This window comes from Bifidobacterium sp. UTCIF-1 (assembly GCF_006408915.1).
Lineage (GTDB): Bacteria > Actinomycetota > Actinomycetes > Actinomycetales > Bifidobacteriaceae > Bifidobacterium > Bifidobacterium reuteri.
Genome location: NZ_JFAG01000020.1, coordinates 1 through 52,251, shown reverse-complemented (window position 1 = coordinate 52,251; position 52,251 = coordinate 1). Strand labels below are relative to the sequence as shown.

At 61.9% G+C, this 52,251-nt stretch carries 32 protein-coding genes, 1 other RNA gene and 1 pseudogene; 10 read left to right on the top strand and 24 right to left on the bottom strand.

Features of this window, described 5'->3' with window-relative positions; translation table 11 throughout:
• Nucleotides 1-429: 429 nt before the first annotated feature.
• A complete protein-coding gene (gene gltX, locus BW09_RS09050; RefSeq protein WP_044089798.1) occupies nucleotides 430-1,950 on the bottom strand; it encodes a glutamate--tRNA ligase in 1,521 nt (506 codons plus the stop codon).
• 1,278 nt (nucleotides 1,951-3,228) lie between these two features.
• Between gltX and BW09_RS09045 the strand changes: the two genes are divergently transcribed.
• Nucleotides 3,229-5,094: a DUF805 domain-containing protein gene (locus BW09_RS09045; protein WP_140463769.1), complete on the top strand. Its 1,866-nt coding sequence runs from the start codon at nucleotides 3,229-3,231 to the stop codon at nucleotides 5,092-5,094.
• A 1,183-nt stretch (nucleotides 5,095-6,277) separates the two neighbouring features.
• On the opposite strand, the gene BW09_RS09040 is transcribed toward BW09_RS09045, so the two are convergent.
• From BW09_RS09040 to BW09_RS09020, 4 genes are all read right to left on the bottom strand, one after another.
• Nucleotides 6,278-7,387 carry an acyltransferase domain-containing protein gene (locus BW09_RS09040; RefSeq protein ID WP_140463767.1) on the bottom strand — a complete coding sequence of 370 codons (1,110 nt, stop codon included), beginning with the start codon at nucleotides 7,385-7,387 and terminating at the stop codon, nucleotides 6,278-6,280.
• Between the two features lie 355 nt (nucleotides 7,388-7,742).
• Complete coding sequence (locus BW09_RS11210) at nucleotides 7,743-8,741, bottom strand: D-hexose-6-phosphate mutarotase (RefSeq protein ID WP_258185044.1); 999 nt, start codon at nucleotides 8,739-8,741, stop codon at nucleotides 7,743-7,745.
• Nucleotides 8,742-8,799: 58 nt separating this feature from the next.
• Nucleotides 8,800-10,518 carry a UDP-glucose--hexose-1-phosphate uridylyltransferase gene (locus BW09_RS09025; protein WP_140463765.1) on the bottom strand — a complete coding sequence of 573 codons (1,719 nt, stop codon included), beginning with the start codon at nucleotides 10,516-10,518 and terminating at the stop codon, nucleotides 8,800-8,802.
• Entirely contained in the window at nucleotides 10,518-11,600 is a 1,083-nt protein-coding gene (locus tag BW09_RS09020) for a phosphotransferase enzyme family protein (protein ID WP_140463763.1), read from the bottom strand. The genes BW09_RS09025 and BW09_RS09020 overlap by 1 nt, the downstream gene beginning before the upstream one ends.
• Nucleotides 11,601-11,931: 331 nt before the next feature.
• Between BW09_RS09020 and BW09_RS09015 the strand changes: the two genes are divergently transcribed.
• A complete protein-coding gene (locus BW09_RS09015; RefSeq protein WP_140463761.1) occupies nucleotides 11,932-12,951 on the top strand; it encodes an AraC family transcriptional regulator in 1,020 nt (339 codons plus the stop codon).
• On the opposite strand, the gene BW09_RS09010 is transcribed toward BW09_RS09015, so the two are convergent.
• The 3 genes from BW09_RS09010 to BW09_RS09000 all read right to left on the bottom strand — a co-directional run bounded on the left by BW09_RS09010 (nucleotide 12,842) and on the right by BW09_RS09000 (nucleotide 16,325).
• A complete protein-coding gene (locus tag BW09_RS09010) occupies nucleotides 12,842-14,230 on the bottom strand; it encodes an ATP-binding protein (protein WP_140463759.1) in 1,389 nt (462 codons plus the stop codon). The genes BW09_RS09015 and BW09_RS09010 overlap by 110 nt on opposite strands.
• A gap of 252 nt (nucleotides 14,231-14,482) precedes the next feature.
• Nucleotides 14,483-15,547: a hypothetical protein gene (locus tag BW09_RS09005; RefSeq protein WP_140463756.1), complete on the bottom strand. Its 1,065-nt coding sequence runs from the start codon at nucleotides 15,545-15,547 to the stop codon at nucleotides 14,483-14,485.
• A gap of 118 nt (nucleotides 15,548-15,665) precedes the next feature.
• Nucleotides 15,666-16,325, bottom strand: a complete 660-nt coding sequence (locus BW09_RS09000) for a histidine phosphatase family protein (protein ID WP_140463754.1) — start codon at nucleotides 16,323-16,325, stop codon at nucleotides 15,666-15,668.
• A gap of 386 nt (nucleotides 16,326-16,711) precedes the next feature.
• Here BW09_RS09000 and BW09_RS08995 point away from each other — a divergent pair, with 386 nt between their 5' ends.
• Entirely contained in the window at nucleotides 16,712-18,145 is a 1,434-nt protein-coding gene (locus BW09_RS08995) for an MFS transporter (RefSeq protein ID WP_140463752.1), read from the top strand.
• A gap of 315 nt (nucleotides 18,146-18,460) precedes the next feature.
• On the opposite strand, the gene BW09_RS08990 is transcribed toward BW09_RS08995, so the two are convergent.
• Nucleotides 18,461-18,997: a GtrA family protein gene (locus BW09_RS08990; protein WP_044089788.1), complete on the bottom strand. Its 537-nt coding sequence runs from the start codon at nucleotides 18,995-18,997 to the stop codon at nucleotides 18,461-18,463.
• 145 nt (nucleotides 18,998-19,142) lie between these two features.
• Here BW09_RS08990 and BW09_RS08985 point away from each other — a divergent pair, with 145 nt between their 5' ends.
• Complete coding sequence (locus BW09_RS08985) at nucleotides 19,143-19,490, top strand: phenylpyruvate tautomerase MIF-related protein (protein WP_044089787.1); 348 nt, start codon at nucleotides 19,143-19,145, stop codon at nucleotides 19,488-19,490.
• Between the two features lie 108 nt (nucleotides 19,491-19,598).
• On the opposite strand, the gene BW09_RS08980 is transcribed toward BW09_RS08985, so the two are convergent.
• The 9 genes from BW09_RS08980 to ffs all read right to left on the bottom strand — a co-directional run bounded on the left by BW09_RS08980 (nucleotide 19,599) and on the right by ffs (nucleotide 33,468).
• Nucleotides 19,599-21,116 (bottom strand): formate--tetrahydrofolate ligase, encoded by a 1,518-nt coding sequence (locus BW09_RS08980; RefSeq protein WP_140463750.1) that lies wholly within the window; start codon nucleotides 21,114-21,116, stop codon nucleotides 19,599-19,601.
• 98 nt (nucleotides 21,117-21,214) lie between these two features.
• Nucleotides 21,215-22,816, bottom strand: a complete 1,602-nt coding sequence (locus tag BW09_RS08975) for a C69 family dipeptidase (protein WP_140463748.1) — start codon at nucleotides 22,814-22,816, stop codon at nucleotides 21,215-21,217.
• A 252-nt stretch (nucleotides 22,817-23,068) separates the two neighbouring features.
• A complete protein-coding gene (locus BW09_RS08970; protein ID WP_140463746.1) occupies nucleotides 23,069-23,623 on the bottom strand; it encodes a YbhB/YbcL family Raf kinase inhibitor-like protein in 555 nt (184 codons plus the stop codon).
• A 412-nt stretch (nucleotides 23,624-24,035) separates the two neighbouring features.
• Nucleotides 24,036-26,186 (bottom strand): FIVAR domain-containing protein, encoded by a 2,151-nt coding sequence (locus BW09_RS10960; RefSeq protein WP_181161811.1) that lies wholly within the window; start codon nucleotides 26,184-26,186, stop codon nucleotides 24,036-24,038.
• Nucleotides 26,187-26,447: 261 nt separating this feature from the next.
• Nucleotides 26,448-27,599 carry a DNA polymerase III subunit delta' gene (locus BW09_RS08960; RefSeq protein ID WP_140463744.1) on the bottom strand — a complete coding sequence of 384 codons (1,152 nt, stop codon included), beginning with the start codon at nucleotides 27,597-27,599 and terminating at the stop codon, nucleotides 26,448-26,450.
• Nucleotides 27,596-28,285 carry a dTMP kinase gene (gene tmk, locus BW09_RS08955; RefSeq protein ID WP_140463742.1) on the bottom strand — a complete coding sequence of 230 codons (690 nt, stop codon included), beginning with the start codon at nucleotides 28,283-28,285 and terminating at the stop codon, nucleotides 27,596-27,598. The genes BW09_RS08960 and tmk overlap by 4 nt, the downstream gene beginning before the upstream one ends.
• 534 nt (nucleotides 28,286-28,819) lie before the next feature.
• Complete coding sequence (topA, locus tag BW09_RS08950) at nucleotides 28,820-31,936, bottom strand: type I DNA topoisomerase (protein ID WP_140463740.1); 3,117 nt, start codon at nucleotides 31,934-31,936, stop codon at nucleotides 28,820-28,822.
• Between the two features lie 156 nt (nucleotides 31,937-32,092).
• On the bottom strand, nucleotides 32,093-33,259 hold the full coding sequence (locus BW09_RS08945) for a phosphatase PAP2 family protein (RefSeq protein ID WP_140463738.1): 1,167 nt from the start codon (nucleotides 33,257-33,259) through the stop codon (nucleotides 32,093-32,095).
• Between the two features lie 112 nt (nucleotides 33,260-33,371).
• Nucleotides 33,372-33,468, bottom strand: an RNA gene (gene ffs / locus BW09_RS08940) — signal recognition particle sRNA small type.
• A gap of 177 nt (nucleotides 33,469-33,645) precedes the next feature.
• Here ffs and BW09_RS08935 point away from each other — a divergent pair.
• Complete coding sequence (locus tag BW09_RS08935; protein ID WP_258185043.1) at nucleotides 33,646-36,201, top strand: transglycosylase domain-containing protein; 2,556 nt, start codon at nucleotides 33,646-33,648, stop codon at nucleotides 36,199-36,201.
• Between the two features lie 675 nt (nucleotides 36,202-36,876).
• Here the strand turns inward: BW09_RS08935 and leuA are convergent.
• From leuA to BW09_RS08920, 3 genes are all read right to left on the bottom strand, one after another.
• Nucleotides 36,877-38,793 carry a 2-isopropylmalate synthase gene (gene leuA / locus BW09_RS08930; protein WP_140463735.1) on the bottom strand — a complete coding sequence of 639 codons (1,917 nt, stop codon included), beginning with the start codon at nucleotides 38,791-38,793 and terminating at the stop codon, nucleotides 36,877-36,879.
• Nucleotides 38,794-39,121: 328 nt separating this feature from the next.
• Nucleotides 39,122-40,507, bottom strand: coding sequence for a metallophosphoesterase family protein (locus tag BW09_RS08925; protein ID WP_181161812.1), 1,386 nt, complete (start codon nucleotides 40,505-40,507; stop codon nucleotides 39,122-39,124).
• Between the two features lie 471 nt (nucleotides 40,508-40,978).
• Nucleotides 40,979-41,599, bottom strand: a complete 621-nt coding sequence (locus BW09_RS08920; protein WP_044089775.1) for a DUF5701 family protein — start codon at nucleotides 41,597-41,599, stop codon at nucleotides 40,979-40,981.
• A gap of 267 nt (nucleotides 41,600-41,866) precedes the next feature.
• Here BW09_RS08920 and asd point away from each other — a divergent pair, with 267 nt between their 5' ends.
• The gene (gene asd, locus BW09_RS08915; protein ID WP_044089772.1) at nucleotides 41,867-42,961 is read left to right on the top strand and encodes an aspartate-semialdehyde dehydrogenase; all 1,095 of its coding nucleotides are present in this window, start codon (nucleotides 41,867-41,869) and stop codon (nucleotides 42,959-42,961) included.
• Nucleotides 42,962-43,142: 181 nt separating this feature from the next.
• Here asd and BW09_RS08910 read toward each other — a convergent pair whose 3' ends face one another.
• The 3 genes from BW09_RS08910 to BW09_RS08900 all read right to left on the bottom strand — a co-directional run bounded on the left by BW09_RS08910 (nucleotide 43,143) and on the right by BW09_RS08900 (nucleotide 46,447).
• On the bottom strand, nucleotides 43,143-43,649 hold the full coding sequence (locus BW09_RS08910; protein ID WP_044089771.1) for a hypothetical protein: 507 nt from the start codon (nucleotides 43,647-43,649) through the stop codon (nucleotides 43,143-43,145).
• Between the two features lie 1,383 nt (nucleotides 43,650-45,032).
• Entirely contained in the window at nucleotides 45,033-45,599 is a 567-nt protein-coding gene (locus BW09_RS08905) for an ACT domain-containing protein (protein ID WP_044089770.1), read from the bottom strand.
• Between the two features lie 83 nt (nucleotides 45,600-45,682).
• Nucleotides 45,683-46,447: an aspartate kinase gene (locus tag BW09_RS08900; protein WP_052382129.1), complete on the bottom strand. Its 765-nt coding sequence runs from the start codon at nucleotides 46,445-46,447 to the stop codon at nucleotides 45,683-45,685.
• A gap of 718 nt (nucleotides 46,448-47,165) precedes the next feature.
• Between BW09_RS08900 and BW09_RS08895 the strand changes: the two genes are divergently transcribed.
• The 4 genes and pseudogenes from BW09_RS08895 (at nucleotide 47,166) to BW09_RS08885 (ending at nucleotide 52,058) form a co-directional block, all read left to right on the top strand.
• Complete coding sequence (locus BW09_RS08895) at nucleotides 47,166-48,194, top strand: hypothetical protein (RefSeq protein WP_140463733.1); 1,029 nt, start codon at nucleotides 47,166-47,168, stop codon at nucleotides 48,192-48,194.
• Between the two features lie 583 nt (nucleotides 48,195-48,777).
• Nucleotides 48,778-49,185 (top strand): annotated as a pseudogene (locus BW09_RS11205) (AAA family ATPase); the annotation flags it as partial.
• Between the two features lie 80 nt (nucleotides 49,186-49,265).
• Nucleotides 49,266-50,066, top strand: a complete 801-nt coding sequence (locus BW09_RS11200; RefSeq protein WP_258185042.1) for an ATP-binding protein — start codon at nucleotides 49,266-49,268, stop codon at nucleotides 50,064-50,066.
• An 825-nt stretch (nucleotides 50,067-50,891) separates the two neighbouring features.
• Nucleotides 50,892-52,058 (top strand): ATP-binding protein, encoded by a 1,167-nt coding sequence (locus BW09_RS08885; protein WP_181162099.1) that lies wholly within the window; start codon nucleotides 50,892-50,894, stop codon nucleotides 52,056-52,058.
• Nucleotides 52,059-52,251: the final 193 nt, after the last annotated feature.

Genomic DNA, 52,251 nt, shown 5'->3' with positions numbered 1-52,251 from the left:
CCCATTATGTCCGATTTCCACGCATGGCTAAGGGAGGAGATAGGACGCAGCGTCGATAAGGCGGCTGCAATCCAGCCCCGAGGCCATCCACTGCGTTCATTAGGTTGTTTGTCATTCATTTGACAGGTGATGCTCAAGCCGTGATGCTCAAGCCGTGATGGTCAAGCCGACACCACGGAAACCCGCCATTTCAATGATCGGCGCGGCAAGGCATCTACTGGCAAGGCACCTACCTAATGAATGACACATCAACCTCATGAATGAATGTAGCCGATACGTTGAGCGGCGATAACGGCATGGGCGACACTGGTACCGCTCTGAGTACGCGAAAGGCGGGCATCAGTGTGAACAGATGCCCGCCTTTGACTACCCCTCAGTCAGCTTCACTGCCAGCTCCCCTGACAAGGGGAGCTATTCAAAATGCCGGACTCACAGGTGCGCGCGCAGGCCCTTCAGGCGGGCCACGGAAATCGCCTTGCCGACGATCTCCATCGACTCGAACAGCGGCGGGGAGACGCGACGGCCAGACATGGCCACACGAACCGGGCCGAAGGCGAGACGCGGCTTGTAGCCACCGTCCTCCACCAAGGCCTTGTTCAGCGTCTCGTGCAGGTGGTCGGTCTTCCAGTCGGCCTCGTCCACGCCTTCGAGCGCGGCGATGGCGGCGTCAAGCACTTCGCCGGCGGAGTCCTTGAGCTGCTTGCGTGCATCGTCGGCGGGCTCCAGATATTCCTCGGTGGAGAGGAGCGACCCAACCATGCCGGCCACCTCGCCCAGCAGTCGCACACGCGGCTGGACCAGTGGTGCGGCGGCGGTCAGAATCTCCTGTTCACGGGAGGTCAGAGCATCCCAATCGTCGGCGGAGACCACGTCGTCACGCTTGAGGTACGGCACGGAACGGCGCAGGAAGTCAGCCGGGTCAAGCATACGGATGTGCTCGGCGTTGATGGAGATGGCCTTGTCGAGGTCGAAGCGGGCCGGGTTGGCCTTGACGTCGCGCACATCGAACTTGGCGATCATCTCATCCATCGTGAACACGTCGCGGTCCGGAGCGATGGACCAGCCGAGCAGAGCGAGGTAGTTGAGCAGGCCCTCGCGGATGAAGCCGGCGTCGCGGTGGTTGAACAGGTTGGACTCCGGGTCTCGCTTGGAGAGCTTCTTGTTGCCCTGGCCCATCACGTACGGCATGTGGCCGAACAGCGGGGTGGTCTTGGCGATGCCGAGCGCCTCGAGGTAACGGTAGAGCACGATCTGGCGCGGGGTGGAGCTGAGCAGGTCCTCGCCGCGCAGCACCACGTTGATGTCCATCATCGCGTCGTCCACCGGGTTGGTGAGCGTGTACAGGGCGTCACCGTTCGGGCGCACGATCACGTAGTCCGGCACGGAACCGGCCTTGAATTCGATGCGGCCACGGATGAGGTCGTCGAAGGCGATGTCCTCGTCGGGCATGCGGATACGCAGCGCGGGCTTGCGGCCCTCGGCGCGGAAGGCGGCCTTCTGCTCCTCGGTGAGGTCGCGGTCGTAGCCGTCGTAGCCGAACTCGGCCGGGCGGCCGGCGGCGATGTTGCGCTCCTTGATTTCCTCCGGGGTGGAGAAGGACTCGTAGGCATAGCCGGCCTCGAGCAGCTTGGCGGCGACGTCCTTGTAGATGTCGGTGCGCTCGGACTGGCGGTACGGGCCGTGGGGGCCGCCCACGTCGATGCCCTCATCCCAGTCGATGCCCAGCCAGCGCAGGGCTTCGAGGATCTGGTTGTAGCTTTCCTCGGAGTCGCGTGCGGCGTCGGTGTCCTCGATACGGAAAATCAGCTTGCCGCCTGTGGCGCGGGCCTCGGCCCAGTTGAACAGGGCGGTGCGCACCATGCCGACGTGCGGGGTGCCGGTGGGCGACGGGCAGAAGCGAACACGGACGTTCGCGGGGAGTTCAGGTTTGGTGTTTTCAGCATCAGTCATAGTCCACTACTTTAGGACTGCCCTTGGGCAGAATCTCGCTGAGCCGGCTGTCAGCGAGGCAAAACCACTGGCCAGCCGCCGAACCGCCCCACTGACAGCTCCCCAGCGAGGCAAAACCACAACCAAGCCGACGGAATACCCCGGTCACCGCCATTCAACGGAGCAAAACCTCAGCCAGACCGAGGAAACACCCCGCTGAGAGCTCCCCAACGGGGCAGAATCTCGACCCAGCCGAAGGAACACCCCGGCCACCGCCACTCAACGAAGCAAAACCTCGACCAAGCCAACAAAATACCCCGGTCACAGCCACTCAACGGGGCAGAATCTCGATCAAGCCAACAAACCGCCCCACTGACAGCTCCCCAGCGAGGCAAAACCTCGAACAGACCGACGGAATACCCCGCTCACCGCCCGTCAGCGAGGCAAAACCACTGGTCAGCCGCCGAACCGCCCCACTGACAGTTCCCCAACGAAGCAAAACCTCGGCCAGACCGAGGAAACACCCCTGCCACCGCCATTCAACGGAGCAAAACATCGGCCCAGCCAACAAACCGCCCCGCTGAGATATGTCGCTCAGCAGGCGAGGCCGTTGAACAGCGCAGCCCAATCCTGGGATTCATCTTCGCGCGTTTCGTGGAAATCAGCGACGGCACCGTTCGCATTCTTGTAGTCGTTGTTCATCATGTTCCCCTTACTGCCATGCGTCAGAAGCGTCAATTGCTTCCCGGCTCCGTCACCGCAGCCGCGCGCATATTGAATAACTGCAATCACCGTAACACAAATGAACAAAATCGCTCAACAAGCATACATATCAATTTGATAACAATGCACCCCGCGTGCGCCTCCCTCAGCGGGGCCGTGGGAATGCAAGCAATACGAACCACAACGAAAATCTCGGAATACATCTCCACGTACGCCCCGCCTCAACGCAATCGCGAAAACGAAGCCCAAACAGGCCGATAGCCCACCCAGCGACCGCTCCAGCGTCGCCACCCCAACAGGTGGCGCGCCCAGCCCATATGTAGCGGGCTCGATAAGTGCGCATCTGTTCTCTGCCGTCGGCCGTGGGCCTGAGGAAAAGGGCTTGCGACGAACCTCCCGCCCGAAGCAACGGAAACCAGGACCACAGCATCTACAGCATCCAGCACTCATGAAAGAACGCATCAGAACAGTATTCAGACCAATATTCAGACAACATTCCCCTACATTGCTTGGTTTTCCATGAAAAGCTGGAAGAATAGAGATGGACGAATACAGTCCTTGATGAAAGGGGAATCAATGACCGATCCCAGCAATGTGCCGCTGCCGCAAGCGCCAACGCCCGGCAACGCAAGCACAGATTCGCAAGCACACCGCACACCCAACGACAATGCCGCAATGCCGCAGTATGGGCATAACGATTATGCCACTCCGCTCGCTCCCGCCGGTCAGGCCGAGCAACCCGCCCAGCCACAGAACGCGGCTACTCCGTTCGAGCCGCAACAGCCCCAACAACCCCAACAGCCGGCTTATGGCCAGACCGCTCAGCCGCAATATGAGGCGCCGCAGTACGGCCAGTACACACAGCCGCAGAACGCCGCCAACCAGTACGAGCAGTCCACGCAACCGCAATACGGAACCCCGCAATACGGAACCCCGCAATACGGTTACGGTCAGGCGACCCCGCAGACCAGCCAGCCGCAGTACGGAGCACCGCAGTACGGGCAGACCGAGCAGCCCCAGCAGCCGGCATACGGCCAAGCCGCGCCACAGAACGCCGCGAACCCGTTCGACCCCCAGCAGCAGCCGGCCTTCAGCACCCAGTCGCAGTACGGGCAGACCGATTCATCACAGTATGCCGCTCCGCAATACGGCCAGTATGGGCAGTACGGTCAAACGGAGCCCCAGCCGGCCGCCAACCAAGCCGCCGCATACGGGCAAGCCGACCAGCCTCAGTCACAGCCCCAGTACGGCACCCCGCAATACGGCCAGCCCCAGCAGCCCCAGCCCCAGTATGACCAGCAGTCCGGCAACCCATACGGCGCGAACCCGTATGACACCGGCACCGCCAACTCCACCAACGCTGCCGACCCGTACAACGCGAATCCGTACGCCAACCAGTATGGCAACAACCAGTACAACGGCAACCCGTATACCGCCCCGCAGCAACCCTCGGTCTATCCCGCGTCTGCGCAAGCCGCCACAGTGCCGCTGGACCAGCCCTACTATGGCTGCCCCTTCCCGGAGGCGTTCCTGCGCTACTGGAAGAAGTACGCCGTATTCACCGGGCGGGCATCCCGCAGCGAATTCTGGTGGTTCATGCTGGCGTTCCTTGGCATCAACTTCGTACTGGGCACGCTGACTGATGTCACCGACGGCAAGCTCGAGTTCCTCGAAAGCATCTGGAGCATCGGCACACTGGTGCCGAATCTCGCACTGGCAGTCCGACGCCTGCACGACACCAACAGGTCCGGCTGGTGGCTCGCCGGATTCTACGGCGCATTCGTCGCCGGCATCGGTCTGATTATCGCCGGCGGCGCAGGCGCGTTCTTCGGCGGCCTCGGCGGCATGCAGTATGGCGGCACCTACAGTGAGGGCTACGGCGCTATCGCAGCCGGCAGCATTGGCCTGATAGTGGTCGGCGTATTGCTGCTCGCCGCCCCTGGCATCGTGTACATCGTATTCATGGCGCAGGCCAGCAAGCCGGAAGGCGCGCGCTTCGACAAGAATCCTGCCGCGGCAACACCCAATGGCTACGCGCCCACTGATCCCAACGGTTACGCGCCCAATGGTTACGCGTCCAGCGACCCCAATGGTTACGCGCCCACCGGATACGCTCCCGCAGCGCCGACCACGGACGCTTCCTACGGAACTCCGCAGACGTCCGCATATCCGGAATACGGCGCCCCGGCGGCGCAGACACCCGTCTATGGCGAACCGGGCGCGGCCGCGACTCCCGCGACCCCAACCACTCCGGTAGCTTCGGCGACTCCGACAGCACCGACAGCACCGACAGCACCCGCGTACGGCAGCGATGCCAATGCCGCAGCCCCCGCTTGGCAGCAGCCGGCGGCGGCGCCGAGTGAGGCATCGCCCAGCAATACCAACGCCGGCACCGACAACGCCTCTGACAACGCCGGGCAGAAGCCCTGGCAGGGTCAGTGAGCTGATAGCCCCTGGCGATAATCCCTGCTAGGCAGCAGCAGAGCCCCGTTCATACGAGCGGGGCTCTTGTCATATCCTGCACCCCTCCAAGCGCGACTGCATAGACGCGCGATTCCATGGGCATCGGAGAGCAAGCCTGCGGTGCCCGGCGCACACCTGCCCGGTACATACGCACACCCGCCCAACACATACCCGCCCAACACATACCCGGCAGACGCAAGCCCGCTGCACCCAGCGAACGTCCCGCACACGCAAATATGTCCCCGGGAATACCCAAGCCCTCGGCACTAGACACACACCGGGCACGCCCAAACACGCGAAACCCAACACAGACACCCAAACACGCACCGGCTAGCCGGGTGCCAGCCGCCAACCGGTTGTAAGTTCGCGGCTCGACGAGAGCACCGCGAACTTACAACCGGTCAGAAGCCCAATACAGGCTGTATGTTCGCGTCCTAGCGAGAGCACCGCGAACTTACAGCTGATTAAAGACCCGAAACAGGCTGTATGTTCGCGCCATGTTCGTCAGGACGCGAACATACGGTCCGAACTATTCTGGAAAGCAGTCCAAAGCAGCACAGACCGACCCGAAACCAACCCGAACCCACCCAAAATCGGCGTCAACCATGCCCCGAGACATGCATAAGCTATCCGCTCGAACTAGATACCAGCCTAGGATCGGGCCGGTCCGCCCCAAGCCAACCCGAACCGGCCCGAACAGCATCATCTGCGTATGCATTCAGGCAGTATGCATTCAGGCAGTAAGAGGGCTGATAAACGCTCAATTGGACGACAACTCCAGCAACGAGGCGGCTCGCGGCAGTTCACAGCGGCCCACACAGCAACTCATACAGCAGCCCACACGACACGGCGACCCATGCAGTGGCTCAAGCGGCGGTCCCCGCGGCCCATACGGCACGGCGTTTCGCGCGGCGTTTCACACAGTGTTTCACGCGGCAACTCACGGCAGTCCATACGGCACCGCGCCCCAGCGGCTCACGATGGTTCAAGGAGGTTCCACGGCGGCCCACACGATGATTCACAGCGGACCCTAGCAGCCCACGCGGCGCCACACGGCAGCTCGCACGGCGCCACACGGCAGCCCACACGACACAGCGCCACGCAACGGCGCCACACAGCAGCCCACGGCAGTATCGCATCGGAACGCTGAGCAGACGAGCCGTCACCAGACGAGGATACCGCCGACATCGCGGACGGTACCGCCGGCGAGCAAGTATCGCTTGAGCCCACGCTGCAAGCCGGTGCGCTCGGGCAGCTTCTCGGGCGGAAGCGCATTCGCGCCCCATCCGCACACGCGCTCGACGAGGGCCGAGCCGGGCGCGGTATTGGGGAATTTGGCGAACCGGTGCATGAACCGGCAGATGTTACTGTCCGTGCGCGCAATCTGGTCCAGCGCCGGGTCGAGCAGCCAGCTTTCGCAGACGCCGACCGGGGTGAGGCGGCCGAGTTTGGCAAGTAGCGGCTTGGCTTGGGCGATGGAGTAGTCCACAAGCTCGGGTGTCAGCGGCCCGTCAGCGGGGATATGGATATTGGTTGCGGGCATACCGGGTGCCAACAGCAAATCATGGTCGTCGGTCCGCAGGCTGGCTGTCTCCCGGCGAATCACCCCGCGTTCGGTATCAATGGGATTACCGGTGATTACACCATCGTCAAATCGCAGACGGGTGACAAAGGCGCGGGAATCGTCACCCGCGGCCAGCGGCAGCCCCGCCACCGAGACGTGTACGCCGTCGCCGGCCAGAATGACCAGACCACCGTCGCGCGTATCCCGGTACACGTAATACGGCTCAAGAAGAACGGTTGATTCGTACTGTAACCGGCCGATGCGCAGGATATTGCCAGTGAGCGAGAGCAGGTTCCATTCGGTTTCGCTGATGCCCGGACGCCCGGTTTTCTCACGATGCACGTCGGCCCATATCGCGAAATCGCGCAGCGTGGCCCGGACGATGTCGTCCGGCACACCGGCTGACCGCATCGAAGCAACGGAGGACGGCAACAGATCCACCATCACCGCCGCCAGCGTCACATCCGAGCCCTCCGGACGCACCGGGTAGAAGACAGCCACATGGGAGCGCAGTCGTTCGACCAGCGCGGCGGCGGCAGAAACGTTCTTCCCGCGCAGAACGAGCTCGGCGATGCCGCTGAGCGACTCCCGGCCGACCTGATCCTCGTGCAGCCATGCGAGCAGCTTCGCCGCCGACTCATACAGATCGGCCGTGATGCCGAAATAGCGCTCGCACAACGCGAAGTCGCAGATGTTACTACCGGTCATGCTTCCCATTATTCATCGCATTCATCACATTCGTCGGAGCAGGAAGAGGCAGGTGTCATCGTCGAACATAACTTGGCGAACGACACTTGGCCAACGACACAGATGTCCGCCAAACCACCGCTTTCTGCCTCATTGACGGTTCGATGAGGCAGAAAACCGCATTTCACAGACGCTGCACCTATCTACCGACACTATCTACCGGCACACGCCCCATTCCCGAGATATGAAAGCTTAGAAAAAGATATACAAAGATAGAAAAGGATTAAAAAGGATATGAAAGGCCGATCCGGTCTCACACCAACGAGAGCATGCCGCAACGCTGTTGATGACTGCGACCGAAAGGTAGCGCCGCCGCTCACGCCACGGTCAGCGTCTGGGAGAGCGTGTGGGATGCGCCGGGAGCGAGTGTGACGGCCCGGTCGCGGCAGACGGCAGCCTCGACGGCTGCGAAACCGCGCCATTCCGCGGCATCCGGACGAGTGTCGGACATCGTCTCTCCGCCCGCCTTGCCGGGGTTCCACACCACGGTCTGCGGGGAGCCGGACTTGGCGATGTGGATGGTGCGGCCCAGCACATCGTCGTGCAGCTCCAACGAGGCATCCGAATAATAGACGCGATTGACTTCGAAGTCGCCGAACGCCACTTCCGAAGTGTCCTGGGTCTTCGGCGGGAACCCCGTCTCGGTGGCGTCAAGATACGTGGCACCCTCAAGACCGGAGAGGCGCGCGCCTGCCACGTCGCCGACGTGCAGGTACGAATGCAGCGCGGCTTCGAAGGTCATCGGCTTGTCGCCGGTGTTGGTGACGGTCAGGGCCATCGTGAGCGACTGGGACGGCAGCAACTGGGAGGACAATGACCGGGACGGCACAGACACAGTGACCGGTGAACCGTTGGCCGATTCAGACGGTACATGCACTCCGGATGCGACAGTTTGAGCCTCAGCCACCGCACTGCCACCGCCCAGCGTCACGTCATACACCGCACGGAAATCGGAGGCGGGCTCGTCGTCCAGCCATGGCACATCCCCTGGCTGCAATTGCGCGGCATCGAGGATGAAGCGCGCATGGTCGCCGGTGAAGGATTGCTCATCAAACCGCCAATTCCGGGCGCGCGCGAACCCGTGAATCGGGCTTTTCGCGGTCTGATGGCCGTGCGCAAATCCGGGGCCAAACCACGGGAAGCAGATGGGTACGCCTCCTCCAAGGGGACGGCCATCCTCGAAGCGCCAAGTGGACGGCGTCCAGATTACCTCCTGCCCGCCTGCCGGAACCCAGCTCAGCACGTGCGCGGCGTAATCGCTGATGATTGCGCGGCCGGATGCGGCGTCAAGCGTACGAACGTTGAATGATGTCATATGGTTCGCTCCCCTATTGGTGTTGTGTGTCATTGTATGGCGGCTGCTACGTTGCAACTCAGTCCTGGCGGGCGAAGCCGAGGTCCTCCAGGAATCGCTGGGTCTGCGGCTTGGTCTTGAACACGGCGGTGTTGCCGAGGATGCGTTCACAGACGCTGCCGAGCTCGTCGTGCACGGCCGCTGTGATGGCCTCGCGGTTGCGATTGCCGTTCAGCGCGGCGGTCAGTTCATCCCAGACCAGCGCGAACTCGCTCAGCGATTCCGGCAGCGGCTCGCCGGCTGCGAGCGCGTCCTCAAGCACACCGAGCTGCGTCACCAATCGTCCGGGCAGGATGAACAGGCCCTGCGCCTCGATCAGGCCCACCGGCTCCTGCTTGATCGGCCAGAATTCGGGGTGCGCGTGGAAGATGCCTTCCGGGTATTCCTCGCTGACCGCATTGTTGCGGAAGATGAGGCTCATCTCATAGCCGCGTTCGGTGATGATGGCGCTCGGCGAGACGGCGGACTGGCGGTTGCCGTCGGTGTCATGGCTGGCGATGTTCGCGTCCGCGTCATCGTACTGCTGCCAGGCAAGGCGGATCCGGTCGCTGACCTCGATAATCGAGTCGCGGCTCTTGGAGACTACGCGTACGGCGGTGCCGGGCCAGTCAAGAATCTCGACCACGGTGTCCGGATAATCGGCCACCGTGAACGTGGCCCAGGCGGGCGCCTTGAGCATCGGCAATACTTCACCACCACCCTGATAGTGGTCGTGGGCGAGCACCGAGCCGCCGATGCGCGGCAGCGCGGCGTTGCAGCCGAGGAAGTAGCCGGGGAAGCGGTCGACGAAGTCGAGCAGATGGCCGAACGTCTCACGGTCCACATGCATCGGCGTATGCTCCATGTTCACGCAGATGCCATGCTGGTGGAAGTAGCCGTACGGAGAGAACTGCCAGAACCACTGTTCGCCGCCGAGCGTCATCGGCATGGTGCGCAGCGTGCGCTTGTTACGGCCCGCGAAGCCTTCGTTCTCATGGCAGATCGTGCACTTCGGGTATCCACCGGACACCGCGTTGCCGGCGGCCGCCTTCTTCATGTTCTTGAATTCGGGCTTGGCGAGGTTGATGGTGACGACAAGCCCGTGCGAGTCGAAGCGCGGGTTCTTGTCGAGCACGGCTTTCTTGACGTAGTTGTTGGCCACGCAGTAGCGGTAGAACCAGTGCATCGCCGCCATGCCGCCGTCCGTGCTTTCGGTCTCCTCGAAACTGTCTTCGATGGACGACGGCGTGCCGGACAGCAGTCCCATGATGATGTCCGCGTAGACCGGGCCCTCGTCGTCGGCGAACAGGCCGGCGGAGACGGCGGCGGCGCGAAAGTCGGCGATTAGTGCGTCAGGGTAGGCGAAGGATTCGCGCTCGGCTTCTTTTGAGGATTCTTTCTTGGCTTCTCTCCCCCAGTCGGCTTCGCCGACAGCCCCCTCGTCAGAGGGGGCCGAATGAGATGCAGTATCACCGATACCCTCAGCAGAGGGGGCCGAAGGGGAAACAGCTTGGTATGAATCCAGACCGAAGAGGGCGAAGATGTTGTTGCGCGTCCAGTCGGCGTCGCGCGGGTCGAGGCCGAGATTCCGCTCGGCGAACGCGACCAGCGCGTCAATCGAACGGTAGACGGCGGCGAGCGCGGACCGCCCGTCCGCGGCAGCGGCAGCGGCAGTGACGGTAGCAGACGTGGCAACGGCAGCAGCGGACGCGGCAGCCGTAGTGTCCACGGCGGCGGGGGCTGTGTGTTCGGCGGTCATCAGCGGGCACCGCCTTCCAGCACGTCGGCTACGATGGCCTGGATTTCGCCGGCCTTGGCCTCCATCTCCTGCACGAGCTTGATCTGCGTGCGGGCGCGCACCAGGTTGTGCTCGGGGTACTTGGTGGCGAAGTACGTGTCGCCGGCCAGATAGTCGGCGAGGAAGCGCATACCGCATTCCATCGTCATCAGGTTGCCGGCGAACGCGAACAGCTCGCCCTCGCGCGGGGTGACGCTTGCGCGTACGGCACCGACGAAGCCCTCGGCGTAGGCGCGGAAGTATTCGGTGCTGAAGTGCACCTTGTCGAGGTCCTTCTCGTCCTCGAGCGCGGTGGAGGCGCCGAAGCGGATGGAGTCGCCGAAGTCGTAGAGCATGGAGCCCGGCATGATGGTGTCGAGGTCGATGATCGCGCGCGCTTTGCCGGTTTCGGCGTCCATGAGGATGTTGTTGAGCTTGGTGTCGTTGTGGGTCACGCGCAGCGGGATGGAGCCGTCCGCGAGACCGTCCGTCACCGTGGCGTACTGGCTCTCATGCGCAAGGAAGAAGTCGATTTCCGGCTGGCAGGTGGCGGCGCGGCCGAGCTTGTCCTCGGCGAGCGCGGCCTTGAAGTCCTCGAAACGATGCGGGGTGTCATGGAAGTGGGCGATCGGCTCGGTCAGCTGCGAAGCGTCGAATTCGGCTAGCGTCCGCTGGAATTCGCCGAACGCGCGTCCGGATTCGCGGAACACGTCCGCATTCGGCACAAGGCTGTAGGAGGTGGTGTTTTCGATGAAGTCGTACACCCGCCACGCGCCGGAATCGTGGGCCGCGTAGGTGCCGCCCTCCTTGGTGGGGACGATGTCGAGCGTCTCCTGGCCGCGCTCGCGCAGGAACGCGGTGACCAGTTCGATGTTGCGCATGAGTCCCTTGGTGTCCGGGAAGATACTCGTGTTCATCTTCTGCAGGATGTACCGACGCTGGTTCGTGACCAGCAGATAGGTGACGTTGATATGACCGTCGCCGTACGGTTCGATGCTTTCGACCTCGCCTTCCAGCTGGAACAGGTCGGCGACTGCCGCGAGCTCGGGGTCAAGGTTTGCCATGATGATGTCCTTCTGTCGTTCGTGCGATATGCCACCGAGTCGTCCTGTCCGTTCAGCATTCCTCGGTTTCTGGTTTTTATTTAAACACAGCGTTGTTTGCCAACCACAGTGCCGCAGTAGCCAATAATCGTTGATATTACTGGGATTTCAGTGGTTTTTATGGCTTACAGTACGGTTCACTCCAGCACAATTTCCAGCACCATCAGAACAACTTTTTGATATGCTCAAGGTGACTGCGAATAGACTCCCCTCAGTCCGCTTCGCCTCACCGTAGGTGACTGAGTGAGAGCGAAGGAAGCAGAACAAGAGGCGGCAGCGGAAGGGAACGAGTATGACACCGGTCGAGCATCATGTGGACGCGGCGGTCTCGCATTACTTCGTGTATGTGCCCAGCCGCAATGCGATGCGCATGTTCCTCTACCCCACGCGCATCGGTCTATACCGTTATCTCAAGGGCTATTGGCTCAATCGCGGCTCGTTCGACAGCTTCATCCTCATGGCCATCTACAACGGCACGTTCGTCTTCACGGTGAACGGACGGCGATCGGTGGCGCGCACCGGTGATCTGGTGCTGCTCGACTGTCATGCGCCCAACGTGTACCAAGCCAAGGCCGAAACCGACTGCACGCTGCTGTGGATGCATTTCGACGGGCGTTTGGCACGTGATTATTTCGAGGCCATCCATGACGACCTGGGCGATGTGATCACGTTGCGGCGCGCCACCTACGCCATCAGCCGATTGCGCATGATCTACGATATGTTCGCCGAGGAGCGCAAGGTGGACGAGGCACGCATGTCCCTCATCATCACCGAAGTGCTCACCGAATGTCTGACGGACGGCGTCAGCGCCGGCAGCCCCTCAGCATTCGAAGACAACAGACGGCCCGGTACCGAACCGACCGACGTGCGTACAGGCGAAAACGCCGGGCGCAACGACAAGCGCGGCAGCAGCTACAACCAGCATGCCATCGAGGAGACGCTCTCGTACATCGCCACGCATCTGAGCGAGCCACTGCCGGTGTCCCAGCTCGCGGCGATGGCGCTGATGAGCGAGTACTACTACATCCGCGTATTCCGGCAGGTCACCGGCTACACCCCGCACACCTACATCGTCAACGCGCGCATGCACGCGGCGAAATACATGCTCTTGACCGGCGATGCGACGCTGAAGGAGATCTGCGCCGCCTGCGGCTTCTCCTCCACCAGCGCCTTCTGCGCGTCGTTCAAGAAGCGCTTCGGCGTCACGCCCCTGACGTTCCGCGCATCCGCAAAAACCAGCGCCATGCCGGAATCTGATGAATCACGCGCCCATCCTGCTCGTAATCGCGCTCCTCACCATCGCCCACAATAACGATGCTTTCCTTCATATCCCGCTCCGCCATCATCTCCCATAATGCGCGCGTCTCGCGCCGGACAGTCGCCTCATCATCCATGTTCATCGTGACCTGATACAGCTCGTACGTCTCGCTCTGCAGAGCGTCGCCTACGACGAAATCGACTTCATACCCATGCTCACGAGTGCGATACGAAGCAATACCGTCACGCCGGAAACCGACATTGCGGCGTCGCAATTCCAGATACACCGCCTCTTCCAAACGCTGACCTTCATCACGGACGCCCGCGCTCGCCACTGCAGCAGCGAGGCCGGAATCTATGGCATACACCTTGGGCATTGCCGTGGTCCGTTCGCTGAGCGCCATCGAGAATTCACGCAATCGGAACAGCAGGTAAGCATCTTCGAAATATCCGATGAGGTCTCCGAGCATCTCCCGACTCGCGGGCATGCCGGCTGAACGCAGATCATTCTCGACCTTGCGCAATGACAGCTGTTTGCCATTGGAACCCAGCGCACGCCGCGCCAGAGCGGAAGCGACCCTGGGACGAGAAATATCATGACGCTCCACCACGTCCCGCAGCACCACGCGTTGCACATACGACTGCAACAGGGCGATTCTCTGCGGGTCAGGAAGCTCCTGGACCGCAGGGAAACCTCCGACAATCAGGTAACGTTTCATAGCGTTCTGCAACAGGAGCCGCTCCTCGAGAGAGTACGCCTTGACACCGTCGTCGCCCGCATCCAGTGTGACAGAGTCGACGACATCATTCGCACGCACGAATTCCCGGAAGGAATACGGCAGCAATTCGAAATCCAAGGCCCGCCCACGAAACTCCGTTGTTATCTCATTCGAGAGCATCTTGGAGGAGGAGCCGCTGATATAAATCGTGGCCTTGGTGTTATCCACAACACGGCGCAGCCACGCCCCCCAGTCACGCATCTCCTGCAACTCATCGAAAAACAGGTATACGCCTTCGCGCAAGCCCTCTGGATGCGCCGCATAAAACGCTTCCAGCACTTCATCTCCAGTGGCAGGAGTGACTGACCCTAAACGATCGTCTTCAAAATTGAAATAGCAGATGCGGCTCCACGGGATGCCCGACTCATGCAGCATTTCCATTTCCTGAAACAGGCGATAGCTTTTGCCGCTACGCCGCATGCCGGTCACTACCTTCACCAGATTGCCAGCCTTTGGCGCCAACGGTTTTCCCAAATCCAAATCACGCGCGACGATTGGCTGAAAGTCCTTTATCGTGAAGCTTGCCAGCTTTTCCGCAATCACTGGATTTGTCATGAAGACCTCCAAACGCTCCCCGTGATACTCCTCGCAATACGATATTGGTCACTTCATATTACCAGTTTTACAGAAACTGGTAACTCTACATGACCAGTTTACTGAAAATCGGCAAAGTGAGATGACCAGTTGTTGCAAAACTGGCCACGGGAAGTGACCAGTTTGGGGATTATCGGTTGCCGCAGAGGGCGACGAGAGCCGTGGGACATTCATGCGGAACACTGCAGCATGCGTACAGGCACAGTAGGAGCGCTACAGCTCCACGGTCTCCTTGGTGGGGTCGTCCTTGATGTGCGCGAACTTTGCGGCGAGGGCCTCCTTGTTGCGCTTTTCGTCCTCCTCCTTGGCCTTCTTCTTGGCCTCGGCGGGGTCCCACAGCACATCCTCGCGGTGCTTGGCCCACTCGGTGCCGGCCAGCGGCGCGATGATGGCCGCGGTGGCGTCCAGCGTATCGGCAGTATCGGTGGCGGCAGCACGGGCCTTGACCAGTTCCAGCAGCTGGCTGTCGGTCAGGCAGATGCGCGGGATGGCGCACTGCTCGCGCAGTTCGTTGACGTACAGCAGAATCGGCAGCGACTGGGCGGCCACGCGGCGGGCCGTAGCGTCATCGAGCACGGTGGCGGTATTGGCAGCAGTGTCAGCAACAGCACTGTCCGCGCCGGCCGCAACCGTAACGCCCGGCACATGCGCGGCCACCACTGCCAGCAGCGCATCGCACACGGCGAGCGCGGTGGCGAAGCGGTGGGCCACGGCGGCAGGGTCGGCCGAGCCGGCAAGTCGGTCACCGTCCTCGTCTGAGGCGGGCGAATCATCTCCTGCGGCCCCGGCGGACGCAGCATCCTCGGCACCCGCTTCACCCGCGCCAGCCGCATCGGCCTCGATATGCCGCTCGACCGCATCGATGGCCTCGCGAACCTCAGAACGAACAGACTCATCCCATTCGACGCCCAACGCCTCGGCGGCGGCAAACACCAATGCGGCGTTTCCGGTTTCGGAGTAGTCGAGCATCGTATCGTAGGCATCGTTGGCGGCGAGCAGCGTGTCGACAATAGACTGCGGGCGGCCCGGAATCTCGTCCGCGCCCTCGTAGACGAATTCGGCGTCCGGCACAGTAACATCCGCACCGGTCAGGATGCGGGCGAACGCACGGGTGATGCGCACCTGCAGGTTCTCGGCGTATTTCGCATCGTTGTCCATCTGCATGGCCTTCGTCAGCGGCCACAGGGCGATAAGCCGCGCCCCGGTTTCCGAGGCCTCGCGCACCGCCGGCAGCGCCGCCACGCGGTCGATTGCCTCTCGATTCAGTTCAACGGTCATGTCATGCTCCTTTGCTCGAGTCCCACGCCCCTCAGCGGGCCGGCCAGTTCTTCCAACGATTGTAGTGCGCCATGCCAGTGGTTCGCTCACGCATTCCCGGCTTCTCCGGCAAAATACGTCAGTTGATGGCTGCTGCGTGATCCACATACGTGATGGACATCACACGGCCGGTCTCGTTGTCGTAGGTCACGGACGTGACGGACGCGAGCGCGGTGTGCCGCAGGAACATCCAATGCTCCGGGTGTCCGGTCTCCAGATAATGACGATAGGACCAGATCGGCGACTCGTGGCTGACCACCACAATCTGCTGACCGGGGTGCTGAGCTACCTTCTCACGAGCAAAAGCGTCCATGCGCGCCGCAATGTGCTGGTAGGACTCGCCCCAGCTGGGCTTGTACAGGTTCAGGACTAGCTTCCAGTTGCCGTTGCGCCACAATGCGCCCTCGCCATGGCCGATCCGCTTGCCCCGGAATTCGTTGCCGGCCTCGATCACTCGCTCGTCGGTGGTGAGTTCGAGCGGAGCTTCGCCTCGCTCCCCGCGCACGGCGTTGAGCGCGTCGATGATCGCGCCGGCGGTCTCGCGCGTGCGATCGAGCGGGGAGGAATACACGGCGGCAATCGTATTGGTCTGCGGATTGGAGGCCAGATAGTCGGCCGTGGCCTGGGCCATGCGACGGCCCACGTCGGACAGATGGAAGTCGGGCAGACGCTCGTAGAGCAGGTGGTCGGGGTTGTACACCTTGCCGTGGCGGACGAAGTGGATGGTGGTGGCGGTCATCGGCGGGCCTCCTTCAGGAACTTGCCGGGCAGGGTCGCGGCGTCATCAGCAATACCAATCAACCCAATCAACAATGGCATAATCCCTATCCTATTGCCGGCGCTTTCGCCACGGCACAGACACAGTCCGCGCATCGCCGGCGCTCTTGTCTAGCACGACATCGCTGGCGTATCGCCCAAGGCAAAACCCAACCGATAATCCTTAATTACCGCGTGTCAATCCAAGCCAACACATAGAGTAGCGTTGACGCAAATATGCATAGCGGCATAAGCCACGCAAACTTTGCGCACCCAGGACAGACACATCATTCGATGAGGGCTTCGCCGGCCAACGCCAAGGGCGGCGAGGGACATCCAATCGGGAGCGGAAAGGAGCGTAGTGCTGTAATGTCCAATGCGAACACCGTCACGGCCGCCATCAAGGAAGTCGGACATAAGGTTTTTGGCGGGTATGCCGAGCTGCTGCGCATCCCGCACACCGCGCGTTATTCGATCGGCGGCGTGATCGCCTGCATGCCGTTCCCGATGATCGGCATGACCATCACCATCTCCGTGCAGCATTACTATGGCAACTATTCGCTGGCCGGCATGCTCACCGCCGTCCAGGCGATTGCGCTGGCCATCTCCACTCCGCTGCTCGGCAAGCTGACCGACAAGTTCGGCCAGCGGCAGGTCTCCATACCGACGATCATCGTGTGGATCGTGGCAGCCATCGCGTTGACCACCTCCATCACCAACCGCGCGCCTGAATGGGTGCTGTACTGCCTGACGCCGTTCCTGGCAGCCATCCCGCCGTGGGGCGCGATGAGCCGCGCCCGCTGGACCAAAATCCTCAAGGGCGACCGCGAACGGACCGACCGCGCGCTCTCGCTGTGCGGCGTGCTCGACGAATGCATGTGGGTGGTCGGCAACCCGCTGGCCTCCACGCTGGCCGTGATCTCCGGCCTGCTGGCGTTCTCGTTCACCGGCATGTGCGTGGTGGTGGGCGCGTTGATGTTCCTGACGGAACTGACCACCGAGCCACCGTCACAGACCGTGTTGGCACGCCGGGAAGGCATCACCCGCAAGGAATACCGCGAGCGCGAGGCCGCCAAAGCCGAGGCGCTGCGAGTGGAGACCGCGGCCGAGGAGACGCGCCGCCGTCTCACACGCGACGGCGTGACCGATGAGGCGCAAATCCGGGCAGCGATCGACAAGGCTGTGGCGGATGCGCGCTCCGGCAAGAAGGCGTCCATCTGGGGCCCCGGCCTGATCGCCGTGTGCGTGACCTGGTTCGGTTTGGGCGCATTCCAGTCGGCCGCCGGCATCTCGATCATCGCGTTCGCCACCGAATCGAACATGAAGCAGTACACGGGCTTCGTGTTCGCCTGCTTCTCCATCAGCTCGCTGATGGGCGCGCTGGTGTATGGCGCGAAGAACTGGTCGATTGCCTTGTGGAAGCGCTTCTACTTCTGCCTGGCCGTGGTGAACCTCGGCATCGGCACGTTCATGTTCGCCAAGCACCTGTGGGTGATCATGATCATCTACCTGATCATCGGCGTCTGCCAGGCCCCCACGTGGATCAACGGCAACCAGCTGATGCTGCACCTCGTGCCGCCGTCACGCCTGACTGAGGGCATGGCGTGGATGGGTGCGATGAACTCCATCGGCGCTTCGGCCGGCTCGGCGATCGCCGGCCAGTTCATCGACCGTATGGGCTCGCACGGCGGCTTCATGGTGGTGACGGTGCTTGCGCTGGGTTCGCTGGCGATCGCGCTGATCGGCTTCAAGCAGATCAAGAGCTCCACCGAGCAGCCGACGCTGACCGAAGTGGCGGTGTGAGCGCTCGCGCGGGGCGCGTAAGCATGGCGGCGCGCGACGAGCGTAGTGCGCAGCGCGTGTAGTGCTGTGGTGCGCGGCATGCGTGTAGCGGGGGCGGAAACCCGTGGGATGCGAGTGCAGAACAGGCCTTGGTGTCGTTGCATCCCGCAACCCAACAGACATCACAAATTCACAATGGCGGAATTCCACTGTTTTCCGCAATACAAAACGGGACGTAAGTGCACTCAATCGGTTGAGCGCGCTTGCGTCCCGCATGGCCGTGGGACGCAAGTGCAGAAATACGGATTCTGCGCTTACGTCCCGAAGGTATGTCCGTTACTTCGGCCAGCCCTTCGGCGTGTGCTCCAGCGACCAGACGCCAAGCTTGTGGGAGAAGCTGTTCTGCCACTTGGCTTCAAGCTCTTCGGCGCTCAGCTTGTTTTCTGCGGAGCGCAGACGGTTCATCGCATTGGTATGGGTGTCGTCGAGCAGCCACTTGCGGATGAGGAAGTTCCAGACCATCACCACGGCGGTGGCCACCAGTTTGCCGACGTTCGTGCGCAGCAGGTATTCGGCATGCTGCGAGACATAGGCATCATGGTTCATGCCGTAGGTCGCCAGCCAGATGATCGCATCGTTCATGAACAGGCCCACGACCGCGCCCGCCACGAAGATGACGATCTCCATCCAACGGGCCATGTCGTCGCGGTGCTTGAACACGAACTTCATGCTCGCCAAGTAGTTGAAGATCAGCGAGATGATGAAGGAAATGGTTGCGGCAAGCACATTGTGCATGTGGAATACGCCGACCAGAAGATTGAGGATGCCCCAGTCGATGATGAAGGCGATGACGCCCACAATGCCGAACTTCATAAGCTGTGCAATCAGTTTTCTCACAGTGGGTATTCAACACTACCGGGCTGACTGTTGGTCGGGTATCACAGGGAAAGGCCAATAATCTCCGCAATTGCGTTCAGGGCTACACTGGAGAAGCGAAACGAACGATCAAGGAGGAATCATGCCTGTCATCCATACCCACGTCTCCGTGAAGACCACCCCCGAGCAGCGCGAGGCGCTCAAGGCCGCATACGGCAAGGCCATCACCGCCGTGCCCGGCAAATCCGAAGGCTGGCTGATGTGCCCGTTCGAGGACGAGATGCCCATTTACTTCGGCGGCTCGGACGACCAGCCCGCCGCCTACGTGGAGGTCAACGTGTTCGGCCGCTCCGTGCCGAGCTCGTCCTGGGAGAAGCTCACCGAATCCATCATGGCCGCGCTGAACTCCACGCTGGGCATTCCCGAGGACCGCACGTACATCCGCTACACCGCCACCACCGACTGGGGATGGAATGGCGGCAACTTCTAGTTGTCACCATTTCTTCGCGGCAAAGCCGCTCACAACCCCTGAAAACCGGAAAGCCCACCGCTTTGGTGGGCTTTCTCCGTTAGTAGGGCTTGGTGAAGAGTGAACGGATCACACGATCTTCGGCATCGGGGTGGTGAGGCTGGTGGTGAGGTTCACGTGCACCAGACCGGCGCCGGCATGCACTTCGACCTTCTTCAACGTCACGGTACGCTCGTCTTCCGGGGCGCGGTCGTTGTCGGTCATCGTGGCCGGGGACTTGACCGCCACGAACGCCAGATCGTCCAGCGAGATACCCGCGCTCTGGCACAGGGCCATCGCTTCGGCGACGGAATCGGTGAAACCGGGCTTGTAGAGCACACGCTCGGCCGGCACGCCATAAGCGTGCTCCGCCACCCACTTGGCGTTCTCGGTCAGAGCCATGCCCTTGTGAGAGTGCGGCTCGGCCGGCATGGAGCCGTTCTCAAGCACGTCCACGAAGGCGTCAAGCTGCGGGGCCAGCGCCTCGCCACCGTCACGGAACAGGTTGCCGATGATCGGCGTGCGGAATTCCAGTTCCGCAGCGGTCTCCTTGAGCGACGGAATCTGGTCATCCTCGCCCTCCCACAGGTTGATGAGCGGGAAGGTCGGGATATCGAGGCCTTCGAGGCGCTGCACATGGAACGGGTAGCGCCACGCCAGATCAGGGTCGTCGCGCCACGTGGAGGCGCGGGTCACGACAACCGCGGCGGACGGCCACTGCGCACCGTATTCGCGGCAGGCGATGTCCAGCCACTTCTGCGCGCCCGCGTCGGTGCCGTAGCCGGCCTCGACAATCACGACGTCGTGCAGCGCGCAGGCCATCTCCACGCTGACCAGCGTCGGGATGCCGATGGACACGTTGGCGAACGGGCCGCCGTGCACGTACACCGGAGAGCCGTTCACGGTTTCGGTGAGCGCCGGCTTGACGGCGTCGGCGAGGATGCCGGTGATACGCCACAGGTCGACGAATTCGCCGAAGGTCACGGCCTTGCCGTCCTTGGTGCCGGCGATCATTTTGGACACGCGCTCGGCAATCTCATCCATCGAGCGGGACAGCACCACGATCTGCATGAGCTCGCAGGTTGGGGTGAGCACAACCTTTTCCGCCACGTCACCCTTGCCGTAATCCACGGCGATGGAGCGCAGGGAGCGGCTCGGCACTTCGGAGACGCGCGGCACGAGGATATCGTCCAGCTTGTCTTCGTCCACGGCCTTCTCGGCGAAGGAGACGAGCAGGTTCTGGGCCGCCTCGATGGCGCCCATCTCGCCGCACAGGCCCCAGTCGATGAGCTCCGGGTGGGTCAGGGATGCCTTGCCGCCACCGGAGGCGCCGCCCTTGGAGCCGGCTGCGGTGATGCCCATGCTGGGCTGGCGCAGCACGGCGGCCGCGTCGATGCCGCGCTTGTTGAGCGCGTCGATAAGGGCGATGGTGGTGGTGGTCTTGCCCTCACCGCGCGACGCCTTGAGCGGCGTATCGGCGGTGACGAGCACGACCTTGCCGTGCTTGCGCGGGGCGTCCGGGTTGTCGGCCAGGTACTTCAGGTAGCCGAATGCGTCGATTTTCTTGACCAGGCCGTACTGGCTGGTGAAGTCTGCGATGGTGGTCATATAAACGCCTTTCTGTGTTTGTGGTGGGGCAGTCCATCTCGGCTCCCCTTATTCTCATTTCGCCCAGCTCCCCTCAAAGAGGGGAGCCTGATGACGGACTAGAAGTCGGACATGTGGAAGCCGTTCTTCATCTCCATGCTGCGCGTGTAGAGCACGGAGTCGAGCAGCTTCTCGGTTTCCGTCTTGAGCTGGTCGGCCATGGTCTGGTTGGCGGCGGCGAGGATGCCGCGCACTTCGGGGTTGCGCACAGCGGCGATGATCTCGTCCGGGGTCATCGGCTGCACGTCGCCGTCCACGTTGTCCGCCTCGAACTCCTCCTCGGCGGCCGACTGCTCGGCCTCCTCGGCGGAGGTCAGGCCGAGCCGCGCCACCTGCTCGTCGGTGGCGGCCACCAGACGGTGGCCCATCGCGCCGGTCTTCTCCTGGTAGCGCTCGATGGCGTTGACGGTGGAGCGGAAGGCGCCGTCGCACAGGGCGGCGATGATGCGGTTCGCCCAGTAGAAGTTCTCGGAGGTCACGCGGGTGGTGGTGTCTTCGAGGTATGCGGGCGTGGTGTCGACGTTCGGGAAGAACGGCACCAGCGTGTTGAACGGGTTGGAGCCGTAGGCCAGCCACTGGATCGCGCGCGAGGCCTGCGGGCGGTACGGGCGGATCTGCATCACGGCGAGCTGGCTCTGGCGGTTGATGCCGATCGGACGGTACATGTGGCGCGTACGCTCGTCGCCGAGCTGGCCGTACGGGTCGAACGGCGTGCCCTGATAGTGGGAGCTCAGCACGTACTTGATGTCCTCGATGGTCACCTTGCGCTCAGGCTGGCGGGCCCACGGGATGTCGTTGGATTCCGGGTTGTGGTCGGCGTCCGGGCCGTCCCAGACCTCGTCGTACGGGTTGAGGAAGCGCTGCATGTACCAGGCGCGCGGGGTGTTGTACACGTGGTCGGAGTCGGAGTGGGAGCCGAAGGCGTCGCGCGGGTTGAACGGGGTGGTGTTCTCCACCGCGAGATCGAGATGGTTGGTTTCGATGAACTCGGCCAGGTCTTCGGAGCACATGTGGTCCTCCTGGTCGCCCAGGGCGTCGGCCAGGTCGAATTCGTCGATGCCCAGCTGGTTCGGCATGGTCACGTACGCCTCGTCCGGCACACGCTTGGCGATCCAGTGATGGCCGCCGACAGTCTCCAGCCACCAGATCTCGTTGGAATCGGAGAAGGCCACGCCATTCATCTCGTAAGTGCCATATTCCTCAAGTAGGGAGCCGAGTCGCTCCACGCCCTCACGTGCGGTCTTGATGTACGGCAGCACGATGGTCAGGAAGTCCTCTTCGCCGATGCCGCCGGGCACTTCGGGCTCGTCGCCCTTGGCCGGCGCGTATTCCACGAACGGATCGGCGCCGAGCACGCGCTCGTTGGTGGTCAGTGTTTCGGTGGCGCTCATCGCTACGTTCGCTTCGTTGACGCCCGCTTCGCCCCAGATACCTTCCTTCAGATCCGCATTCGGCACTGCAGTATATTGCAGCGGATTGTCAGGCAGTTCGATGGTCAGGTGGGCGATCACCGACTTGTATTCGCGCGGCTGCTCTTCGGGCTTGACGACGATGAATCGCTTGGGATTGAACTCGCCGTTCGCGGAATCCTCGTTGCGGGCGATGATGGTGGAGCCGTCATAGCTCGCGTCCTTGCCTACCAGAATCGTGGTGCAGGCCATAAGAATGCATTGTCCTTTCGTTATGTGTTCGTTATGTTTATTGGGTTCGCTGTGTTCATATTCGTCGTACTGTTCGCGTGAACAAACACCCCATGATGTAGGGAAAGCCCCACGATGCGGTCGAACAAAATCGAACAATGGCGGAATACCAACGTTTTCGCTGACTACATCATGGGAGTTTCCCTACACCGTGGGAACTTCCCTACACCGTGGGATTGCCACTACACCGTGGGCGGTTGCCCACAACCGGTGTCACGCCTTGCCGGTGACGAACATGGCACCCTGGTCGGGGGTCTCGCCGCATTCGCGCAGCTTGTGCAGCAGTTCGTTCATCCAGAATCCCTGATTGAGTCCGGGCAGCGGTTCCTTGGTGGCCCAGACGTGCAGGTAGTAGTCGTGGTCCTTGTCCGGCGGCTGCGGGCCGTTGTACCGCATGGTCACGGCCGGATCGCTCTCGCGCCCCACGAACTTGGAGGCGGAGGAATTGCGGCCCTGCACCGCCTCGGGAATCATCGCCGGCAACTGACGGGAGAAGTCCGGCGGGATAGCGAGCGCATGCGCATCATTGAAGTCGAACATCAGCGCGTCGATGGGCAGGTTCGCCACCGTCCAATGAATCCATTCGAAGCCGCAAACCGGAATCGAATCGGGATCGGTGAACGTCCAGTGCAGATAGCGGGCGTCCGGATTCACCTCGTCCACATAGAACGGGAAGGAGATGACGGGGATGCCGCTTACCCGGTATTCAGGTGCGGCGGCTTTGGCGAAGTCGTCGGGCACGACCTTGAAATCAGCGGAAATCTTCATACGCTCCAGTGTATCGCGGGGCATGTTACCGAAGAACCGATCGCCGATTAGCAGCGAAGCACTAGCGTACGTTTGGTGAGGCTTGAGCCGGCCTTACCTCACCAAACGTACACTGAGCAGCTCTCAGTGTACGTTTGGTGAGATATAGGCTCGCAAGACCGCAGCAAACGTATGCTGGCAACCAACGAGTCCAGCCGACTGGCCTTGGCATCAGTAGCACAGGCCGGCGCCGCATACGTGTGCCTGGCTTGGGCAACGTCCGCACGCTCATAGGGCCCGCTTCCCGTTGCACAGACATGGATAGCGAAAGAGGGCCTCTTCACAGGGAAGAGGCCCTCACAGGAACCGGCGAATCGCGTGACATACGCCGGTCAATATCTCACCGGGCGGCGCAGGTCATCGAACCGCTCGCTCAGGCGTTGCGGCGGCGGTACACCACCACGCTCACGCCCGCGGCCACCAGAGCGATGGCGACGAACGCAATCACCAGAACGCTGCTACCGGTGATGGGCAGCTTCTGCTGGTTCTTGTCGTTGTCCTTGTCCGGCTTGTTCGGAGTGGTCGGCTTAGTCGGCTTGTCCGGCTTGGTCGGGGTGGTGGAACCGGCCTTGACCAGGTTCTTGGAAGCCTCAGCCAGCTTCGCGGTCGCGGCAGTCACCTCAGCCTTCGTGGCATCGGACTTCGCAGCCACATCCTGAGCAGCCTTCAAAGCAGCAGCAAACGTGGACCAAGAAGCCGCCGTGTAGTCAGCCTGCTTCTTCGACTCCGCGGTCTTAATCGCAGACTGCAGAGCATACACATCCTCAGCAGACGGCTTCTCCGGCTGCGGAGTCGGCTCCTGGCCCTCGGCCACGGTCACCGGCGTCCAGCCGAGCAGCTTGCCGTCGTTGTCATACAGAGCAATCTTGTGGTCGCCGTTCACGGTGTCAGCGGGGATGTTGAACTCGACGTAAGCCTTACCATCCTTGTCCACGCGAACCGCGGACGACTTGCCGTCAGGAGAAGCAAGCTGCTTCGGAGTGGAGTAGATGTAGCCGGTCCAGTAGCAGTAGGAGCCCTTCTCCACCAGCGCCTTGCAGGTGGCGGATTCCTTCAGGCTGTCGATGTACAGGCGGTACACGGAACCGGCGTTCGCCTTGTTGCCGTCGGCGCCCTCGACACCGTTCTTGTTGGCATCGGTGAGGTCGGCGGAAGCGACCGGGCCGTTCGTGGCGGGCTTGGTGGTGAAATCTTCTACAGTCTTCAACGCGTTGGGCTGCACCCCTGGGCCACCGATGTCAGGTACCAACATAGATCCATCATCGAATGTCAGCACGATACCCGAGTACATCAATGAGGCAGGATCAGGTTGAGTGGTTTGGGACTCGGCGACGGTATAAATTACATCAGTTTCGCCCATAAAGTCGTCTGAAGAAGAATAACCCCAGTTGCCGTACTTGGTGCCGGCGAGCAGACCGGGAACCACGTTCGTGATCTCACCGGAAGCCGGAATGGGCTTGCCCTCCTCGGCGGTCAGAATGTATCCATGGTTGAACCACTGGCCCATGGCAGTCTGACTATTAGCACCCGTCACCGACGCAATCAGATTGTTGACTGTGAAAATGTTGGCGATCTCAGGGTCTTCATCGGAAATCGCGCCAGTAACGCAATCCCAAGCACTGCGAATACCAGGGGTAGCCCAGATAGAAGGATCGAATGTGCCGTTCACTGTGAACACGCGAGTAACGGTGGTGGAATAGCAGATCTTGGTGACGCTACCGGCGATCTTCGGATCAATAGTGTAGTGGGCCTTGAGACCGACCGTATGCTCGCCAACGTCCTCCACGGACTGGCTGTCCAACGTCACCAAATTCCCATCAACAAGGTCAAGGACCTTCACCTGCACGTCATCAGAAGTGTCTACGACAGTACCGTTCACGGACTTGTCGCCCCAATCGTCGACATTGACCTTGTCGCCCGCGACAAGCGCAAACTGCACGGTCGACGACGGCTTGTAAAAGCCACGGTAGAACACATCAATCGTCTGGGTCGATGCCGAGGCAGTGAACACCGAAGAGTTGTAATCGTATGCCCCGGTGGTCTGGCCGATTGCAGGCAAATCGCCGTTATAGTTCATGCTGGACATCACGCCATATGCCTTGCCCGGGGTCAGACCGGTCAGCGTGACCTTGAATGCGGCGGACTCATCCGCATGCGTGTATCTCGCGCCGTACTTCAAAGCGGTGGCCGGTGCCACAACCTTGGAAATCTGCGCACCATCCGCGGCAGCGGCCTTGGCTTGAGCCTTCGGTGCGGCCTGCTTCTGGTCTGCAGCGGCCGGAGCTGGGGTCTTCGCCGATTCCTTGGCGTTCTGGTCGGCCTTCGCATCAGACTGAGCCTGAGTCTGGGCCTTGGCGGCATCAGACTGGGACTGAGCAGCCTGAGCATCGGCCGTGGCGGTCTGAGACTGCGAGGCCTGCGACTTCACGACAGAAGCATCACCGGCGGCATCGTCGGCATACGCCGTGCCCACACCGGTGAGCATCATGCTCAAACCAGCGAGGACGGCAACAACTTTGCCCATCTTCTTCATAGGTTTCCCTTCACCAGTGCGTAATCACAACGATTACGCTCCTGTGCCAAAACGTTACCCCCCCCCGTAGTCAAAACCGTTTCGGCAAATGGACGAAGCACCCGGATATGGACAGGACACAACCAGGAGTGGACTCAGCATGGCGATCCAGTGGTCCGCGTCCGAAGTTCGTTGATTAATTCACTACCCCTCAGTCCCGCTTCGCGGGCCAGCTCCCCTGACAAGGGGAGCCTCATATATTCACGCAGGATACTACGGAATCAAGGCGCAGAAGAGGGCTTCGAACGTGAGCAGCGGATTGCCGTTGCCGGCCAAGCGCTTGCGGGCGCGGGCCACCTCGTCGAGGCGGGCCACGGCCCCGGCGCGGTTCAATCGCACGGACAATTCGGTAATCGCGGTACGGTTCTCGAGGTTGATGAGCCCCACGGAATCCTCGGCGTTGTTCTGCAGCACAGCCACATCACGGTAGATGGAGGCCACCGAGTTGAGCGCGCGGTCGAGCACGTCGCGCGTGCGACGGGTGGCGAAGCGCTTGACGTCGTCCTTCTTGGCCACCTGATTGAACGCGCCGCGCAGCTTCGGGGGGATGCGCTCCTCCTCCGCCAACCCGTTGACGCGGCGAAACTCCGCCTCCTGTTTGTCGGCCCAATCATTCGCGTCCGCCTCGGCCTGGCCCTTGGCATTGTCGATGAGGTTGCCAGCGAGCAGTACCGCGTCCGAAGCGCGGGCGAGGTTCAGCACGCCGACGACGAGCTCGTCACGGTCGGTCATCACCCGCTCGTTGGTGGCGTACAGGCGCGCGATGCCGATATGCCCTTCCGACAGCCGAGCCGCTCGCTGGGCGGTCTTCGGCTCCACGCCGGTTTCGGCCACCAGGAAATCCGCCACGGCGGCGGTCGACGGCACGGCGAGGTTCACCACGCGACACCGCGAGCGGATAGTGGGCAGCACATCCTGCGCGCTGGGCGCACACAGCAGCCAGATACAGCGTTCCGCCGGCTCCTCGATCTCCTTGAGCAACACGTTGGTGGTGCGTTCGAGCATACGGTCGACGTCTTCGATGATGATGATCCGCCACGGCGCGGTGGCGGGCATCTGCTCGGACGTGGCGATGAGGTCGCGCACCTGGTCGATGCCGATGGTCACCTTATTGGTGGTCAGCACAGTGACGTCCGGGTGCGTGCCGGCGAGCACCTGCTGGGTGACGCGCGTCGGCTCGGCGTTCATGCCGTGATCGGGGCTTTCCAGTGCGGCCGCGAACGCGCGGGCCATGTTGGAGCGGCCGGAGCCGGGAGGCCCGCAGATCAGCCACGATTGGGTAAGCTGCGTCGGGTCGCCTTGGGCGATGCGGGCCAGCATGTCCGCCACGGGCTTCTGCCCGACCAACGAATCCCACACGCTCATCGGACCGTCTCCTTGAGCAGCGCATCGATATCCGCTTCAATCGCAGCCCACACCTGTTCGATGGACTGGCTGGCGTCAATCACGCGGAATCGGTCCGGTTCGGCCGCCGCCAAATCGAGGAACGCCTGACGGGTACGGTTCTGGAAGTCACCACCTGCGGATTCCATGCGGTCTTCGGCATGCTGGAGGCGATTGTGGGACAGCGCCGGGTCCATGTCCAGCAGATAGGTACGAGCCGGCAACAGGTTATTGGTGGCCCACAGGCTCAGGCCCTTGATTTCGGCTGCGGTCAGCTCACGTCCACCCGCCTGATAGGCCAGCGAGGAATCCAGGTAACGATCGGTGATCACCACTTCGCCGCGCTCCAATGCCGGGCGAATCGTTTCGGCCACGTGCTGGGCGCGGTCGGCGGCGAACAGCAGCGCCTCCGCGCGCGGGGCGATGTCAGCGGGATGGGCGGCAGCAACGGCAGCGTCAGCATCGGCGGCAGCGTCATCAGCGCCAGCCGCAGCCGGCACGCCATGCAGCAACAGCCCGCGGATCGCAGACCCCAAAGCCGTGCCGCCCGGTTCGCGCGTGACCACCACCGTGCGGCCCTGCGACTCGAGATATGCACGCAGCCGCTCGACCTGCGTGGTTTTGCCCACGCCGTCAACACCCTCAAACGAAACAAACAGACCGCTCATACCTATCGACCTTAGCGTTAGGCACCGAGTTGCCCACCATTCGGCGGCTATTCGCTTACGAGGGGCTGATTTGGACGTTGGGGAATGTCTATCGGCCTTACGAGGGGCTGCCTCTCGAGTAGACGTTGCCTCAAAATGACGAAATGACGTTGGAGGGAAGCGGTTTCCGTGGTGTTGTAGACCATCGGACAGCCCCTCGTAACGCAGATAGACCTCCCAAAAAGCGGAAATCAGCCCCTCGTAAGCGAGATGATCGCCAGCAATAGACAAAACGACCCCTCACGCAATCACAATGACCCGTCAACAGGCGACGCAAAGGCTATCGACGGGGCATATCAGTGCAAAATTAGTGGTCTGTTTAGTAAATAATTGAGGGACTCAGCTTTTCTCTCCCCCAGTCAGCTGCGCTGACAGCCCCCTCATCAGAGGGGGCCACATACCACCGCTGTTTGCTTTACGGTGCTCCCCTGACAAGGGGGGCCAGAATATATGCAACGAATATGTGACGCGGACCGCTGGGGGCGCGCGGTCGGGTTACTGTTTTTTGGATTTGGACGGCTTGGCGGCGACGACCGGCGGGCGGACGAAGCCCTCGTTTGCGGTGAGCCAGTCAACGTCGGCCTTCACGGTGGCGGCAGTCGAACCCAGCTTCTCGGCGATGCGCGTGTTGGCCCATCCCTTGCCGGCGAGCTTCTTGACCTCGGCGCGACGTTCGGCGCGCTTGGCCTCGACGGCGCTCATCTTGGGCGCGGTCTGCGAGGCGGAACCTGCCTTGCCGTTCGTCTTGCCGCTCGCCGCACCGGCCGCACGACCACGGCCGCCGCGTCCGCCACGGCCCCGCGTGGACGGGCCGGCCGCACGCTTCTCAGCGAGCAGACGGAATGCGTCATCCGGGTTGATGGTCTCGGGCGTGTACTGGCGCGGCACCGTGCGGTTCGTCTCGCCGTCGGTGATGTAGGCACCGAAACGACCGTCCTTGATGGTCACGTTCTTGCCGGTGGCCGGATCGGTGCCAAGCTCGCGCAGCGGCGGCTTGGCGGCACCGCGACCACGCCCGCGGCCGTACTTCGGCTGGGCGAACAGCTCCTTGGCCTTGTTCAGGTCAACGGTGAAGATCTCGTCTTCGGACCCCAGCGAACGGGTCTCGGACTTGCCGTCCGCACCGGTCCTGGTCAGATACGGGCCGTAGCGGCCATTGTTGGCGGCCACCGTGTATTCGGAGACTTCGCCGGTTTCGGCGTTGGTCTCCTCATACTTGCCGACTTCGCGCGGCAGGCTCAGCAGGCGCAACGCATCCTCAAGCGAAAGCGATTCAGGGCTCATGGTCTTGAACAGCGACGCCATCTTGGGGCGCGGAGCCGCAGCAGCCGCGGCCTTCTTGGAGCCCTTCTTGGCTGATGCGCCGGCAGCTTCAGCAGCCGAATCGGCGCTGCCCTCGGCTGCAGCCGGCGGAATCAGCGCCACATACGGCCCGAAACGGCCATTGCGCACCTCGACTGTGCCGCCGGTCGCCGGGTCGGTGCCCAGCTCGCGCGGGCCGCCGGAATGATTGTCGATGAGGTCACGGGCCACGTCCACGGTGAGCTCGTCCGGTGCGATGGTATCGGGGAGGGATGCGCGCTTGGGATTGCCTTCGGCGTCCAAATGCTCCATGTCTTCCAGATACGGGCCGTAGCGGCCGATGCGCACGTGCATTCCGTCGCCGATGTCGATGGTGTTGATGGCGCGCGCGTCGATCTCGCCGAGCTGCGCCACCTGCTGCTGCAGTCCCTCATGGGCTTCGTCGGCGTTGCGGGCCGCGCCCTCGCCGGAACCGAAGTAGAACCGGGTGAGCCAGTCGCGCCCGGTCTCCTCGCCGTGGGCGATGCGATCCAGGCCGTTTTCCATATCGGCGGTGAACTGGTAGTCCACCAGCTTCGGGAAGTTCTGCTCGAGCAGCTTGACCACGGAGAAGGCCAGCCAGCTGGGAATCAGCGCACGGCCACGCTCGTAGACGTAGCCGCGATCCATGATGGTGGAGATGATGCTGGCGTAGGTGGACGGGCGGCCGATTTCCTTGGCCTCCAGCGTCTTGACCAGCGTGGCCTCGGTGTATCGGGCCGGAGGCTGGGTCTCATGGCCGTCCGGCTGCACGTCGGTGGCGTCCACCCGCTGGCCGACCTCCATCGGAGGCAGCGAGGTATTCGATTCGGAGGCGTCGCCCTTGGCCTTGGCTGCTGCCTCTGAAGTCCCCTCAGCGGCGGAAGCACCGCCCCCCGCAGCGGCAGTCTTCGGCTTGCGCCCCTCCCCTGTGGCCTTCATGAAGCCGGGGAATTCGATGACTGTGCCGGACGCCTGGAATACCGCCTCGCCTTCGGTCGGGCCAGCCGGCGCGGAGAGGCGCACGGTGGCGGTGGAACCGGTGGCGTCAGCCATCTGACAGGCGAGCGTACGCTGCCAGATCAGCGTGTACAGGCGCAGCTGGTCGACCGGCAGTTTGGACGCCAGCTCGTCCGGGGCATGGAAGCGCGAGCCCGCCGGGCGGATGCACTCGTGGGCCTCCTGCGCGCCTGCGGTCTTGGTGGCGTACTGCTTAGGCTCGGACGAGAGGAACCGGTCGCCGAAGTGATAGCTCACGGCGTTGCGGGCGGCGGCGATGGCCTCCTGCGACAGCGTCACCGAATCGGTACGCATGTACGTGATGTAGCCGTTCTCGTACAGGCTCTGGGCGGCGCGCATCACCGCGCGGGCGCCCATGCCGAGGCGATTGCCAGCGGTCTGCTGCAGCGTGGACGTGGTGAACGGCGGCTGCGGGCGACGGCGGTACGGCTTGGTCTCCATGGACATCACCGTGAAATCGGCGGTTTTCAGTGTCTCGGCCACAGCGGAGGCCGAAGCCTCGTCCAGCTGGCGCACGTTGGCTGCAAAGCCGTCCGGCGTGAGCTGGCCGTCCGCGCCGAAGTCCTTGGAACCAGCGAGACGCTTGCCGCCGAGGGAGATCATGCGGGCGCAGAACTCTGCGGTCTCGCCCTGCGCGTCCGGCGCGGCGAGCGTGGCCACGATATCCCAGTAGGGCGCGCGCTTGAAGGCCATGCGCTCACGTTCGCGCTCCACGATAAGGCGGGTCGCCACGGACTGCACGCGGCCCGCCGACAGGCCCGGACCGACCTTGCGCCACAGCACCGGGGAAAGCTCGTAGCCATACAAGCGGTCGAGGATACGGCGGGTCTCCTGCGCGTCCACCATATGCCCGTCCACGTCGCGGGTCTTGGCGAGCGACGCGTTGATGGCGTTCTTGGTGATCTCGTGGAACACCATGCGCTTGACCGGCACCTTGGGCTTCAGCGTCTGCACCAAGTGCCATGCGATGGCCTCGCCCTCGCGATCCTCATCAGTGGCGAGGTAGAGCTCGTCGGCGTTCTTGAGCGCGGATTTGAGTTCGCTGACCGTGCGCTTCTTGTCGCCGTCAACGATGTAGTACGGCTTGAAGCCGTCGTTCACGTCCACGCCGAACTTGCCGAACTTGGCCTTGTCCGCAGCCGGCACCTGGCTGGGCTGGGCAAGATCGCGGATATGGCCCACCGACGCCATGACGGTGTACCCCTTGCCCAGGTAGTCACCGATCTTGTGGGCCTTGGTCGGGGACTCCACAATCACAAGCTTGGTAGCCATTCCTTCTCCTTATTGTTTCCTGAAACGCACGGTGTTTCTTGGCGTCATAATACTCACGAATGGTATCGAACTGCCAAATTGGCGGCCGGGTGACGGCCTGTTCGCGACTTGTTCGCGCCCTGTTCACTGCCGCGCGGACTACGCAGACAGCGCAGACTACGCCGCCGGCGATGTCCGCGCGGACTGTGCCGGCGGCGCGGGCGGCGCACCGATCAGTCCCAGTCGGCTCAACGGCGCCGCCGTGATATGACGAAGCGCCAGCAGCAGTCCGAACGCGAGCGCGGTTACTCCGACAACACCAATCACGGCGGAGACGATGGAGCCTCGCACGGCCCACATGGCGCTGACGTTCAGGCCGGGCACCACCTGCCAGATCGCGTATGCGCTGTACAGCATCAGCAGCAGTCCACCGGTGATCAGCACGCTGCCGACAATCTGCACGCTCACCGAGGAGACGCGCCGGCCGGGATCGTCCATGCCGGACGTGCGCGTGCACGCCAGTATCACCAGCGCGAATCCGGTCACCAACAGTATCGACATCAACACATCCGACGTGCGGTGCCACTGCCCTACCATCACCGAGACACCGACCAATACCGACCATGTGCCGCCGACCACTGCCGCGAGCGCACGCAGCGCACGCGGCACGGCGATGAGCAGCAGCACCGCGCCAGCCACCGCGAGCATCGTATGTCCGGACGGCGCCGAATTGGCCACCGGTGATGCGGTCTGGATGATGAACGGGCGCGGCAGCAGCGCTTTGAGCTGGGTCGCGGCCAGGCAGACGCCGGCGAACACGACCATCTGCCCGACCAGCCACCAGCGCCGGCGGACCAGCGCCGCAACCAGACCAAGCCCGCCCAGCACGCAGCTGACCGTGACCACCAGCCACGACTGCGCCACGAGATTCATCGGCCCCGACGCCCATGCCGGCAGGCTGGTCGGCAGATTGACCCATACGATTTCGTCATACGACTGCCCGTTTTCGGTGTGGACGCATACCCACCAGATGCCGAACGCGGCGGCGGCGAGCAGCACACCGAACACCGCGCACAGCACGCGGCTGGATATGCGCGGGCGGACGGTCAGCGGATCGAGCAGGGCGAGACCACGGTCGACGGCATCGGTATCGTCATCGTTGGAGGCGTCCCGGCCAGCGCCGGGGAGTGTCGACGAATCAGTGGAACCGGCGTCCGGCGTTACCGGCTGCCATCGAAACTCAGGCCTCGCGCCACCCGCCCCGCGTGCGTCTGCCGGCGCGGAATCGACCATGTTCGTAGGCGCGTGCGGATCGCGAATCACTGGATGCTGTGCGTCATTCATATCCAAGACTGTACGGCCGCGCCTCGGACACCAGCGCGTCGCGTCAATCCTCAGAGCCAAATCCGCACATAGTGCACAGGGAAAAGACGTACGGGAAATCGCACAGGGAAATACAAGAAAACCCCCACGCACCCGTCAGAGGCCACTTACCCTTGCTGCATTCCTGCCCTGGGGGAGTTGGGTGACATAGCGCCGCGTGGAGGCTTTGTACAGTGTATGGATACGGGTGGACTACGTCAAGTTCGGTATACATATGGGGTATCGCCAAGGGACGCCACGGCGAAACCGGCCGGGTTTGTAAGAATTCGGCGCAAATACTATTCCCCCAGAGCCAAAATCGCCCATTCTCAGCGCACTTTTCAGCACCGGCAATTACGGTGGCATGCATGGCTTCTTATCAACGTCGCGCACGTGCCGGCAGCGATGGGCCCGCCCTTCGCCAGCCGCGCACCGCACACAGCAAGTCCGGACAAGCCGCTCAGGAAGGCGCATACCGTACAGGATCAGGCCGCAGCGGCAGTCGCGCCGACGGCACCGGAACCCGCCGCAGCAGCAGCCACCGAGCAAGCCAAGCCAGCCACGCCAGCCGCACAGGCTCAGCGCGTACCGCACGTACCGCGCACGCCACGCATCGCAGCCGCAATCACAAGAACAACAACGGCGGCAAAGGCAAGCATCGCGTACTCAAATGGGTGCTCGGCATCTTCTTCGGACTGATCGGCGTTGGTCTGCTCGCCGGCATCGGCGTGTTCGCATACCTGTACATCACCACCGAAGTACCGCAGCCGGAGAAGTTCGCGCTGGCGGAAAAGACCACCGTGTATTACGCGGACGGCACCACGCCGATCGGCTCGTACGCCGAGCAGAATCGCGAGATCATCTCCTGCACCGACCTGCCGGACTACATCGGCAACGCCATCGTGGCGTCCGAGAACCGCACGTTCTACACCGACAAGGGCATCGACCTCAAAGGCATCGCCCGCGCGTTCCTCAACAACGTGACCACAGGCACACGCCAAGGCGGCTCGACCATCACCCAGCAGTACGCGGAACGCTACTATCTGGGCGAAACCACCACGTACGTCGGCAAGGCGCGCGAGGCGATTCTGGCCCTCAAGATCGCGCAGACCGAGTCGAAGGACGAGGTGCTGTGCAATTACATGAACACGATTTACCTGGGCCGCAATGCCTACGGCATCCAGGCCGCCGCCAAGGCGTACTTCAACAAGGACGCCAAAGACCTGACGCTGCCCGAGGCCGCGATGATCGCCGGCATCATTCCCGCCCCCTCCACCTGGGATCCGGCGGACAGCCCTAAAATCGCCCAGCAGCGCTTCAATCGCGTGCTGAGCATCATGGAGGAAGACGGCTACATCACCGCCAAGCAGCACAAGGAGGCCACATTCCCGCAGACCGCGGAGGTGGCTCAGCAGAACGAATACCAGGGTCCGAACGGCTATCTGCTGGACATGGTGCAGCGCGAACTGGTCGGCTCCAAGGCCTTCACCAAAGAGGATCTGGCCACCGGCGGATACAAGATCGTCACCACCATCGACAAGGCCAAGCAGGATCTCATGCAGTCGGTGGGCGACACGCGTGCGGACGGCATGCCGGAATCCATTCAGGTCGGCGGCATCGCCGTGGAGCAGAAGACCGGCGCGGTGGTTTCCGTGTATGCCGGCTCCGATTACCTCAGCAAGCCGCTGAACAACGCGGATCAGGCCTTGTTCGAGCCGGGCTCCACGATGAAGCCGTTCGCCCTGCTCGGTGCCGCGCAGGAGGGCGTGAGCTTCAACACAATGTTCAACGGCAACTCGCACCAGCATTTCTCCGGCATCACCGCCGAGGTGAACAACGCGCTGAACATAAACTGGGGCAACATCAATCTGTATCAGGCCACGGCCAACTCGGTGAACACGGTGTTCATGAACGTCAACGAGCATCTGACGCCGCAGCGCACGGCCAAAATCGCGCATGAGGCCGGCATCACCGGCGACATCGACGAGACATCGCCGTACAACGTGCTGGGCATCAATGCGCTGACGGTGTGGGATCTGGCGCAGGGGCATTCGACCATCGCCAACAACGGCGTGAAGAACACGCTGCACATGGTGGCCAAGGTGCAGGATTCCAAGGGCAAGGACCTCTATAACGCGCCGAACGAGAACAAGAAGGTGTTCGACGCGAACGACTGCGCCCTGGTGCAGAAGGCCATGCAGGGCACGACCACGTCCGGTACTGCAGCGGGTGTGTCCTCGGCGCTCGGTGGACGGCAGGTAGCCGGCAAGTCCGGTACCGCCAACGACGAGCTGGCAGCCTCGTTCGTGGGGTATACGCCAAGCCTGATGAACGTGTGGGCTATCTGGAACCCGGATGCCGACGGCAACCCGCAGGTGGTGCCCGCGTTCGGCGGCTATGGCGTGACGTCCACCGGCTATCCGGCGCACCTGTTCACCGAGTACATGTCGCAGGCGTTGGCCGGCACCGCCGTGGAGCAGTTCACCACCGCCAAGGATTCCGGCAAGGTCGGCGGCCCGGACGGCACATGGGGCCTCGGCGGCTCGAAGTCCTCGTCCACGAACGGCCAGTCCGGCACGCAGAACGGCAGATCTAACTCCGATTCCTCCTCCGGCTCCACTTCCGGTCAGTCCTCCACACAGGAGTTCGCGCAGCAGTGCCTCAACAACGCGAGCTACTCCACTGAATGCCCGAACTATCCGGGCCCGCCCAGCGGCGGTAACGGCGGTAACGGGGACAACGGTTCCGGAAACGGTGACGGAGGCGATGGCGGTAACGGCGGTAACGGGGACAGTGGCGGCAACAGTGGCAATAGCAACGGAAACGGAAACAGCGGTTCCAGCGACTCCGGTGGCAATACCGGAAGCAATAGCGGCAATGGAAACGGCACGCCGTCCGGAGAAACCACCGGAGGGAACTCGTAATACCGCCTGCCTGTCTGCTTCACGGCAACGGTCCTGCAATCACGGACGCGCTGCGCGCGGCATCCTGCTGGCTCGCATGTCGGCTCGCACGTTGCCTACAAACAGCTTCGCTGTTTGCTTCACGGTGCTGTCCCGTCAAGGGGGCCAATGACCGGTCGGCTCCCCTTGTCAGGGGAGCTGTCGGCGCAGCCGACTGAGGGGTAGTCGACAGGAAGCTAGCCGACCTGATTTGGTCTCTCCCCCAGTCAGCTACGCTGACAGCCCCCTCATCAGAGGGGGCCATAGCCGTACGGACGCGCTGCGCGCGCAGTCTTCTGGCTCGCCTGTCGGCTCGCACGCTGCCTACAAGCAGCTTCGCTGTCCGCTTCACGGTACTGTCCCGTCAAGGGGGCCAATGACCGGTCGGCTCCCCTTGTCAGGGGAGCTGTCGGCGCAGCCGACTGAGGGGTAGTCGACAGGAAGCTAGCCGACCTGATTTGGTCTCTCCCCCAGTCAGCTACGCTGACAGCCCCCTCATCAGAGGGGGCCATAGCCGTACGGACGCGCTGCACGCTCAGTCTTCTGGCTCGCCTGTCGGCTCGCACAGCACCTACAAACAGCTCCGCTGTTTGCTTTACGGTGCTGTCCTGACAAGGGGAGCCAGAACGCACGCAACAGCCGGAGGGCTTTGCAGCCTCAGCGGGCGCGGTTGGAGCGGTTGACGGCGGAGATGATGGCCTTCAACGCGCTGGTGGTGATGGAGGAGTCGATGCCCACACCCCAGACGATCTGCGCATCATCGGCCTCGCCGACCTGGCATTCCACGTAGGACGCGGCCATGGCGTTGGTGCCCACGGACATCGTGTGCTCCACATAGTCCATGATGGAGGCGTCCACGCCGAAGTCGGAGATGGCGTTGAGGAAGGCGGCGATCGGACCGTTGCCGATGCCGGAGACCTCGCGCTCCACCGGCTCGTCGACGCCCACGTTCACGCCACGGTCGAGCAGGCGAGCCTTGAGCACGGTGTCCGAACCGTCCTCGCCGGAGCTGATGGCCACCTTCAGCAGCTTCAGACGGCCCCACGGCTCGAGAGATGTGTCATGCGTGTCGCCGACGACCACGCCGGCGGCGGTCATGCCGGACTGCTCGACCGGCAGGTACTCGTCCTTGAACAGACGCCAGATGTCCTCGTCCTTGACTTCCTTCTTGGTGTCGTCCGCGTACTTCTGCACGACCTTGTCGAACTCCACCTGCAGACGCTTGGGCAGGTCGAGGTTGTGGTTGGTCTTGAGCAGGTAGGCCATGCCGCCCTTGCCGGACTGGGAGTTGACGCGGATGATGGCCTCATAGGAGCGGCCGATGTCCTTCGGGTCGATCGGCAGGTACGGTACCAGCCAGACGAAGCTGCTGAGGTCGGCGCCGGCGCGGTCGGCGGCCACCTGACGGGCTTCGAGGCCCTTCTTGATGGCGTCCTGATGGGAGCCGGAGAAGGCAGTGAACACGAAGTTGCCGGCGTACGGGTGACGTTCAGAGATCTTGATCTGGTTGCAGTACTCGACGGTCTTGCGAATTTCGGGCACATTGGACAGGTCGAGCTGCGGGTCGATGCCCTGGGTCAGCCAGTTGAGGCCCAGCGTGACCAGGTCCACGTTGCCGGTACGCTCGCCGTTGCCCAGCAGGCAGCCTTCCACACGGTCGGCGCCGGCGAGCACGGCCAGCTCGGTGGCGGCCACGCCCATGCCCTCGTCGTTGTGCGGGTGGAGGGACAGCACCACGGCGTCACGGTCGTCGAGATGGGTGGAGACGTACTCAACTTCGTCGGCGAACACGTTCGGCGTGGTCATTTCCACGGTGGCCGGCAGGTTGATGATCATCGGGTGCTCGGGCGTCGGCTTGATCACGCCGATCACCGCGTTGCACACCTCGACCGCGTACTCCGGCTCGGTGCCGGTGAAGGATTCGGGGCTGTACTCGTAGTACAGGTCGATGCCCTTGGCCTCGGATTCGAGGTCTTTGCACAGTTCGGCGGCGTCGGTGGCGAGCTTCTTGATCTCTTCCCTGTTCTTGCGGAAGACGACCTCGCGCTGCAGCACGGACACGGAGTTGTAGAAGTGCACGATAGCGCGCTTGGCGCCCTTGAGCGCCTCATAGGTGCGACGGATCAGGTGCTCGCGGCACTGCGTGAGCACGACGATGGTCACGTCGTCCGGAATCAGCTCACGCTCGATGAGCATGCGGATGAAGTCGAAATCGGTCTCGGAAGCGGACGGGAAGCCCACCTCGATCTCCTTGAATCCCATGGAGACCAGCAGGTTCCAGAAGCGCAGCTTGCGTTCGGAATCCATCGGGTTGACGAGGGCCTGATTGCCATCGCGAAGGTCGACGGAGCACCAGCGCGGCGCGCGCTGCAGTCGCTTGCCCGGCCACGTGCGCTCCGGGTAATCAAACGGAATCTGCTTGTCATAGGCCACGTACTTGTTGTACGGCATGCGGCTGGGCTTCTGCGGATCGCCGATGAATCGTGCCGGAGGCAGCAGCGGGTCGTTGTTCCCCCCATTGGATGCCGCAGCGACGGCTGCGAGATCAAAGACAGATGATTGATCCTGACCCATTGTTCCTCCTTTTCTTGGGTTGTGCGCACGCTCGGGCATAGCACTGGCACTGCTGACGCCAACAGTGTTGACACCGGCATTACACTGTGCCACCTGTGCGGTCCGCTATGGGATTCACTCCACCCATATGGCCCGTACGGCCAGTGCCGGCTGATGTCAGCTGATGTCAGCCCGCGACCGGAGTCGAAACCGGGTTTGCACCGCTTGTCTAGAGCCATGCGCATCTGTTAATACGCATGTAACATCCTACAGGCCAGCTCGGGCAACGGCTGCGGAAATGCCGTATTGTGGCGGGGCGAGCGGCGGCCGCGCGGACCGGGCCGGCGAATTACCGGCGGGCGCCTCTGAGCAGCGAGCGCACGATGGCGGCGAATCCAAGGCTCATCGCGCCGGCGAGCACGGCGAACACCTCCGGACGGCGCAGCTCGTTGCGCATGCTGACCGCATCGGTCACGCAGTGGTCCTCGAACCAGACACGCACCTCGTTGCTGGAATAGCGTCCAACCAGGTCGCCCCAAGTGAGCATGCGCGTCACATAGCCGGCCGGATTGTTCTCATGGAACTCGAACAGGCGGATGCCGCGATAGCGCGACTTGGGACCATAGCATTCAAAGCCGCACGTGGGCGCGTAGCCCAGGTCGAGGCCGTGCACGTGGCCAACGAACGCGTTCTTGTGATCGTGCCCGCAGAACAGCGCGAAATAGCCGCCCGCCTCGCGCATGGCGTCCACCTCGCCCACGTTCTCGTCCGCGCAGCCGATGGCCTCGCCCAGCCGGGAGCCCGGACGGCAGACCTCATGATTGAGCACATAGCAGTGGCCGGCGTGGGTGCGCGCACCTTCCACGGCGTTCGGCGTCCAGGCGGGCACCTCCTTGAGGCAGTCGTAGAACTCCTGCGGCGGGATGTGCTGGAAGGCGATGGCCGGCACCGGCTTGCCGTCGCCGTTGCGGCGGCCGAGCTCGACCTGCACGGACTTGAGCCAGCCGATGGCCTCGGGCGTGGGGGTGCCATAGCCGTCGGAATCCGCAAGGTCGAGGCCGCGGGAATTGGCCACATATGCGGGGTATTGGGCGTCGCGCTCCTTAGGAGCACCGGGCTCGCCCGACTCGGTGGCGTAGTCGCCGGAGTTGACCATCATGACGCTCATGGCCACGCGACCGGAGCCGTCCGAGGACTCGATGGGCAGGGCGAACGTGCCCGGTTCGAGGCTGTCGGCCGGGTTGAGGCATCCGGGGAACTCGCGGTAGATGTCATCCTGTTCGTCGGCCAGGATGCCGCACTGGAAATCGTGGTTGCCATAGGTGGCGGCGAACGGGACTTTCGCTTCGACCACCGGGCCGAGGAAGCCGTCGAATGTGCGGCGGACCTTGGCGCGCGTCTCGTCCATGAGCTCGTCGATACCGGGCGCATCAGGATGCTCGGCGTCCTTAGTGGAATGCTGTCTGATGCCGCAAATCCTTGCCTCCACCTTGGTCACCGCGCGCACGCGGGCACCTGGCTGCTCGCCGCGACGGCGCAGGAAGGTGTCGATATAGGCGGGGTCGTAGCCACGGATCTGATCGCCGGTGAACACCACGAGATCGGGGTCGGCTTTGCGGATGGCCTCGCGGATGAGGCGGATGGTGTCGGGAAGCACGTCGGGGCCGTCCTGGACGTCGGCCATCTGCAGCACGCGGAAGCTGCCGTCTTCGCGGAATCGCAAGCTGTTCGTCATGATTCTTCAGTGTAGGCGGGCGGATGCGGCCACCGCTGCCTCGTTCACAGGAATGGCACAGGCTTTTCCGACGCCGTTCAATTCCGCAGGCGGCCGGGCTCGACGTGCCTGCTGCGCCTGCTGCGCGCAATCCCTTCCCGCATGCCCACTTGATCCTCCCGCCGGTCGGTCAGGTGTCGCAACGATCACTAGAACCCGTCTGGGGAGGCAGCCCACGGTGGGGAGGCAGCCCCACCGTGTAGGGAATCTCCCCATCATGTAGGGAATCCCCCATCGTGTAGGGACACAAAACCTACACATCGGCGGAATAAAGCCGTTTTTGCTCCTTACACTGTGGGAAGTTCCCTACATGGTGGGCAAATCCCTACACTGTGGGCAAATCCCTACACGGTGGGGAGGAAGGGAGGAGGAAAGCCCAAAGGAAGACCCAAAGGAGGGCCCAGACGGGTGCAGGACAGTCACACCGGAAAATCAGCGGAACAGGCTGATGCCGCGTCGGGCGGCGCAGTAGGCGTTGCCGAGCCACGTATGGCGCGAGTTCGGCCAAACGGCACCGAGGCGTGGCGCGTTCTGGCTCATCCAGATGCTCGGCACGCGGCCGTCCGCCGAGCGCGAGCCCAGCAGATTGAAGCCGTTCTTGACCATCAGCCATTCCGGATGCTGGGTGGCGATGGCGAGCCCCTCCTCGAGCGTGAGCGGCAGGCGGTCGTCGGAATCCAGCAGTTTGCGGGCCACATCCGGCTCGCGGTTGATGTAGCACGTGCCGGTATGCGGGTCGACTACCAGATAGAACGGGCCTTCGGGCGGGGTGAAGCCACTGACGGGCAGGAAGCTGGCGATGTCGCGCGGGGGCATCGTGGTGAAGCCGGCCATGCGGTTAATGGAGGTTCGGGCGATCAGCGATTCGGGCGAAACCAGCTCGCGCGTAGGCACCAGGAGAATGTTCGAGCCCAAGTCGGAATGCTCAAGCGCGCCGATCAGCGGACGGGCCAGCGCGCGGAATGCGGCGGCGGACATGTCCGCCACATCCGGGTAGCCAAGGGCCACGATGCGGTCAAGCTGTTTCTGCGCTTCTACTGATGCGATAGACATGCCTCCAGCCTAGCAACGTGGCGTAACAGTTTCGGGACCGTCACTTGTATCTGATTATCGTGAGGCACAAGTGCGGCAGCGCCATGGCATGCCGCCATTGCCCACCGCAGCCCCTCATCGCCCGTCATCATATGGGAAACGCAGCGCCTTGGGCAGCCGGTCTCCGTACAATTATCTCCATCTGCGCGCGGCCGTCGTGCATGACCAAGCACAGAGGTAATAGCACACGTTTCCTTAATCGAACTCAAGCGAGAAGCAGAAGGTATCATGTCCGAGAAATTGAAGGTCGGCATTCTTGGCGCCACCGGTATGGTGGGCCAGCGATTCGTCACGTTGCTGGAAAACCACCCGTGGTTCGAGGTGGTCACCCTCGCCGCTTCCGCGCATAGCGCCGGCAAGACGTACGAGGAGGCCGTGGGCGACCGGTGGAAGATGGAAACGCCGATGCCCGAATACGCCAAGCACATGGTGGTCGTGGACGGCGACGACGCCGAGAAGGTGGCCGCCGACGTGGACTTCATGTTCTCCGCCGTAAACATGCCGAAGGAGCAGATCCGCGCCATCGAGGAGCGGTACGCGAAGACCGAGACGCCGGTGGTGTCGAACAACAGCGCGCACCGCTGGACGCCGGACGTGCCGATGGTGGTGCCGGAGATCAACCCGGAGCACTTCGCGGTGATCGAGCATCAGCGTCGTCGCCTGGGCACCACGCGCGGATTCATCGCCGTCAAGCCGAACTGCTCGATTCAGGCGTACACGCCGGCGCTGGCCGCGTGGAAGGAATTCGAGCCGCACGAGGTGGTGGTGAGCACGTACCAGGCCATCTCCGGCGCGGGCAAGACGTTCAAGGACTGGCCCGAGATGGTGGGCAACATCATCCCGTTCATCTCCGGCGAGGAGGCCAAGAGCGAGAAGGAGCCGCTCAAGGTGTTCGGCCACGTGGACGCCGAGCGCGGCGAAATCGTGCCGTTCGATGGCCCGCTGAAGATCACCTCGCAGTGCATCCGCGTGCCCGTGCTCAACGGCCATACCGCCACCGTATTCCTGAACTTCGGCAAGAAAGCCACCAAGGAAGAGCTCATCGACCGACTGGTGAACTACACGTCCGAGGCCGCTCGTCTCGGCCTGCCGCACGCTCCGAAGCACTTCATCCAGTACCTGACCGAAGACGACCGTCCGCAGGTCAAGCTGGACGTGGACTACGAGGGCGGCATGGGCGTCTCGATCGGCCGCCTGCGCGAGGACTCCATCTTCGACTGGAAGTTCGTGGGGCTCGCCCACAACACTCTGCGCGGTGCCGCGGGCGGTGCACTCGAATGCGCCGAAATGCTCAAGGCCCTGGGCTACATCACCAAGAAGTAGCCAAGCGGCGGCCACAGCAGCCGTCATCTCACCATTACCCCGGTAAACGTACGCTGAGCAGAAGCCAGCGTACGTTTACCGAGCCCCATCCGCACCCCGCCTCTGCAAAGGTGTTGCGACTCCTGATTGTCTCGGACGGAAAGCATCATTATTGCTCAGGCCGGAAATCATCAACGCCTAATCACCATGCGAAGTCATGTAGTGACGCCCCTGCACTGACTAATGTGAATACAACTGTCTTGTTGCTCCATATGTCAACGTCGCATGCAGACGCGACGCCATTGACGGTACAAGTGGAACAATCGAGGGGCGAATCCTCGCACTCGTCATAATGAATCTGTTTGCCAACAACTTCTTCTGCAGCCTGCGAGCGCCTCTTGTTCTTCACAACTCCGGATCTTGGGTTAGCCACATATGTTCCGCGAGCAGCAAGCTCTTCCATGCTTTCTATTACTCCAACCGCAGCTTCCTGAGACGGATATTTGGTCACAGTCAAGCTCGCCACCGCACCATCCTTGCACGTAATCATGGTGCGAGACGACCAATCATATGGGGCACCTCTGGCTGCAAGGTCCTCCCACTTCGTCTGCGATTCGATTTGCCCCTTTTCTTGGCGCAGCACCGTCTGCAGAATAAGCGCCTTGCTTTCTGTACCATCAAGCGCAGTCGGCAGTTCGGCTACATCCATCGGGGCGACGCCTTCGGCCGGCCCACACCCCCAACAAAAACTCATAACGACAAGCATCAACGTACAACAGCTCACAATACGGCGTCGCGTAAACTTGTGATTAACCAGCATATACATACAACCTCGTATTAGTGTCAATCATGTACCTTGTAGCATAATGCTGACGCAGCAAAGCATATGTATCCTGAATTAAGGAATGCTTGACGATGAATATCAATGCAATAGAAGCGCCAATCCCCGATATCTATGGTTAAGGGACTCTGAAGATTTAGAGAACTTGTTCCGTGGGGCTGGCCCACAACACGCTGCGTGGCACCGCGGGCGATGCACTCGAATGCGCCGAAATGCTCAAGGCCCTGGGCTACATCACGAAGAAGTAGCCAAAAAGGGGACCAGAGGAGGCCACAGCAGCCGTCATCTCACCATTATCTCGGTAAACGTATGCTGGGCAGACAGCAGCGTACGGTCACCGAGACGCATCCGCGCCGTACCCCTACAAATGTGTTGCGGGGACTCTCACGGCGCATAAGGCTGTAGAACGGTCGGCGCCAGTCAGGCAACACGCAAGTCTGCCCGACTACTGAGTCCTTTCGTGGAAGAGTGGCGGGCTATCTGCGTTCAATGAGGTAGATTCGCTGCATTCCGGACAGCTATCTACGTTCAGTGAGGTACCAAATACGTGAAACCCCGAGTACAAACGTTGCGATATCGGCGTTCATACTCGGGGTTTCGTGGTTGGGATACCTCACTCAAGGCAGATAGCTTTCCGCAAAGAGTCAAATGTACCTCATTGAACGCAGATACCTCTCTGAGAAGCCGCCGCAAAAGCCGAAATCAACTACATTGAACGCGGAAAGCCCTCTAATGGAGGGCTTTCTCGCTTAGCAGGGGCTGATTTCCACTTTCCGGAAGATCTATCTGCGTTACGAGGGGCTGCGTTCGGAAGATACAACCTGTTTTCGGCTCATTCCGACCGTCATTCCGCCATTATGAATGGCCTCTACTCTCGGGGCCAGCCCCTCGTAACGCAGATAGGTGTTCCGAGCCGCTGAAATCAGCCCCTCGTAACGCAGAATGCCCTCCACAGGGAGGGCATTCTCGTCTTTTTCTCAAATATCGATGGAGACCGGCATCGATTGAGACATCAATTCAGACCGGCACCCGACTTAGGCGCTCATGAGCTGAATCCGGCTGGGCTCAGAGCCGCTTCCGACCGTTGGACCGCTGCGAAGCAGACAAACAGGTGGACACAGCACGGCCCAGCGTCTGAGGCTCAGCACCCTGTGACGCTTGGCCCGCTGGACTCGGCCGCCACCGCAACAGTCGCCCCCGCAACAGCAGCCACAGCAGCCACAGCCGCTGCAGCCGTGTTACCGGCCGCACTCAGCGACCCGTACCGCCGTAGACCACGGCTTCGATCTGCTTGGCGTCCAGACCGTAGGCGGTGTGCAGTGCCTTGACGGCTTCGTTGAGCTGGTCGAGCGGCACCAGAGCGGCAATACGGATCTCTGAGGTGGAGATCATCAGCACGTTGATGCCCTTGTCGCTCAGCGCGCGGAAGAACTTGGCGGCCAGACCGGAGTGGGTCTTCATGCCGACGCCCACCACGGCCACCTTGCCGACGTTGGTGTTGATGTCGAAGGAGTGATAGCCGAGGTCGTCCTGCTTGTCGATCAGCGTGTTCTCCACCTGCTTGACCGACGCCTCGGGAACGGTGAAGGAGATGTCGGCGGTGCCCACGGACGCGCCGGCCTGCACGATCATGTCCACGTTCACGCCCGCGGTGGCGAGCTCGGTGAACACCTTGGCGGCCATGCCCGGTTCGTTCGGCACGCCGCGCACGGTGGCCAGCGCTTCGGAACGGTCGTGGGCGATGCCGGAGATCACCGGGGCCTCAGGACCGAGATCGGGGAACAGGTCGCCCATGGATTTTGCTTCTTCTTCAGTCATGTCTATTGCCTTGTCTTGGTTGAGTTTACGTGTGTTGCGATGAATGTGTGCCGGCGCGCGACCGGCCGACGGTCAGTCGACGGTCAGTCGAGGTTGGGCAGCGTGCGCGGGTCCACTCCCTCGGGCACCACCAGCGTGCCCGGACGATGCGAGAAGGAGGAGCGCACATGCAACGGCATCTTGAAACGCTGGGCGTATTCCACGCAGCGCAGCGCCAGCACCTTGGAGCCACAGGAGGCCATCTCGAGGATGGATTCGTAGTCGATCGCCGGAATGCGACGGGCGGCGGGCACGATGCGCGGGTCTGCGGTGAAGATGCCGTCCACGTCGGTGTAGATCTCGCAGATGTCCGCGCCGAGGGCCACAGCGAGCGCCACGGCGGAGGTGTCGGAGCCGCCGCGGCCGAGCGTGGTGGCGTCGCCCTTGGCGTTGATGCCCTGGAAGCCGGCCACAATCGCGATATCGCCAAGCGCGAGCGCGTTCTTCACGCGATCCGGCTTGACGGACTTGATGTGGGCCGCGCCATAGCGGGCGTCGGTGAAGAAGCCTGCCTGCTGTCCTGTGAACGAGTGGGCGCGGCTGCCTTCGGCGTGGATGGCCATGGCGAGCAGGCTCATGGAGATGCGTTCGCCGGCGGTCATGAGCATGTCCATCTCGCGCTCGGGCGGGTTGGAGTCGATGCTCAGGGCCTGGTCGATGAGGTCGTCGGTGGTGTCGCCCATGGCGGAGACCACCACGGCCACCCTGTTGCCCTTCTTTTCCGTTTCAACAACGCGCTTGGCCACGCGCTTGATTGAATCGGTATCGGCGACCGACGAGCCGCCGTACTTCTGCACGATGAGAGCCACTGCTGTCCTTCGTTCTTCTCTTGGGTTTGGGTCGAGCGGTCAGGCGTCCGATGCAAGGCGTCCGCCCCGGGCCGGTACGGTACTCGCGGCACGCGCTGTGTGTGCTGCCACATGTGCCCGATGCGCTGCGCGCGCTGGCTGCGCACGTTCGAACAGCAACACGCGCTGCGGTCGACGTGGACGTGCCGGCGTCGCCATCCTTCACCCTGTTGTTTTGCGCTTCATTCTACGTAAGCGGCACGATTATAAGGATTATGCACTGCGCAATATGGTCATCCACCCATCATGCGGACGTCTGTCAGAACCGGCACCAGACCGGATATTGAAGCAGTGTATTGAAGCAGTCCGCAGACAATGGCTTCCGACAATGGCTTCATTGACTGGCGGAAGCCAACGTTGACTGTAGGAAATCCAACGGATTTCGCCGGAAAACCAAGCCAACGCACACCGCAACTTATACGTCGATGCGTCGTCCACAGACAACACCCAACAAGCGCCCGACAAGCGCCCGCCGCCCCGAATGAAGCCGCTACGCAGGCCAGTCGCGCAAACTGCATGAATACTCTGTGAACATACAAAGCACCCCGCGGGTCCTCCTTCATTCTCACGTTCGCTCGTTCTACAGTGGAATTGCGTTGTGGTGGTGGCAATCGACGCAGCACAGAACTTAGCGACCGGTTACGCACCGAAGCAGCTAAGCGTCAATGACAGGGAGGTCATGATGGCCGGAAAGAAAAACAATTCGTGGAACTACTGGCAGATGAACTACCGGGGCAGGTTCCGCCGCACGAAGAAAATGATCCCCTTCATCATCGTGCTCTGCGTACTGCTGCTCATCCTTGGTGTGCTTGCGGATGATCTCGGACAGGCTCTGGTCTGGATCGTCCTCCTCGCTGTCGTCGGCGTGGCGCAGTACTTCTACACCAAGAAGAAGGCCGACGAAGAAGAGGCGCAGGAGCAGGCCGCGCAGAACGCAACAACTCAGGCGGCACCGGGTGCGCCCGGCTACGCTCCGCAAGGCGCCCCGGCACCGCAGGGCTACGCCCCTGCAGGATATCCGACGGCGACCGCAGCGCCCAACGCCGCACCAGCCACCCCGGGCTACGCGTCAGCACCAAACTATAGCGCACCAGCTTCCGCCGCACCTCAGGCTCCGTTTGCACCGGGCGCAGCCCCGCAGGCACCCATTCCCTCACCTGAGGCCCAGAACGCACCGGCAAGCTCCACGGTTTCGTCAACGCCCACGGCGCCAGCATCGTCGCCGGCATCGAACGCTGCCGCCGCTCCGCAACAAGGCGGCCCCAACCCTTTTGAGCAGGAGACCGGCTCGCTGCAGATGCAGATGGCGTACCTTGCCGCGTCTCTTCCCAATCAGGACGCCATCAGCAACGGCACCATCCAGACCGTATACGTGCATGCCGCCGTGCAGAACGGCGCCCCCACGTGGGACTGCTTCTTCCGCTCCGGCAATGCACTGGTGGCGTCCGGCGACCTGCTGAAGAACACGCCCGCCGAGGCACGCAGCCAGTTCTTCGACTCGGGTCGCGCGTTGGTGAGCCAGTATCTTCAGGCATGCGCCAAGTACGGCGTGGATGCACCGACCGAGCTGCGCATCACCTACGACCCGCGCACCCACAGCCTGCACACCGACGTGAACTATCAGCCGCTGACCGGCACGGGCGATCAGGATCCGTTCATGGTCTGGGCGTCTAGCGTGTACGCCTCGTTCTCCGGGGCCAACAGCTGATCTGCGTCCGCTTATTGTTGCGTAAAGCCCTCACAAAGCCCTCGCTGCGCCGCCCGCCAGCGGGGGCTTTTCGCAATGAAGAGCAGTAAGGTACGGCTGGGGCACCGCGCCCGCGACGCATCTCCATTCGGACTGGATATGGTCGCAATCATGGTCATCGCGCTCTCCGATTATGCGCCACGCTGGTACAGTATGGGCGATTATGCGCTGACGTGGCACGAGGGATTGTCCCGCAAGCGCAGAATCGTCTCTTTTGCACTTGCGTGGCGCGCGAACGCGCCGACAGCGGCAGGGCAGAGACACGCAAAACCGCGGAAATCCGCCATTGTGAGAAATTGTGAATATGAGGCGTGTGCCCCACAAACGCAAAACAGGCGATATTGCACTTGCGTGGCGCACAACAGGCACCCGCACCACGCCCGGTTGGCCGGCATTTTCAGTTTGGCGCACCGCACTCAATCTGTTGAATATTTTTGACATACATGACAATTATTTTCAATAACTTGTCTTTCTATTGAACATCTTTGACATATATGCAACAATAATTCAATAGCACATACCAATCCACCAGAGGAAAGACCTCATGCTGATACACCGAGACAGATATCTCAACGATCTCATCGCACGCATGGGCAATGGTCTGGTCAAGGTGATCACCGGGGCGAGACGCTGCGGAAAATCCTTCCTGCTGTTCACTCTGTTCGAGGATTATTTGCACGGCAAGGGCGTGGACGACGACCACATCATCGAAGCCGTGCTTGACGACATGGCGTATTCGGACCTGCGCGACCCGGAACGGCTGTACGCATACATAACGTCGCGTATCACAGCTCGCGACGAACAGTATTACGTGCTGCTGGACGAGGTGCAGTACGCAATATCCGACACGGAGATGCACGGCGATGAGCCTCCGCAACTATACGAGGTGCTCAACGGACTGCTGCGCATGCGTAACGTTGACGTATATGTGACAGGCAGCAATTCGAAGATGCTTTCCACCGACGTGAAGACCCAGTTCCGCGGCCGCGGAGACGAGGTGCGCGTCCGCCCCCCCTGTCGTTCGCGGAATTCATGCAGGCATACGATGGAGACGTCCAGCATGGCTGGGCCGAATACGTGGTGTTCGGCGGCATGCCACTCACCCTGTCCATGCGGACCGACGAGCAGAAATCACGGTACTTGGAGAACTTGTTCTCGGAAACCTATCTCAAAGACATCGTCGCACGGAACAGACTCCGTAAATCGCAGGAGCTAGACGATCTGGTGAACGTCCTGGCCTCTTCGATCGGCGCGTTGAGCAATCCGTCCAAGATCAAGGCGACGTTCAGCAGCGTACTTCACTCCCCAATCAGCGTGAACACGATCACGCAGTACCTCGGCTATCTCGAGGACGCCTTCGTCATCAAGGAGGCATGCCGCTACAACGTCAAGGGACGTCGGTACATCGGCAGTCCGAAAAAGTACTATTTCGAGGACGTGGGATTGCGCAACGCGCGTCTGGGATTCCGCCAAGTCGAACAGACGCACATCATGGAGAACATCGTATACAACGAGTTGCGTATGCGCGGGTTCAACGTCGACGTGGGCGTGGTCGAACAACGCGGATACCGCGACGGCATGCCTTTCCGCAGACAGCTGGAAATCGATTTCGTCGCCAACCTCGGCAGCCAGCGATACTACATCCAATCAGCGTACCAACTGCCCGACATGGAGAAGACCGCGCAGGAAAAGGCCTCGTTGCTCGACGTCGACGACAGCTTCCAGAAGATCGTGCTGGTGCGCGATATCATCAAGCCCACACGAGACGACCACGGCATCCTCACCATGAGCGTCTACGACTTCCTGCTCGAGCCGAACATCCTGCAGGCGTAAGCACTCAACCACGATTAACCGGGAGCAGACTGGCCCGGTAGCCAGCGCAAAACAAGGAGTCAGACTGGCGTAAAACATGGCAATGTTCGTGCCCCGCAATTGCAAAAACGCGCTTTCTGCAGTTGTGTGGCACGCGGATGCGCCAGCGTGACACAACCACGAACAGCAAAACCGCGGAAATCCGCCATTCTCAGATTCCACGCCATTGTGGGCACGAAACAGACTGTGCCCCGCAAGTGCAAAACAGGCGAAATTGCAGTTGCGGGGCACACGACAGGCATCCACGACACACTAAGCATGCCCTCAGCGAAGCGACATGGCCATTACGCGCCCGTCTGGCTTCACTCAGCATCACGCAGCGAAGCCAGCCGGGCAACCACTGGCCAAACTACTTCACTGAGAACGCCCAGCGACGCCAAACGGCCACAATATGCCCAAACAGCTTCACTGAGAACGCTGTCAGTGAAGTCGCCATGACATCAACTGGCCAAATGACTTCGCTCAGCCAACTCAGTAAAGCCAAACGGCCACCACATGCCCAACCGACTTCACCAAGCCACCCGAGCGACGCCACCCGGCCACCACCCGGCCAGTCGACTTCGCCAAACAAACCCGGCGGCACCACACAAAGACGATTGGAAAGCAATCGGGTAGGCGCCTACGTCAGCCAACACCCAAACCATGCAAATCAACGAGTGGGCCTTATGTAAATCGACGAGTATACTTTATGTAAATCAACGAGTAGAACATATGCAAATCGACGAACATTTGTCCGATATGTTCGAGAATTCGGCAAACCCAAGAAGAGGGAAAGAACATAGCCCTATGATTCCACGCGAACTAACCGCCAAACTCCAATCCCTGGCAGAACTATTCCCCGCAGTCACCCTGACTGGACCAAGGCAAAGCGGCAAATCCACCCTCGTCCGGGCGACATTCCCGAACTACCGATACGTCTCACTTGAGGATGAGGACATGCGCGAAGCGGCGTTGGACGACCCACGCGCCTTCCTCGCCAGATACGACAACCACGTTATTTTGGATGAGGTGCAACGCACGCCTGCGCTGTTCTCCTATCTGCAAGGCGTCATCGACCAGCACAACGTCCCCGGTCAATACATCTTGTCCGGCTCGCAGAACTTCCTGCTCATGAACCGCATCTCCCAATCACTGGCAGGGCGCGTCGCCGTACTTCATCTGCTGCCGTTGTCGTATTCGGAGCTCGCCGCCGCCCATCGCGAGCCGAACACCATCGACGATTTCCTGTTCGAAGGCTGTTATCCGCGCCCAGTGACCCTAGGCATCGACCCAGCAGACTTCTTCCCCAGCTACATCAAGACCTATATTGACCGTGACGTACGGGCCGAACTTGGCATCAAAAAGATCACCGAGTTCAATACGTTCCTTACGCTATGCGCCACCCGCGTAGGAGAAGTGCTCAACATAACAAGCCTCGCCAACGATTGCGGCATCAGCACTGACACCGCCCGCGACTGGCTCTCCGTTCTGGAGACAAGCTTTATCACGCTGCGACTGCACCCATACCACAAGAACTATGGGAAACGACTCATCAAAGCGTCAAAACTCTACTTCTACGACACTGGGCTCGCAGCCAATCTGCTCGGCATCGAATCCGCCGACCAGCTGTTCACCAGCCAGAACCGCGGGAATCTGTACGAGAATGCCATCGTGGTGGAAATCATCAAACGATATCAAGCAATCGGGCGCGAGCCGAAACTGTTTTACTGGCGAGACAGCAACCAGAAGGAGATCGATCTCATCATCGAACGAGGCGGCCAGCCGCAATACGCCATCGAAGTGAAGTCCTCGTCCACATACCGGCCGAAGTCCTTCGAGAATCTCGAGGATCTGGCGCCGCTGATGGGCGTCGACCCACAGCACCGCTTCATCGTCTACGGCGGCAGCGAAGCCATCGACACACGTCATGGACACGTCATCGGCATCAACGACGTGGGCAGACTTGTCCAGTAAGGTTCGGCGAAGCAGGCTTCGCTGCTGCTGACTTGAGCATCACGCCTTCACACTTTCGTCCACAATGACACAAGTTTTTATGCTATACCAACGCTATAGCAGAAGAATCGCAGCAAAAAGCAGAAAAATAACATGATTTTACGATTGCATATCGAAAACTGATGCATCTCCATCGACATTCACACAAATAATT

Excerpts from the sequence above, each read along its gene's own strand:
- gltX (WP_044089798.1), bottom strand. The coding sequence starts at position 1,950 with ATGACTGATGCTGAAAACACCAAACCTGAACTCCCCGCGAACGTCCGT.
- BW09_RS09045 (WP_140463769.1), top strand. The coding sequence starts at position 3,229 with ATGACCGATCCCAGCAATGTGCCGCTGCCGCAAGCGCCAACGCCCGGC.
- BW09_RS09040 (WP_140463767.1), bottom strand. The coding sequence starts at position 7,387 with ATGACCGGTAGTAACATCTGCGACTTCGCGTTGTGCGAGCGCTATTTC.
- BW09_RS11210 (WP_258185044.1), bottom strand. The coding sequence starts at position 8,741 with ATGACATCATTCAACGTTCGTACGCTTGACGCCGCATCCGGCCGCGCA.
- BW09_RS09025 (WP_140463765.1), bottom strand. The coding sequence starts at position 10,518 with ATGACCGCCGAACACACAGCCCCCGCCGCCGTGGACACTACGGCTGCC.
- BW09_RS09020 (WP_140463763.1), bottom strand. The coding sequence starts at position 11,600 with ATGGCAAACCTTGACCCCGAGCTCGCGGCAGTCGCCGACCTGTTCCAG.
- BW09_RS09015 (WP_140463761.1), top strand. The coding sequence starts at position 11,932 with ATGACACCGGTCGAGCATCATGTGGACGCGGCGGTCTCGCATTACTTC.
- BW09_RS09010 (WP_140463759.1), bottom strand. The coding sequence starts at position 14,230 with ATGACAAATCCAGTGATTGCGGAAAAGCTGGCAAGCTTCACGATAAAG.
- BW09_RS09005 (WP_140463756.1), bottom strand. The coding sequence starts at position 15,547 with ATGACCGTTGAACTGAATCGAGAGGCAATCGACCGCGTGGCGGCGCTG.
- BW09_RS09000 (WP_140463754.1), bottom strand. The coding sequence starts at position 16,325 with ATGACCGCCACCACCATCCACTTCGTCCGCCACGGCAAGGTGTACAAC.
- BW09_RS08995 (WP_140463752.1), top strand. The coding sequence starts at position 16,712 with ATGTCCAATGCGAACACCGTCACGGCCGCCATCAAGGAAGTCGGACAT.
- BW09_RS08990 (WP_044089788.1), bottom strand. The coding sequence starts at position 18,997 with ATGAAGTTCGGCATTGTGGGCGTCATCGCCTTCATCATCGACTGGGGC.
- BW09_RS08985 (WP_044089787.1), top strand. The coding sequence starts at position 19,143 with ATGCCTGTCATCCATACCCACGTCTCCGTGAAGACCACCCCCGAGCAG.
- BW09_RS08980 (WP_140463750.1), bottom strand. The coding sequence starts at position 21,116 with ATGACCACCATCGCAGACTTCACCAGCCAGTACGGCCTGGTCAAGAAA.
- BW09_RS08975 (WP_140463748.1), bottom strand. The coding sequence starts at position 22,816 with ATGGCCTGCACCACGATTCTGGTAGGCAAGGACGCGAGCTATGACGGC.
- BW09_RS08970 (WP_140463746.1), bottom strand. The coding sequence starts at position 23,623 with ATGAAGATTTCCGCTGATTTCAAGGTCGTGCCCGACGACTTCGCCAAA.
- BW09_RS10960 (WP_181161811.1), bottom strand. The coding sequence starts at position 26,186 with ATGGGCAAAGTTGTTGCCGTCCTCGCTGGTTTGAGCATGATGCTCACC.
- BW09_RS08960 (WP_140463744.1), bottom strand. The coding sequence starts at position 27,599 with ATGAGCGTGTGGGATTCGTTGGTCGGGCAGAAGCCCGTGGCGGACATG.
- tmk (WP_140463742.1), bottom strand. The coding sequence starts at position 28,285 with ATGAGCGGTCTGTTTGTTTCGTTTGAGGGTGTTGACGGCGTGGGCAAA.
- topA (WP_140463740.1), bottom strand. The coding sequence starts at position 31,936 with ATGGCTACCAAGCTTGTGATTGTGGAGTCCCCGACCAAGGCCCACAAG.
- BW09_RS08945 (WP_140463738.1), bottom strand. The coding sequence starts at position 33,259 with ATGAATGACGCACAGCATCCAGTGATTCGCGATCCGCACGCGCCTACG.
- BW09_RS08935 (WP_258185043.1), top strand. The coding sequence starts at position 33,646 with ATGGCTTCTTATCAACGTCGCGCACGTGCCGGCAGCGATGGGCCCGCC.
- leuA (WP_140463735.1), bottom strand. The coding sequence starts at position 38,793 with ATGGGTCAGGATCAATCATCTGTCTTTGATCTCGCAGCCGTCGCTGCG.
- BW09_RS08925 (WP_181161812.1), bottom strand. The coding sequence starts at position 40,507 with ATGACGAACAGCTTGCGATTCCGCGAAGACGGCAGCTTCCGCGTGCTG.
- BW09_RS08920 (WP_044089775.1), bottom strand. The coding sequence starts at position 41,599 with ATGTCTATCGCATCAGTAGAAGCGCAGAAACAGCTTGACCGCATCGTG.
- asd (WP_044089772.1), top strand. The coding sequence starts at position 41,867 with ATGTCCGAGAAATTGAAGGTCGGCATTCTTGGCGCCACCGGTATGGTG.
- BW09_RS08910 (WP_044089771.1), bottom strand. The coding sequence starts at position 43,649 with ATGGATGTAGCCGAACTGCCGACTGCGCTTGATGGTACAGAAAGCAAG.
- BW09_RS08905 (WP_044089770.1), bottom strand. The coding sequence starts at position 45,599 with ATGACTGAAGAAGAAGCAAAATCCATGGGCGACCTGTTCCCCGATCTC.
- BW09_RS08895 (WP_140463733.1), top strand. The coding sequence starts at position 47,166 with ATGATGGCCGGAAAGAAAAACAATTCGTGGAACTACTGGCAGATGAAC.
- BW09_RS11200 (WP_258185042.1), top strand. The coding sequence starts at position 49,266 with ATGCAGGCATACGATGGAGACGTCCAGCATGGCTGGGCCGAATACGTG.
- BW09_RS08885 (WP_181162099.1), top strand. The coding sequence starts at position 50,892 with ATGATTCCACGCGAACTAACCGCCAAACTCCAATCCCTGGCAGAACTA.